The sequence below is a fragment of the Sporosalibacterium faouarense genome (assembly GCF_016765695.1).
Taxonomy (GTDB): domain Bacteria; phylum Bacillota; class Clostridia; order Tissierellales; family VENL01; genus Sporosalibacterium; species Sporosalibacterium faouarense.
Map to the genome: position 1 here is coordinate 1 of NZ_JAETGO010000048.1, position 57671 is coordinate 57671.

A 57671-nucleotide genomic window follows, 5' to 3' on the forward strand; every position below is an offset into this window, starting at 1 on the left:
TGAGATTGGGCAAATACTTAAGAAAGAGAAGAAAACTGCTTTGATGGTTACTCATGATATTGCTGAAGCTATGTGTACATAAAGGTAGAAAAATTTTCACTTATTACTTTCATCCAATGCATCTACTTATCTTTATACATTAATTTAACTTATTTAAATAAAATTATAAACTCATGAATCTTGAAAAGCAATAGTCACTAATATGTAACTACTGCTTTTCACCATTATTGCTATATTAATCATAAATAGTCTATTCTAAAATATATTAAATTCATTACCCAAATAAATTACAGTTATAGTCTCTTCTTATTTATCAAATCTTTCTTAATAAACTCATATAAACTATATCCAATTAAAAATTTTCTAACATTTCTTCGATCTGAGTGAAGTAAAGATGTAGTGTATTATATTCTTTTTTGGTTATATCACCCGCATGAGCATCTACATGTCGATATTTATTAATTTTATCCATCGCTACATTAAAAAGGGCTATTTCCATTGTAATAATATTATTAAATGCTGGGTATTCAGAAAGTATAATTTTTTTTAATTCTGAAAAGTACAATGAATTAATTAAATTTTTATCTTCTCTACGTTTTAATACTGAATCTATGTCTACTTTTATCTTTTTTTCAACTATATCATTCAGCTTGTCTTTTCCATATTTAATCATTAATGTTTGCTTCACAAGGGTTCTTAATTTTAGTTCTATGTTATTTCTTCTACTTGAAATAACTTCTCTAAATTCATCTTGACTATTTGGCATAATTTCATTCTTGTAATTACTATTCATATAGTTTTTGATAGCATCAATTTCAATATAATAATTATTATTATTACTTTTATGTACTATTCCGTACCCCAATAAGTGTACTATACTCAACTCATTATGTTTGATCTTTTCTGTGTACGACTTTTTATTCTCTAATGCTATATCTTTTAAGATATCAAATTCCCCAGGATACCACTTCTGTAACACAAACAAGATAGATTTTATATAGGAGATTAATTTAGTATCAATTTCTTCCTTATAGTCATCGAAATCTCTATTAGTAACTTTATATGGTCTTTGTGTAAAATGTGAGTTTAATATACTACATACATTTCTTATTAAGAAAGGATGTCCTCCATAGTAGCTATGCAACTTAAAGTAAACAGGTTCCTCAAATGATAATCCCATGTAACTTCCAATTTCTCCAATCATTTCTCTTACATCTTCTAATGAAAATAAATCTAGATATGTTGTGCTAACATTATTAAAAATCGGGTTGTCAAAACCTTTTATAGATATATTCTCAGTTATCTTAGGATTAACTCCTGCTATGATAAACGAACAAAGATTCTGTTCTGACTGTATAATTGAACGAATTGTTTGCCAAAAAGATAAGAAATCCTCACCGTTTGTCCAATTTTCACTTCTAGATAATTCAAAAGTAATATGTTCAATTTCATCAAAAATCATCAGAATTCTTTTTTTTCTAATTTTATTAATTTCTTTTAAGGATTTTAAAAAACACTCTGAAGCATTTTTCTCATTATATTTAGTTGATAATGACTCTAATTTAAGACTGTATTTATCTTGAATACGAGTGATTATATGTTCTAAAAGTTCAAACCATCTCAAATTGTATACTCCTGGACTTTGACAATCAATAAATATACTCATACCTTTCCTGGTATCCACAAGACGTTCAACTGCAAATAATACTGATGTCTTTCCTGTCTTTCGTAATCCAAATAAACCTGTTTGCTCTCCAATACTATACTTATCAAAGAAATTATGCACTATATTGGAACGTCCATAAAAATAATTATCTGACTTTAATGGAGACTCCATTGCAAATAAATCACGTTGATAAAAGTATTCTCTTAATCTATTCTGCAACAATTTTGTATCTAATTTATCCTCTAGTATTTCATCATATGAAAATGGAACTATTATTCTAGTCTCATCATTATTAGTATTACTTTTCTTTACAATTTCTCTAATATTTCTATCCTTACTAATTAAAATAATTACTACTGGATCTAATCTATTTGAGTAATCCATAAATAACTTGTCAACATAGTCCATCGCACGCTTATCATAATAACTAAATGGAGAAAAAAGCATCAAAACTTCATTAAACATGTTAAAGCTTTCTCTATACACTTCTGAAGGTTGTAAAAAATTAAAATAATAAGTAGCTGATTTAAATTTTTCTTCTCTTGAAAAAGTTATACCAAAAAACTGAGAAAACTTCTCAGAAATATTCTTCTCTTCATATGTACCTTTATAAACCAATTTAGATTTCTTACCTTTTGTTAATCTTTTTTTAAGATGTTCAACTCTATAATCTCTTAAAAATCTAATATTATTTGCTCTTTTCCCTTTTTCTGTTTTTGTAGGATGAAAAACAACTTCCATCCCTTCTTTTAATACTACCTTGCTCTTATAGTTATTCAAATGAGTTATATGAAAAAAATAATCTGATTTATCTTCCCCTTCAATAAAACCAAACGCTTTTTTTTCATTATATTTAACTACTGTTCCCTTCATATTCTAGCCCCCTTCAACTTAATAAAATTTAAAATGTACTTATGTCAATATATTAGGCAATAAAGTGTATTATTTTATTGCAAGGTTTTCGAACTCTTAGGAGTAAGATAATCTATGTTTCCATGTATACGATTTCTGTTGTCACAATCCATGATAAACTTAAATAGCTCTATATCTGCTTTTTCAAAGATAAGAAGCGTTTTACGACACTAAAAAAATACACTGACATTGCAATATGAAATCCCCATTTGAGTTTGAAAATAAAAATGTTATTTAGATTAAATTTTTACTAAATTTAACTTGTCCTTTTTATTCACATAGGACCAACTAATTAATTCACATTAGTCAATTCATTTTTCATATTAATTGATTTATCATTTAATCCATTTATTCTAAATTTATACCTCATATACATAGAAATCTTATCTTCATGAGTAGACATAATAATTTGTCTACCATTGAAATCATTTCTTAAAAGTTCCGTTAAAGATGCAATATTTAGATCATCCATCGTTTGAATTGGGTCATCTATCAATAATGTTTCTAAGTTATATTGTTTTTTATATACTTTATTTAATGCTAGCATCCAAGCTATAATTATACTTGATAACTGTCCAGCACTCATATAATGCAAAGCATCGTGTCCTGTCTCCATATCAGAAACAAATCGTAGTGTTTTAGAGTTAGATACTTCTCCCATCTCTAAAAATAGACCCATGCCTCTTTGATATGTCTGCATTATCTTACCACTATAGATATAGAAAGGAATTTCTATATCTTCTATGAGTTTCTCTTTCCTCTTATTTATATTATTTTCATAGACATCAACTATCTTTTGCAATGCCAATTTTTCTTTCCTATCATCTTCCTTTTTATTTTTAGTCCACTTTTCTATTATGTTAATCACATTATTTAATTTATTTAGTTCTTCTTGTAATTTTTCTTTTTTTGCATAACTTGCATCAAAATATTGTTTTTCAATATATTTCCTCTTATTACTTACATCCCTGATTGTCATCTTACTAATGTTCTGTTCACTTTCATTGAATTTATTTTTAAATACATTTTCAAATTCTTTTTTCTTTAGTTTTTTATTTTCTTTTTCAAATTCTTCACTTATTTCATTATAGCTATTATCTAAAATCTTTTTTAGTTTTGCAGCTAATTTTTCACTATCTACTACCTTGTTTCTTTCGCTATTTACATATTCATTGATCTGAATTTTATTTTTATCACACCACTTTATAAAGTTAAGAACTTTTTTTCTATTATCTTCTTTATTTTCATGAGATTTTTCCCCTTTATAGTTATAACATCTATTAATCTGTCCCCAGAACTCATCACTAATATTATTTTCATCATTTTGTAAAAACATATCAATATTTTTTACTAATTTTAATATATGCTCTTCATATAATTCATCTCTTTTATCTCTTATCTGATTTATATTTTCATTTATATATTTTTCAAATTGTTTTTTCTTTACTTCAATTTGTCTTAACAATTTTCTGTAGCTCTCATAAGAATAACCACATAATGGACATTCATTATTTTCTATATCACTATTTCTTATAGCTACTTTAAAATTCTTCTTAATTTCATCCCTTGTGTTATCTAAGTTTTGAATGATCTCATCCATACCATTAATATTTTTCTGTTTTTCTTTTATATCATTCAGTTTTTCAATAATCATGTCATATTCTGCGTCACATTCCAAGATGTTTTTAATTTTTTTAATTGTATCTTCTGACAGTTTTTTAATTATATTCTCTTTCTTTAACAAATTTTTGTACGCTTTTAAATTATCAATCTTAGTTTTAAGATTTCTAATTTTTTTATATTCTTCTTCTTTATCTTTTAACCAATGTCCTATAACTACTGTACATTTTAAAAACTCTATATCATTAGAGTATTCTTTAACTTCCTCTATGTAAAAATATTTTTTATAATCCTTATAATACTTTATTATGTTTTCAATATCATCTAACTCACGATATATTTTCTCCTTATTATCTTTAGTTACCTTTATATCTTCCTTATCCCAGTAAACTTTTTCAACTAAGTGTTTTAATAAACATTTATAACTAATATCGACTTTTTCATCATTATCTATTTCTTTATTTATCTCTTGAATTTCAGATAATTTTGTTTTTTTCTTATTTTTATACCTTGTATAAATACTTCCTACTCGTTTAAAAAATGTATTTACTTTATCAAGTTCATCATTAGCTAGTTTTGTATCTGTTATTGAGCTTATGTAATTTACCCTCTCACTTTCACTTTGTTTCAAATAGTACGTATTATCTTCTTGACTTATATAATAAAGTAAGTTGAAATATTCATCATGCTGTCCATTTATAAACTTATAGGCTTCCCTGGGATTTTCTTCAAACTCTAATTGTTGATTTTCTATTTTTTTAAGTATATCATCTTCATGTATTGAATCATTGGCTGTATAAGTTTCAAAATTATCAAAGTTATCAGGTCGTTTAGCTTTCCTTCCTGTTAGTTTTTTAGGGTCATTATATTTTACAATTGTCTTAATATTATTATTCTCATTAATCAATTCACATTTTATAACTATTGGCTTTTTTACATCCTTGTGATACAACAATTTATCGTATCCTGTACTTCCAGACGTAAGTAGATTATCTTCATTTCTTTTTATTTTATTAGTAAATGCAAGTTCTATTGCATCGAAAATTGTAGTCTTGCCAAACCCGTTAGGTCCATCCATTATAACCATATCCGAACCATCAAAATGTAGTTTCAATTTACTTATTAGCTTAAAGTTCTCTATATAAAGTGATTTAACTCTATATCCCATTAACGTCCACTCCAATCATAGTCAGAATTTCTGAGTCATCCATTTCTTTTATTTCCTCTTGAGTTTTTCTTACAATCTCATCTACAAGTAACTCTTTATCTTCTCCTATGTCTTTAATAAAGTTATGTATTTTTTGTATGATATCATCTAATTTTCGCGTTTCTCTCTCATATCTAAGGAAAGGAATCTTTATAAACAGTGATGATACTAAAGAATATGAAGTTGATTTATAAGGGTTCTTCTTAAATTCTTTAAACATATCATTGTTATTAATTATAGAATATAACTTCTCTTTTATTAAAGTATTTGATTTATTAAACTTGTTACTGAATCTCTCGACTTGCTTATCAGTATAGAGAAGTACATTTTTCTTAAACATATACGGATCTTCTTCAACATCATATATAAGTTTCCTAGTATTTTCATTGTTTTTGAAATTTTCTTTTAAACTATCTACTTCTACACATACCATCAAACTCGTATTTTTTTCAATATCATAAGCATAATTAAGTCTATTTTCAGCTTTTTTAAAATAATATATCATTTCTTTCTTAATATTTTTTAATTTAAGCATATCTGTATCTTTCAAAAATATAATCATGTGAAAGTTACTAAGTTTAGATTCCTTTCTAGGATACCAGAACATACAAGTTATCTCTTTATCTTCACTTTTTTCATTCTCCAGGTTTTCTCTGTAAAATATATCTTCATACCCAAATGAATTAAATATTTTCTTTATTATTTTTTGCATAGTCTTCAATCCTTTCAAATAAACTTCTTTTATCGATAATTTCTAAACTTTTAACATCCATGAAGTGTTTTTCAACAACCTCTTTATCATCTAATCCTATTTTATGGGAGTATCTATTCATAAATTTAGATCTCCAATTTAAAGTTTCTTCTTTCGTTATATTCACTTTATTTGAAATAAGCGAGTCTACATTATATAAGTTTCCAGCATTATCTATATTTGAATAAATCTTCTCTATAAGTAACCTTTTTTTGGTATCTGCTTCAATCTCTTCATTAATTGTGGTTATCATATAATTAGTACCTTGTAACTTAAATCTCGCATTTGCATCTATTTCTATATTATGCTCAAGGGTCTTTGTAACAATATCAAAGAAAACATTTTTTAGAGAATCAAGTTGTAATAAATTATTGTAATACACACGAATATCTTTATCTTTTAAATGGTGAGGTGAGATTCCTACGCAAAAATCTTTGATTCTATTACAATACATGTCTGAATGTCTAAATTGTTCTATAAAGTCATTTAATTTATTTGCTTTACTTAATAATTTATTTTTTTTCTCATTTTCTTCTATCTCATATATCTCATTTAAATCTTCCCTATAGCTTTGGTACTTCTTTTCAAACAATTTCCTTAAGTACATATCCCAATCTTTTTGTTTAATAATCTTGCTAGAAATTAACTTACATAGTTCGCATAAAGAAATAGTTCTTAAGTTTTTCTTTTCATTCTCATCTACTCTATCATCCACAATGTATTGATGACGTTTACGGACTAACTCGTCTATTTTATGATTTAATTGTAGTCTAATATTCATAATATCATCAGGATATATCTCAATATTATATTTATAATAATACTTTTGTATTTCATCATCAATTAATTTTTCTATTTTTTCCAAATCGCAATATGTTTTTTCTTCTTCTCCAATCTGATATTTGAAGACAGATATATCGTCAGATAATTCATCCTTAAATTGCACCTTTTTTATTAAATGAAGGTACCCCTTTGGATAATTTTCGACTTTATACTGATCTATCAATTTTTTTATACTATCAATAGCAGTAGTGTAATCAGAGGAGTTACATCCCTTACGAGCTTTAACTTGATGTAATGAATAGTAATAGTTATCTTCATAATTGTTTTTTAATGAGAAATCTTCTATCCATTCTATTTCTAAATCAGAACTTAAACATAAGTCACTTTCATTAATATGTTTTAGAGCTACATATAGAGCTACATGTCCTTGATATAAATATCCACTCCATGTCGGTGTAGCATCATGACCTAAAAGTTCTTCTAAATTACCATGTTTATGGTAAATACCAATCCACTCTGTTAATTTACCTTTCCAAAGTCCATATTTGTTAGCAATTTCATCTCTTTTTTTCTTTTTTGCTTCTTTGTCTGTTCCACATCTCTCATACTCTTCAATTGCTTCTAACACAATTTCTGTTATTTCTCTTAAAGTTCTTTTCATCTACTCACCTCAACATTATCAAAAAATGAAATTATTTCATCGCTATATTTACAAACTTCAACATTATATTCTATTAGTCCTTTGTTGAAAAAAATATGTTTTTGTCGATTTTTAGTTCCTTATTTTTAAATTTAATAACATAATTTATAGAATATCATACCTTCTTGATTATAATTTTAAGTATTTTATATATTTATTAGCTTTAAATAATGGCTTTTAGTTTTTTTCTTAATATCAATTGAAATATTAAATATAGTATAAATTAATTCTGTTTATATTTTCCTATTTTTGTCCATACTCCTAATAAGGGGGTATCGGACATGCCTAAGATATATAAAGAATTTGGAGAAAATATTAGAAAGTACAGAAAAAACAAAAAATTATCCACACCTGAGTTTGCTAAAAGGATTGGTGTATCAACAGGTCTTGTGAATAACATAGAAAATGGAAGACATGATGTTTTCAAACTAGAGTTGATATTTAAAATGGCTGCAGAATTAGATGTTTCACTTATACAACTATTAGACATTACTTCTATTAACCTAGATGATCTTGCTTTATTAGAAGAACTTAATTCTACTTTAACAAAAGATATCAGTGATGGTTCAAAAAGAATACATGAACTAAATAAACATCTCAATAAAATCATTAAGACTTTCATACTAGTAGCAGCAAAGTATGACTGTAATGAAGAAGCTATTAATTACATAAGTAATCATTTGATAGAGCAACTCAACTTTATAAAAAAACTAGATAATTTCAATGCTAAAGTCCCTGTTTCATAGGGACTATTTTTTATGTCTTTTATTTATATGAAACTTATTTCATATAAATGAATAGTTTTTATGAATCTACACAACCTATTAGCAAGGAGGTGTAGTAAATGTCAACCAACTTATATCTAAGTAAAACTAGCATATCAACCTATTTGAACTGCCAAAGAAGATTTAAATATAAGTATATAGATAAGATCAACCCTAAACAGAAGATTACAAATAAATATATGGCCTTTGGTAACAGTATGCATTTAACCTTAGCTGACTTCAATAAGCTTACTGAAAATAAATATAGAACCATAGATAATCTTCATAATCTGTTAAGAAAAAACTGGATTAGAGATGGATATGACTCCAGAGATGAGGAAAGAGAATTTGGATTATGGGGGTTAGAGATGTTAACTAATTATTTTAAAAACCCTCAGGATAAAGGCTCCGATAACCTTATAATTGAGGAAATGATTTATTTAAATAAAGAAGATTATACTTTATGTGGTAAGTTAGATAAAGTGTATAAAAATGAAAATGGAACAACTGAAATATTAGACTATAAAACATCAAAGAGTATATCATCTATTGATAATTTGCAGTTACCATTATATCTAATGTTAGCTAAATCTAAACTTGGTTACTATCCTAGTGTAGTTAGTCTATATTACTTGGCTGAAAACAAGAAGATTTCTAAAGAAGTAAATGAAAGTTTTATTGCTAAATGTACAAATGATGTTTTAAGCTTATGCGATGAAATTATTAGTAAGTCTGAGTATGAGTGTCGGCCTGATGCATATTGTGAATCTAAATGTGAAAACTTTAATGTTTGTGATCCTTTGAAAAACGAAAACTTAATTATTTTAAATAAAATAAAAAATTTTGAAAATGAAACTTATAACGAAAACATCTTTTAAGATTTAAATTTTATAAAGAATTTTGTCTAAAGTTAACACGATTTTATATGATTATCATTGAATTTTTATTAGAAATCCAGCTTTTATGGTATCTTGTTTTATACTAAAGCTAAAATTTCTTATTTTTATAATGAAATTTTCACAATCTGAATATATATAGGGAGAGAAGAAAATGAAAAAAGAACAAAAGAAAATAGATGTTTCTATTGAATATAAACAAAATGAAAAAGCAGTCAAAAAGTTTGTGGAATTCATCATTGACTATTATGAGGAAAAGATTCAATTAGAAAGGTAGGTTAACATGGAACCCCATAAATCTTTAGAGTTTTCTAGCATTCATACAGAAGTCCAGCAACTTGAAGATAATAGTTTTTTAACATGCTTTACTCCAGAAAATTATGCAGTAATATATGCCAGACAATCTATAAAGAAATCAACAAACTCAATAGAATCCCAAATTGAGTCCTGTAAAAAGAGACTAAAAAAAGAAAATTTTATCCTTTATGATGTTTACTATGATAGAGAATCTGGAAGAAAAATTCCTTTTGATGAACGTAAAAATTTCAAAAGATTATTAAATGATCTTAAGGCAGGTATGTTTAAAAATATCATAATTACTAGAAGAGATCGTTTAACTCGAAGTATGGAAGACTTCATGAAAATAAGAAAAATATTTCAAAAAAACGATATTAATGTAATCTATGCTAATGAAGGTGAGTTTGACAAATCAAATCAAAGCTACATATCTAATTTCATTGAAAATATTATTATGGCTATTGGAACACTCGAGCCTGAGAACATTAATGAACGTACTACAAGAGGTAAAAAAATAGCAAGGGAAAATGGCAAATATTCCAGTGGACAATACGTACCTTTAGGATTTGTAAAAACTAAGAACAAACTATATAAAAGAGATGAAATAGAAGCTTCTCTTATCAAACTAATATTTGAAAATTATCTAAAGCTAGATAGTAATATTCATAATGATGAAAAGTTCATGATGCAAGACCTATTGAAAATAATCAATGATTATACTAATAAACATAAAATCATAAATAAGAGAACAAAAGAAATTCTAACATTTTACCACCAAAAGGTCTATTCCACAATAGAGAAACCAGTGTATGCAAAGTACATTTTGAAGGATGCTAAAGTACCATTAGTAGAAACAATCTATTGGGATAATAAAGCTAATAACTATAAAGTAAATTTCAAAGACTTCTACGTGGAAACTTCTAATACTGATAGAATCATAGATAAGGGCACTTGGGAGAAGGCAATAATTAAGCACTTTGAATCTAAATTAGATTCTCCAATAGAACCAAAGAATTATTTGTTTAAAAACATCCTTTATTGTAGCTCTTGCAAAGGCAAAGTTAAACTATTAGAAAATAAATATCAGTGCCCTAATGGGTGTATAGAATTAGAGCCATTATTGCTATTTAAGAAAATTACAAATAAAATTCTCCTTGATATTGATGTAGACATTATAAGAGATATTTTAATACCTAAATTAAAACAAGCTAATATTGAACTTAATAACCTTAGGTCCAAAATGAAAATAAATGAAAAACAACTTAGAAGAAACCTTGATATATACATTGAAGATCCTGGTGATGAAATAATCCAAAAAGAAATTAGTTCTATAAAGCAAGAGCAAAAAGATTTAAAACTTAAAGTCAATGACCTTGGAGAGAAATTAGATTCTCTTGATTATAAGATAAACAATCTAGACTTTTTCAAAATAGAATTAACAGATCATTTTAATGAATTATCTAGTGAATATTTAAATAACAACTGGGAGTTGATTAATACACTAATTACAAAGTTCTGTGTAAAGGTGGTGCTAAGAAAGTATTCAAATAAAAATGGATATTCAGTCAAAGTCAAATACAATAATTAATAATAAAGCTGTATGTTATCTTAGAGTATCAACAGATAGACAAGAAAAAGAAGGTAACTCTATTATGATTCAAAAACTAGCTGCTGAGAAATATGCAGAAAAGAATAATCTTGAAATCATTGATTTTTATGAAGAATCAAAATCAGCATCAAAGATTCCTGATGAAAACTTCGATATAACAGGTAATATAGTTACAGCTTTAAACAATCGTAAAGAGCTACAAACTATTATTAGATTGGTAAAGAGAAATAAGTTCAAACATCTAATTGTTTATGATAGAGATAGATTGGTTAGGAACCTTGAAATGTTTGTAGCTTTGAACTTTTTCTTGAAAAAACACAATATTTCTGTACACTATGCTAAAACGAACGAAACTATTAATAAAGACTCAGATAAGATTAATAGATTTATAGAATTAGTTTTAGGTAGTGTCGCAGAGCTAGAGGCTAACCTAATTTCTGTTAGAGTAAAAGAAGGTCAAGAGCAAGCAATAAGAACCAACAAATGGCCTGGTGGCCAAACCCCTTACGGTTATTTAGACAAAAAAAAGCATAGTAATAAGTTTCTCCAACCTTCTGTATCTCAAATGATAAATGTACAAAAGATTTTTGATTTTTATAATAAGTTTGGCTATAGCTATAGACGAATTGCTAAGGAAATGAATGGAGTTGATAACTCCATTAACTGGACTAAAGGCAAAATCGAATCAATCCTCACCAATGAGGTATATACTGGTCAAATTGTATGGAATAGAAGAAGCCGAGAAAGGAATCCAGATACAAATCAAGAAATAATAAAGTCTGGAAGTATTAAAGATGCTAGGATAATAAGCAAAACTAATTGGGAAAACTCTGTAAGTATTAGAAATAAGAAGTCTAATATCCAAGATGCTAAATACTATAGTACTCCCTATCTACTAAGAGATAAATTAGTATGTGGTAATTGCGGAAATCTAATGAAGCCCAAGAATTATGGTAAGGATAAGTACGGAAAACAAAGGGAATGTGTATATAGATGCATCACAAAGAGTAACAATAGGTCTGAACTAATCTTAAGACAAACATTTATTGAAAATATTTTTATAAATGAGTTTACAAATATAATGAAATACCAGCAGACTGATAAACTTTGGGTGTATTATAGTTCTATCACAAAGGAGATAAAAGAAAAAAATACTAAAAACTTAGAAAAGATCATCAATGAAATAGAAAGAAAACAATCAAAGTTAGTTAAAATAGATACTTTACTAGATGATGCATTGATAGATGAGATTATTGAGACTTTAGAAGGTGAAAAAACGAAGCTAAAAAAAGAGCTAAATAATCTTCAATTATTGAAATCAAGAATCGAGCAATTACAAAACACTTACTTTAATAGTATGACTGAATTAAGTTCAGCTCTTCAAAATTTCTTCATTGAAGATTTCAATGAATTAGAGAATGAACGAAAAAGAATGCTACTAGACATTCTAGTTGATAAAGTTATAGTAACTAATACAGATAAAAAGCTAATACTTAAAATTGTGCTTAAATCCCAATTGGGATTAAATTAATCGTAAATTGATACTCCCTACTAGTAACGTGAAAATACTATCTGTAGGGAGTAAATCTTTGTCGATATTTATTGATTTAGTAGAGGTGATCTGTCTGTTTCAGTATACTGCAACAGACAGATCACCTATCTAACTTCAAGTCTTTTTATTACATTTTTATAACTACTATATCCTATATTATTTATCCTGCTAATTTTCATATTCTTTCTATTATAATTTTTCATTTTTGTTTTGGAAAATCAAATGAAATTTTAGTTACTACTTGTACTATTTTACTTATATTGGTATAAACACTAGTCATTTCAACATATTCTTTAATAAGATAATAATATTATTAAGGGTGTGAGTGACTATGAAGTATAATAAATTGCTTCCTTCAGATATTTTAACAGAGGTTGAAAAATTAGTTTCAGAAAATAAAAACCCTAATTACATTTCAAAATTTTTAAATAAAAAGTTAAATTTTGAAATTGAGTATGGAACATTAAGTAGGAGAATAAAAACACAACTTCAATTACAATGGAATAAAGAATTAAGCAAATATGAGAAATATGTAAAAAAGAAGAAAAAGTCTCATAAAAAAAACTTGGCAGGCCAATTAAATCTTTTCAATAATAGTGAAATAGAAGGTTCTCAGCAAAACATTCTTATAGAAAAAGATTCGGATCTTAGTCATAACAATATTAATGTTGAAGGTGACTTCTGCAATATCAAGGAGGATAGTCACTTTAACTCTAAGTCTAATATCTCAGATGAACGAAATTTTGATGTTGAAGATCTTCCCACTTATGATAGTGGAGAATATAGTGACTTTCAAATTCTCTTACTTAATAGTTTAGATACCTTAAATAATAATATCAAAAGAATCGACACAAGATTAAAGAAGGTTGAAAACTTTATGTCAGCACTCAAGACAAATAATCCATATAATAAGATTAGAGAAATGACAGATGACTTTATCAGCATTTATGCAAGTGAAAAAGATAAGAAGTCGGTAAATATAAATACTGAAATTAGAGACCGAGTGTTAAAGCAAATATCACAGTCTTATGGTATAAAAAACAATGCATCTTTGGCGATTAATACAGCATTACTCATCAGTCTTTATAATGAAAATAACTAAAAATCCTCATTCACGCGAATGAGGATTTTTTAATGCTTACTTTATATAATTATATTTTTAGCTTCTCAAGCAATCCTTTATATACTTCTAACCTTTGATCAGGAGGAAGTTTATTGATTTTATCAATTACTAATTCAGCTATTGCATTTCCCATGGAATTTTCTGCTCTGTCCTTATCTAATATATTCACTTCAACTTTTATTCTACTTTCCATTACTCTTCCCCCTTTGTAAATGATATTCTGAGGGAAGTTTGTACTATTCTTTGAAACCTTTATATGATTAAATATAATATTTCCATTAAATCAATTAATAAATAATTACTACTATAGTACTGGCATAAGATGTAATAATAGTCTCTTATTTCATATTTTGATAAAAGGTACAACACATATCTAATATCAATTCTTAAAACAATAAATATGAAAATAGTTTCATGGAGGTGAAAATTATATCTACTATAGCTATTTATTCTCGTAAATCAAAATTCACAGGTAAGGGAGAATCTACTGAAAATCAAATAAAACTCTGTAAAGAATATGCTTATAATCATTTTCAAGTAGGGGAAATATTAATCTATGAAGATGAAGGATACTCTGGTGGTAATACTGAACGTCCTAAGTTTCAAGAAATGATTAAAGCAGCAGAAAATAAAGAGTTTAATGTCTTGATATGCTATCGTTTAGATCGTATAAGTAGAAATATTGCAGATTTTTCTTCCCTTATAGAAAACCTCCAGGAAAATAATATTGATTTTGTTTCAATAAGAGAACAGTTTGACACATCAACACCTATGGGTAGAGCTATGATGTATATATCTTCAGTTTTTGCTCAGTTAGAAAGGGAAACTATTGCTGAAAGAATCAAAGATAATATGTATGAACTAGCTAGAACTGGAAGATGGTTAGGTGGTAATACTCCTACTGGATATACTAGTAAACCCAAACAATATGTAAATAAAGATGGAATAACTAGGAAGATGTACGTACTTTCTTCTATAGATAGAGAATTAAAACTAATTAAGTCTCTTTATAATAAATATCTTGAGTTAGGTTCATTAACTCAACTTGAAAGTTGGACATTAGAAAATAATATTAAAACTAAAGCTGGTAATGATTTTGATATAAGTGCATTGAAAATGATACTTAGTAATCCAGTCTATGTAATATCAGATAAACAAATACATAAGTATTTTCAAAACCATAAATCTGATATAGCCAATAATATAGATGACTTTGATGGAATCCATGGTCTAATGGTATTTAACAAACATGATGAAAGAAAAAAAACGATTACTAAGAAAGACAAATCAGATTGGATTGTAGCTATTGGAAAACACAAAGGAGTTATACCTTCAGATGATTGGATTAAAGTTCAAGAGCAGCTTATTAAGAACCGTAAAAAGGCTCCCAGAAGTGGTACTAGTAATGTTGGTTTACTTACTCCTTTATTAGTCTGTAAGAATTGTGGCTCTAAACTAAGGGTTATTTCTTCTAGAAAGAACAATAATATTTATCACTACTACAAATGTACTCTTAAGGAAAGATCACGAGGTAACAAGTGCAATATAAAAAACCTTAATGGCCGATTAGCAGATAAATATGTTATAGATGAAATAAAGAAAATTAACTATAAAAATAGTGAAATATATAAGCAGTTGAAATCAATGGAAAATAGAATTGTAACTGAGTCATCCAGTGATAAGTATCAGAAAGAAACACTGTTAAGAGAACTAGAAAATCATAAAAGAGCAGTAAGTAACCTTACAGCTCAATTAGCAGAAAATAAAGAATCTAAAGCTTCTAAATATATAATTGAGAAGATAGAGGAGTTTGATAATAAAATCAAGAAGATTGAGTCGAAATTAAATAATATAAAGCAGTCAAATAAAGTGATTAATGAAGAAATCAAACGAATTGATGAGCTGTTTAATTTAATAAGGTATTTTTCAGATAATATTGCTAAGCTAGAATTTAAAGAAAAGAAGAAATTGCTATCAAAGATTATTGGTGAAATTTGGTGGGATGGGGTTAGTATAAAGATAGATATAATGAGTTAATATGTTGTGAAATAAAGAGGATCTTAATTACCCAGTAACATATTTATTTCACAACATATTAACTTAAAACAAATTATAATCTAGACTTCTTTAGTCTTTGTGCATACTACTAGTTATCTCGTGTATAATACATATTGTTACAATAAAATGAGAGGAGATTTATTTCATGAAAATACCTATAAGTATTGAACAGAAAAAAGCAATTGCTAGTATACTAGCAGATATAATATATGAAGAAATGCTCAAAGATGTAAAAGCTAAGAAGAAAATAATCCAAGAAGATATAAAATATAAGCATTAGACTTATTATTTTTTGCTAGCAATAAGAGTTATTATAAATTTTTAAGTTTATAGTAAAAAAACAATTTATTTTTCTTAATTGCTTCACTATTTTCCTTGAACTTAAGGTACGCACTAGCAGCTTTGGATGCCATTATAGAACCACCAACTACAGCTGCTTGATTTAATGACACAGATGAGATATTTGATATAGCAAATCCAAAAGCTCCTGTTATAATCGTATTAGACTTAATAGACTCTTTAACAACAGTAGACATGAACTTCCGAAGATAACTATTTTCTTTTATAGACTCTTCAATTTCTAGTATTTGATCTGCTATATACTTACGGTATATCTTATCAACATCATACTTAAAATCATTACTATCAGGTATACTATCAACCTTTTCAGATAAATCACTTAAACCACTTCTAAATCTAATCAAGGGATTATTCAATTCTTTTCTAATATCAAGTATTTCATCTATAGAGAAGTTTTCAAATGTTGGGAGATTTTGAAACAAGTTATGCATTAAAGTAAATTCTTTATTGATAGAATCATAACCTTTGTGACTATTAATTTTTTCCCTATTCAACACGATTTTACTAGTTTTAGTATCAAACATAGGATATTCAGCATCTTTTACAATGGTGTCATTTATAAAATCTGTGTATTTTTTTAATATTTTATTTGAGTACCTCTCTACCATACTATCAGTAACATTTTCTATATCGAAATCTTGAAAATCATTAATGTCTATAGCATCATACAGTTCAACAAAGTTTAGATTTCCTAGCTCAAATGGTGTTTTTAGGTTTATGACACCTGTTTTTTCAGCTAACTCTGTTCCTTTCTCATTTAATTGATTTAATAGTTTATCAATTTGCTTTATAGTATCTTTAAATTCTTTTGTACGTCTTTGTTTTCTTGAAAAGCCTTTCAACTTTGTTAAAAAAGAAAGAAACTCTGTTTTTTCATCATCATTTATTTTTTTACCTAAAGTTTCAAAAAAAGGCAATAGATTTTCTAATACATTTATTTTATCTTGCCATGTTAAATTATTAATAAATAAATATGGCAAGATTCCAGAACTTGTAAAACTACACAAGTCTACTTTATCAGCATATAATAAAGCTGTCTTTAGAAGTTTTATTTCCTCATTAATATTATTTTGTGGATAAGTAATTAGAGTAATTTTCATAATCTTCTCCCTTTAAATACTAATCTATTGAAATAGTTAAATATTACTACATCTAGTTATCCTAGTCTCAAATAATCTATTTACGCTTTGTATAAATACGTATTCTACCACTGTCTTTTTTGTGCGAACTAATATAATTATTATCTTCCAACTTACTAATAAGTGATCTATTCAAATCACTGTCCATTATCGTTGGATTTTCACCTTTATTAGTAATTCGTGAATATGGTTTACCTAAGCTATTTAGACAATCAGTAATATCTTCATCTTCTAACATTACCATTTGATCTATTAATAATTTAGTTTTCAATTTTTTTGTAGTAAGTCCCTTATATAGCTTTTTAAATAAAGGTTTATTAATTTGATTAGAACCAGATTTACAGTTAGTCAAAACCTCGTATATCAAATTTATCTCATCAATAGTATTAGCTATTTCATTAATATCTACGCCACGCAAAATTTTAACTTTGTTAGAACAGTTAATTTCTTTAGAATGTAATATATTAGTAATATCATTACTGTCTATCTTATACTGTGTCAACTCTTTCAAAAACTTATCAATATTCTTTTCAATTAATAAAATAACTTTATCTTTATGAAATTCTCTTATATTATCATAGGTCTCTTTAGTCAGTTTAATTAAATTACAACTAATTAAATCCTCTACTCGAGTATGTGACATATTAGTCGTGTCTATTTGAGTATAAACATAAGGTATACTTTTAGTTAGTTTTATAAATATGTTCTTTTTAATACCTTCACAATGAATAATTGCTCTTGAAATTTTGTTATATACCTCATCACTAAATTGATTTTTTTTGAATAGTTTTGTCTCTGATAATATACTACAATTTTGTTCACTATTTAAAAATGAAATCATGCTATTATCTATTTTTTCAGCATATAAAAAATAGTTGATCAAATTATTCCAAGTCACATCTATTTTTGAATTATTAATTAAATAACTCCACAATTCTTCATCAACAGAAGTAATATCATTAAGTACTATTTCTTCTTTATCTATTATTAGTTTTTTACTCTCTTCATCAATGTCTGATCTATTTAGTAACATCTTTAATATATCCTGTGTTTCATATTTGTTCTCTGGAAGTTGCAAAAAAACTTTATCTATATAAACCTGCATATTATTATCAATATAGTTCCAGAGTAAGCTGTTGTTGGAGTTAATAATGCATGTTAAATTCCTAGCATATAAATCTTGGAGATTGCATCCTTCTTTTTTATGTGCTATTTGAATAATCATATTAATGTTAATTTGATACAATTCATTCCTATAAATATAATCATGTAGCCTCGATTGAGTCAAAGTATCTTCTATATCAATAAACTTCACTTCTAACTGGCTGAATACCTTTTCCACCTTCTGATAGTCTGTCTTTTCTATCAATTTAATGAAGTCGTTCGTTTCTGAAATATATTCAGTTAAAACTTTATCTGAATTTATACTTTGAATACTGTCAAAATCGGCATAGATTATAATATCTCTTATATACTTTTTAACCCTTTTAGCAGGAAAACTTGACTCATTTATTATAGCTTGTCCAATATTATCCCAAATTTTACATAGTAGTTTTATAAATATATCTTTATGTTTAGTAATATCCATAAAAGAGTCTATAAAATCGACAGAATATCTACTCTCATTAGACAACTGATCTAATACTAGATTTAAATATTCTTGGTAATTTTCATAGTCTCTATATTTAAATAGATAATCTACAAGGCTATAATTTAATATTTCTGGCCTTTTAAACTCAACTCTATTCAATCTACTTATTACAGTATTAATATTATTAAGCTTATAATCAAAACCTAAACTTTCTTGATCTTTTATACTTAAAACAAAGTTCTTATCCTCATAAGTCATACTTCCTGCATAAAAATAAGTTATATAATTATGATATTCTTCATCAATATATCCATTCCTTAGTAAAAAAATTCTTAATTTGTTTTCTTGTGAATCATCTTTAAATACACTATCAACACCTACTTTTTCGATGATTTGAGATAATGACCACGAATTAACTTCAAGCAAATCACTTTTTATATTGCTAATTTTCTCCTTTATTTCTTCTATATCGGATTCCGTTTTCGATTCTAACCTTTTAGCTCTTTCATAAAATCCTATCTTATTTGGAGACATATTAATCATATCAGAAGGAGTATAGCTCTTACCCCAAGTTCCATTGCTATTAATTACAACTATTCTATTGAAAGTTTTAAGAATACTAAAAGCATCCTGTCTATCATAAAATTGGTTTATTTGATGTCTTGTGTTATCTACATTAAATTCACGTATGCTTGTATTATTACCTCTTAATAAGTATATGAACGCAGCTTTTAGCTCTCTTACTGAGTTTAAATGTTCTTTTTCATACTTTTTAATCTCAGCCTCAAATTCAGAAAGTTTACCTATTAATTCCTTGGTCAAAGAAGAAATCAACGATTTCTTCTTATTAAAAATCTCAGATGTATATCCCTGGTTAAATTGTAGTCTTGCAAAGTCTTTAGGATATATGTTTTTATATACAATCATTGCGAATAACTTCTCCGAATTTAAAGTGATATTACTATGATTTTTCAAGTAAATAATAAACTCATTAAAAATATTATTCAATATTCTCATATCATCTATATATACTGTAATATCGTTTATAAATGATTTGGATAGTATATTTTCATAACCAGCTTCTTCAATCTTCTTAAATAATTTTTCATTCGAATTAGATGAATTTATAACAGGTAATACTGGTATAATGAAATCAAAGAACTTTGTTCTTTCTTTATTTATAAAAATTTCATCTTTAATTGCATATATAAAAACTACTCTTCTTTTAATTTGTTCAGAATTATTAATGAGCGTGTTTAATTCACGTAATTTTGTGAATATTTCAATTTCCTCAAACCTATCTAAGTCCTCTATTATAACAACATTATATTTAGTAACTTCAAAAAAATATAGAATTTCATCTAAGTATCTATTAAATACCGAGTCATTATCTTCATTATTTTCTCTGTCTAAAGCCAATTCAGTACTCTGTACTTTTATTTTGCTTAATTTCACTCTTTTCAGTAGTGTACTTATGAAAGCAGTTAACATAAAAAAAGTTGTTATTACGAAAACAACAAATAAAATCATTAAGTGAGTATTTGTAAAACCATTATCTTGTAATACAGATATATTGCTTTTTACTTTAGGTATAGTTGATGGAAAAAATATCAATATTCCCGAAATAACAACGCTAAGTATAATAAATATCCATTTAATAATATCTATTAGTTTTATGTTCTTTATTTTTCTGAATCTTGAGTACGGAATCCTCTTAGTTTTAACTCTATAGAAAAGTTGTTGTAATATACTCTTTTCTATTGTTAATTTATCTTCAAGTTTTCTATTATAACTCTTTTCTTTATCATCTTGAAAAGTAGCTAACGATAAATTAATATAATGATAACTTGGATGGTTTTTAGAGTAAGTCTTTAAAATACTACTTTTCCCTGACCCATAAGTTCCTGTTATAGCAATATTAAAAACATTTTGATCTTTTAATGCATAGTTGATGGCATCTATATAATTTTTCTTCTTCTCAACATTATCTATTGGAGCTAAATTCGTATATGGTAGTTGTTCTTCACTAGCACTATTCTTTACATATGATTCTAGTTTTTTCCATGACATCTGTAGTTTCCTTTGCAAATTTATGAGTTTATTAGATACAAATATTGTTATAAACTTAAAGAACACAACTATCATTTTTCCTTCCCCCTAGTTATACTTATTATCCCTATACAATAGTCTTTATTTTTAATATATACAAGTGTTCATCAGCTTTTTGGAGGCAAGGTAATGTTTATAATAAAACTGGATAATTATTCTACAGTTTCCTCTAACCTCTTAAGTACTATGATAAACTAGCAAATAATTTAATAATGGTTATTCAAATTCATTGTTTAACATTTAATGGAAAACATCTATTAATTATTAGTATATTATTCCCTGATCATAAAATCAACTCTTTCATCCCATAAAAATACATGTATTGACAATTATTTCAATTTTAGCTTTCATTCTTTCCTTAGCAAATAGCATAGTACTTAATTATTAATATAACTCTAATATTGTACTATTCTAAAGTCTTTAATGTTTAGTTATATTTAGTTATTTATATCTTTATCCACACATACCTGAAGCTATATCCATGGCAGACAGAGTTGTAGTTTTATCTAACCGACCAGCTACTGTAAAAAAGGTATTTGATATTGTTTTAACCTGTCCCAATGGAGAACAATCTCCAATGAAATGCAGAGAAGCTCCTGAATTCAGGCATTACTTCAATAAAATATGGAAGGAGCTTGATATTCATGTCTAGGAAAAAAAATCAAAATATATCAAAGGAACATACACAGTTTATTAGAAAGATTAAGAGACGTAATAAAACAGTTCACATAACTCAAATTGCAATATTGATAATTGGTTTAGCTCTATGGGAGATAGCTGCTCAAATGCAATGGATTGATGCATGGCTAACAAGTTATCCTAGCGCCATTTGGGATTTGTTTGTAAAGTATCTTTATAACGGGTCATTATTCCATCATGTCGGGGTGTCTTTAATGGAGGTAATAATAGGCTTTGTAGTAGGTACCCTGCTTGGGATATTAATAGCTATATTGTTATGGTGGTCAGATTTTATCTCTAAGGTTCTTGACCCATACCTAGTAGTTCTTAACAGTCTACCAAAAACAGCTTTAGCTCCTATAATTATACTTTGGGCTGGTGCTGGGTATTCCGGTATTATCACAACTGCTATTGCCGTTTTAATAGTTATAACAATTATGAATATATACAATGGATTTAGGGCAGTAGATGAGGATAAAATTAAAATGCTTAAAACATTCGGGGCTACAAAGTATCAGATTTTAAGAAAGGTAATTATACCAGCTAACATCCCTACTATGATTAGTACTATGAAAGTAAATATAGGACTTTCTTGGATAGGTGTAATAGTTGGGGAGTTTCTAGTTTCTCAAAGTGGAATTGGTCACTTGATTGTATATGGTGGTCAGGTGTTTAGATTAGATTTAGTTATGATGAATGTTATTATTTTAGCTGTTTTAGCATCACTAATGTACCAGATAGTTGCCTTTATTGAGAAAAAGTTTACTAGATAGAGACTATTAGAAGTACTATGATATTACCTATCAAATATCATAGTACTTCTATATTTCTATATACTCTTTTTATTAATCATACCAGATAATCAATGTACTTTACTTATCCGCTATCAATGCTCTAAAATATATGCCCACTTCTTACCGCTATATATTTGAATAGGAAGTCGTATTATATTTTTAACATAAGGTTTTTGAACTAAGTTTTCCATATTATAACTCATTGGAGCTATTGCCATACTATCTACAAGTATCCTTTCAGCTTCTACCATATAGTCAACACGTTCCTTTTGATTAAAATTCTCCATAGCCTTATTTACATACGAATCATATTCTTCGTTAAAAAAGTTTCCATAGTTATAGGAACTTTCACTTAATAATATCTCCATAAAAGTCACAGCATCATTATAATCAGCTATCCATCCTCTACCTACCATGGTAAAATCTCCACTAACACATCTTTTCTGCCTAACCGTTGAAGTTGATTGTTCAATCCCAATCTTTATTCCAGAGTACTTTTCAATCATTTCTTGATATAGCTTAGCGTATTTTAGAGAAGAATCTGATTCACTAGTTAAGTAGGTTATCTTTCCTTGAATATCATCTAATGTCATTCCTTGTTCTACTAATCCTTCTTGTACTAAATCTTCAATTTCTTCTTTATTTGCACCATTCCCAATATCACTAAATAGTCTCTTTCCAGCTATCTCCCTAAATGTTTTTCCATCATATCCTGAAATTCCTGGAGGTACAAAGGCATATGCTGAATCTCTAATGCCATAAGCTAGCGTTTCAAAGACCTTGCTTTGATCAATAGACATTCTTATTGCTCTTCTAATTTTAGGACTAGAAATGTATTTATTATCAGTATTAAATGTATAGTAATATGTAGTTCCATTGCTATAATTTTTTCTCTTATCTTTATATTGTTCTATAAACTGACTTGGTAGTTTTTGATAATCTATTTGGTCAGTTTTATACATTCCCATAATAGAAGAAGAATTTTCAACTATAAGATATGTTATTTTGTTTAATTTCACTGATTCCTCATCCCAATACAAAGGATTTTTTACTAATACTAGCTTTGAATGAAAATCCCATTCCTCAATCATAAATGGACCACAGAATGGAACCAACTCTTTTTCTGCCCCATATCTTTCTCCATACTCTTTTACCAAATCTTTCCTTACAGGCAAGAAAGCGCTATGCTGAAGTTTACTTATAAAAGCTGAATTAGGAGCCTGAAGAGTAACTTCTAAAGTATTATTATCTAAAGCCTTTATTCCAACTTTTTCAAAGTCAGTTATATTTCCCTGGGAATATTCCTCTGCATTTAGTACGTCATATGCTAAATAAGTATAGTCAGAACTATTATTTGGATCCAATAGCCTTTTCCATGAATATTCAAAATCCTTTGCAGTCACAGAAGTTCCATCTGACCAATTAGCCTCTCTTAGATAAAAGGTATAGGTCTTACCATCTTCACTTATATCCCAATCTTTAGCTATACCAGAGCCTTTTTTCACTGTCCCATCTTCATCTAATCTAATTAATCCCTCTAAAGTATCTTGAAGTATTTCAAGTGCTACTATATCGGAACATAGTTGTGGGTCTAAATTAGATAGGTCATCAGTTAGTAAAAGTCTAAGCTCTTGGTTCTCAGCTAAAACTTTCTTTTCATTACTTGCATTTTTATCTATATTTAAATCAGTAGATATATTTGATTTTTCACAAGCTACAAATGATAATAGGGCTACTAATACAAGTACTATTAAAGCATTATTAATCTTCCATTTACTCATCTAAATCCCTCCTAGACCTTGAATTTATGTTAAATTTCTCATAGGTTATATTGTCAGACTTCATATATGTACCATCCTTAGAAAGGATAACGTCGTTTGTTCCAATAAAAAATCTAGTTATACCCTTATCATTATAAAAAGTTATGTCTGCTGCAGGTTGTTCTATTGGCTCGTCTACTTCATAAAACTCGGCATTATTCAATAGATTTTCCAAATCTTCTATCTCATTCTGCAAAGTTATAACTCTCATGTTACGAGCAAAGTAATATCCAATAACCACACGGTGAGAATTCTCAATTTTTCCTTCTGACAAATTTATTATATTATGGTCTAATCCTTTTTCTACATACTCCGAAAATGAATGTTTGATATTTTCCTTATATATATTCCATATATCATCATAATTAATTTCCTTTGATTTTACATAAGTTCCATCCTGTAATTTGATAAAACTTAGATTATCTATATACAGTCTAGTTCTACCATTGTCACCATAGAATATTACTTCTAAGTTTCCTCGATATCTAGATTTATCAAATTTATAAAATTGCGTATCAGAAAATAAATCCACTAATTTTTCTACTTCTTCTTTATTTATTATTTGGGCAGTTCTACTATAGAGAGCTTGAGAAATAGTAACTCTCACCGAATCCTCTATTTTCTCCTTCAATGAGTTCTCTATCTTCTCACCTAATGAGAATTCTTTTTCAAATGCTAACTTTTCTACCTCTTTTCTGTAAATAGAAGCTAATTTTCCTATACTTATGTTATCGGATTTTACATAGCTACCATCTTCTAATCTAATAAAGTTCTTATTGTTCATGTAAAACTTTTTTGTTCCTTGTTCACTATTAAATATTATATATAATATAGGTTCTTCTCTAGGAGTATCAACTTTAGAAAACTCTGCTTTATTAAATATATCTTCTAGCTCTCTTATTCTTGCTTCGTCAGTGATTGAAACAGTTAAACTATTTTTTTCATATCCCATCTGTATCTCTGTTGAATTATTAATCTTTTTATCTCCTAAATCTTCACATCCTGCTATAAATAAAATAAATAAACATGATGATACAAATACTAAAAGATACAAAGATTTCTCCTTTTTTGTCATGTTTATAAACTCCCCTTTTTGCTATAGTTATGTGTCAGTAATATAAATCCTATAATAGGTACTGGGATTATAGAAATAACTATTATAAATATATAATATTAGACCTTGCACTAATTAAAAATAATTCAATTGTTAATTTTCTTTCCACAAGCTATCTCTCTTCTCATATCCCTTCTCTAATGGTTAAATAGCTACTTATTTTTTTAGAATTATACTTATAAAAACTTAATGCCATTATACCATATTTTTACATAATAATCTATTTATTGAATCCCTTTTAATATCTTCATAATTTAATAATGAAAAAAATTGCATAGTTATAATTTAAATATTTTTAAATAAAATTGCATAGAATTTTAATATGTATTTTTTATAATAAACTCTTTGCTCTTATTGACTTATACTCTTCTTAAATGTATAATAAATTATAAATAATGAACAGGAGTTTACTAATGCAATATTTAAAAGAAGAAGTGAAAAAAGCTATAGTTAAGTCCGCTATAAAGGAGTTTAAAGAAAAGTCTTATACAAAAGCCTCTATGCGTTCAATAGCCAAAAATGCAGGGGTTACCGTAGGAAATATCTATAGGTATTTTGACAATAAGGATGATTTGTTTAACTTTATTGTTGATCCAGTGTGGAATGACCTTGAAAGAGTTATGTTTGAACACTATACTATGTCTGCGGATTTATTTCCTATAACTGAAATTATTACATCTGTTATGGATATTTATAAAAGGTCAAACAATGAGCTCTTTATATTATTTCAAAATAGTGCTGGCTCTAAATATGGTAATTTTAAAGAAAGACTTATAGGTCTTATAGAAAAGCGTATAAAAGGAGAGTACCTTCCTATTTTGAAAGAAAATAACAGAAACTTAGATGATAAATTCATATTTTATATAATATCCAATGCCATTGTGGATAGCGTATATATTATTATGAAAGAATGTGATGATGATTTTAAAAGGGCTGAGTCTTTAATAAAACAGACCATAACTATTTTCTTCAATGACTTAGCTAAAAGAATATAACTATTATGTATAACAGCATAATGGTTATATTTTATAATTAAAAATGAACAATTGTTTATTACTGTCCAATTTTTTTAATTTAATAGTGAAGGGAGCTGATAAAATGAAAACACTTGCAAATTTTATCGTAGAAAAAAGAAAATTGATATTAATTATTTTTTTAATTTTTACTGCTATAAGTATCATATTCATCCCAACGGTTGGAGTAAATTACAATTTAAGCTCTTATTTACCTAGTGATATGAATACTAAAAAAGCAATTGATGTTATGGATGAAGAATTCAATCTATCAGGTCAAGCACAAGCTATGATTGAAGATATTACTATACCTGAAGCTCTAGACTTAAAAGAAAAAATCAAAAATATTGATGGAGTAAAAGGCGTAATTTGGCTTGATGATTTGGTTGATGTATATGAGCCAATGGACTTTCTTGATGAAGAGTTAATTGAAAGTTATTATAAGGGCAGTACAGCCCTATTTCAAATAGAATTCAGTGAAGATGATTATAGTCTCAATACTGGTGCTGCTATTAATGATATTGAAGAGATCATTGGTGAAAAAGGTATATTAGGAGGAACTGCTGTTAGCACTAAGGCAATGCGGGAAAGTACATTGAAAGAAGTTCTTTCAATTTCAATGATGGCATTACCTCTATTTATTCTAATATTATTATTAACAACTCAATCTTGGTTTGAACCAGTAATATATTTATCTGTTATAGGTATTTCAGTTCTTATTAATATGGGAACCAATGCTATTTTCGGCGATATATCTTTTATAACACAATCAAGTGCAGCAATTCTTCAATTTGCTTTATCCATGGATTACTCCTTATTCCTATTGCATAGATTCACCGAAGAAAGGGATAAGGGCTTAGAGGTGAATCAAGCTATGAAGGTAGCTATTAGAGAATCTTTCTCCTCTCTCGCATCCAGTTGTCTAACCACTGTAGCTGGTTTTGCAGCCCTAATGTTTATGCGATATAGAATAGGTCAAGATATGAGTTTAGTACTAGGCAAAGGAATCTTATTAAGTTTAATAAGTGTAGTATTCTTGTTACCAGGTGTTACAATTGTTTTCCACAAAGTTATTGAAAAAACATATCATGGGTCTGTACTTCCTTCCTTAGAAAAACTAGGAAGAAAAACAGTTAACCTTAGATTTATTGTTATCCTGGTTGTATGTATACTAGTTATCCCTGCTTACCTAGCCCAAGGTTCAAACTCATTTATTTATGGTGAAACCTCAATCACTTCAAGTGAAGAAACAGAAACTGGTCATGCTCAAAAAATGATAGAGGAAAAATTTGGGGTATATAATCCAATAGCTTTATTAGTTTCAAAAGGAGATATACCTACTGAGATAGATGTTACTAATACACTAGAAGACAAACCGTATATATCTTCAGTTCAAGGTCTAGTAACTGTAGTAGATCCTAATATCCCTAGAGAAGCTTTACCAAATGAAGTGTTATCTAATTTTGTATCTGAAAATTATAGTAGACTAATTCTCACTTTAAATACACCAGTTGAAAGTGAGATAACCTTTAATGCAATAGATGATCTCCACAATACGTTAAAGAAATACTATGATGATGATTACTACTTAATTGGTACATCTTCAAGTGTGTCAGATATTAAAGAAGTTGTAGATAAAGACTTTACTGTAGTGAATCTTATATCAATAATTGCTGTAGCCGTAATAATGGCAATTACATTTAGATCCATAACTTTACCTATATTATTAGTTTTAGTAATTAAATCTGCCATTTGGATTAATATGTCTGTACCATATTTCATGAACTCTCAGCTTTCTTTTATTGGGTATATGATAGTTAGTGCTATACAATTAGGTGCTACAATTGACTATGCTATTCTTCTAACTAATAGATATATGGATAATAGAAAATCTATGGCAAAAAAGGATGCAGCAGTCAGTGCAATTCGAGATTCAGGCTGGTCAGTTATTACATCTGCCCTTATACTGTTTGTAGCAGGTATGGGAGTTCGTTTTATGTCATCTATAAGTGGCGTTTCAGAAATGGGTTTACTAATAGGCCGTGGAGCAGCATTAAGTGGAATTATGGTTTTAGTAGTACTTCCTCAGCTCCTAGTAATGTTTGATTCTGTTATAGACAAAACTACCTTTAAAAAAGTGTCTTTTAAGAAAGCGCCTAAATAAATAATATTCAATCAAGAAAGGAGAAATAATTATGAAGAAAAAAAATATATACAAGTATACAGTCATAGCAATGGTAACTATTATATTAATGTTCAGCTTATCTATAGTTTCACACCCAAATGCTGTAACCTACTCTATTAGAAATAGTTTCTATCCAGATGAAACTCAAAGTCAAGAAGCTCTTAAGGATGAGACAGTTTATGGTGTGTTGGGAACAAATGGACAGATTGACTCGCTTTATGTAGTTAATCACCTCTATGTACCAAAGGATGGAACCTATGTAGATTATGGAGACTATGAAAATATTACTAATCTTTCAAATAATATTGAGCCTATAGTATCTGAGGATACGATTAAATGGGATTTGAAGGAATCCTTTAATGGATTTTATTATAAAGGAGAGTTAAAAGCAAAAGAGCTACCTTGGAATTTTGATATTAAGTATAAATTAGATGGTGAAGAAATATCCACCAAGGATTTAACAGGTAAAGATGGAGAAGTTAATATAATTATTTCAGCAACACAAAAAAAGGATACTAAGGATACTGTAGATTATTTTAATAAAAATTATGGTATGCAGATCCAAGTTCCTATAAACCTAGATAATAGTAAAATCATTAATGATAGAGGAGCAAATAAGGTGATAGCTGGAAAGACGGCTACACTAGCTTATACTATTTTATCTGGAGAATCTGGAACATATGAAATTACCCTTGAAGCTAAGTCTTTCGAAATGGATAGTATTAATATTAGTATTACCCCAATGAATTTTTCTTCTATGATAGATACAGGAGAAATTACCGAAGGATTCAATTCCCTAAGTGAAGGTATGGGTGGAATGGTTAATGGTACTAAGGAGTTAAAAAATGGCACAGCAGAACTAAGCAATGGCATTAATGAACTTACCAAGGGTCAAACTAATTTAGTTGAAAACGGAAATCTTATGGTTGATAAGATGGAAGAATACAGTGAGGGTCTTAAAAATCTAGACACCTCTATAACTACAATTGAGAGTGGCTCTAAGGAAATTAATAATGGACTTTCTCAAATTTCCCAAGAAGGTAATTCTTTAGTAGAAGGCTATAAACAGATGGCAGACAATATAAAAGAGCAATTACCATCGGAAGAAGAAAAAGTCCAGTTACAAGCATTAGCTCAATATGCAAACAGTACAGATCCAACTATGGTTCAATTGGGTGTTATGGCAAACTCAATGCTTGAACAAATTGCAGGTCTAGAAAAAATGCATGAATCTCTTGAGACATTAAATGGAGGCCTTTCTAAATACAATAGTGGAGTATCAAATATCGCTAATAATTATGGAGATTTTCATAACGGCTTAAGTCAGTTACCTATGGCAACTGGACAATTATATGAAGGATATAATTCCATATTAGAAGGAAATAAACAATTTATGAATGGATTATCAAATGTTAATGATGGAATGATTGATTTGAATAATGAAGTAAAGTTTCTACCTGACAGCGTCGACCAATTAGTAGATGGACAGGAAAAGATTAAAGGTGGTATAGATGAAGCTAATAACTCTATAAATGCTATGTTAGGTGAAGATAAAGAAGAATCCAGCCTTGTCTCCTTTGTAAATCAAGATAAAGGAAATATAAACTCAGTTCAATTTATTTTAAGAACTCCTAGCATAACTATATCTGAAAAAAAAGCTGAAGTTACACAACCTGATGAAGAAAATAAAAACTTTATTGAAAGACTTATTGACTTATTTAAGAATTAATAAAAATATCAAAGCCCTCTAAGTTTTTGAATCAAAAACTTAGAGGGCTTTATTTAGATTTTAATTTTATATCTTTTGTTTATTTATATGATGGTCTAAAGAATTATATAAATCTTCAATGAAAACATCTACTATTTTAGGATGAAATTGACCTTTCTTATTTATCTCTAGCTCTTCTATAGCTTGTCTCACGGTAAGAGCCTTTTTATATACTCTATTAGATATCATAGCATCAAAGGCATCTGCAACACCTATGATACTAGCCTCTATAGGTTCTTCTACCAATTTCACCCTATTAGGATAGCCCCTTAAATCATATCTCTTATGATGAAACCTAACTGCATTAAGTATTACGTCAGAAAAACCTAAATTACTTAATATCTTATATCCTAGAACTGGATGCTCCTTGACTTTATCAAATTCTTCATTTGTAAGCTTATCAGGTTTCTTAAGTATATCTGATGTTATCCCGATTTTGCCTATATCATGTAAAATCCCCGCCACCTGTATTTCTTCACAAATACAATCGGAAAGATTCATCATTTTAGCAATTCTGTATCCATATTTACCAACTCTAATTGAGTGCTCCAGTGTAAGTCCATCCTTTGCTTCTAGAGATATAAGGAGCGACTTGATTATCTCCTTATTATTAGTATCAAGTCCCTTTAAATAAGATAATTCTTCAAGTTTATTTATGACCTTATTAGATATTCTTATTTTCATATACCAAACTACCCCTTTAAATTCAAAATGCTTGTATATCATTCCTTCATTTTAAATCATTATTCGCAAATAATTATTAATTAACCGAAAACTTATTTATGGACTCTTCAAGCTGATGAGCTAAGTCTTCTAGTTGTTGAGTATGGGTCTCTACTTCTTCAATTGAAGCAAGCTGTTCCTCTGTTGAAGCAGAAACCTCTTGAGTTGCAGCCGACGTTTGCTCAGATACAGCTGAAATATTTTCCATTACATCTACTATAGTATCCTTTTGCTCTCTCATTTCTAAACTACTTTCATTGATTTCCGCAACCTTCTCAATTAAAGACTTTACTGAAACCAATATCTGATTGAATATATCTTCTGTTTCCTTAACTACCACATCTTGTTCACTAACAGTAACTCTTGTTTCATCCATAGATTTAACTGCTGTCTTGGATTGATTTTGAATACTAGCTATAAGCTCTTTAATATCATTTGTTGCTTCAGATGACTCTTCTGCTAATTTTCTTACTTCATCAGCAACTACCGCAAATCCTTTTCCATGTTCTCCTGCTCTGGCTGCTTCTATTGCTGCATTAAGTGCCAATAAATTTGTTTGCTCTGCTATTTTAGAAATTGTTTCAGATATAACTCCAATTTCCGAGGTGCTTTTATCTACATTTATTACAATTTCATTAACCTTTTTAGAAGCGTCTGCTGTCTTGGTGGATTTTTCTGTTAAGGTCTTAACTATATCTAGACCTCTATTAGTAAGATTATTAGTCTCATAAGAAATTTCATTCATATAATCAGTGGTAGTTGATACTGATTCAATTCTTTCTGATATTTCATTAATTCTTAATACTCCATTTTCTGTATCCTTAGCTTGAGAACTAGTGCTACTAGCAATTTCTTCTATAGTTCTAGAGACTTCCCTAGTGGCTTGTGTGGTTTGTGTAGTAATATCTCCCAAGGATATAGATGTATTTAAAACTGTATGAGAAGAAGTCTTTATATCTTTAATTAGATTATTAATTCCTTCTAACATCGAATTAAAACTTTTACCTATTTGTCCAAATTCATCCTTTGAACCTATATTAACTCTAGTGGTTAGATCACCATTGGCTGCATTGGCAAAGGATTTCATTAACATATTTATTGGTTTAGTCGCTTTATAAGATATTACTATTGCAGCTATTGTAGCTAATATAAATGCTAATATAGCTATATATAAAGTGGTTTTTAATATTACATCTGTGTCATCTCTTAACTCTTCTTCTTCCATAGTGGCCATTAATTTCCAACCAGTGATTTCATTTGTAGTATAGCTTAAAAATTTGTCTTTCCCATCATAACTATATTTTTCAAATCCGCTTTCCCCAGATTTAGCAGTTTCCCAAAAGCTCTGCTCAGTAGCAATGTTTGTTCCAATAAGGTCTATATCATTATGTGCAATCATAGTACCGTTTTTGTCAGTTGCACAAACATATCCTTTTCTTCCAATAGTACTACTACCAAGAGCTTTAGATAGTTCATTTAATTGAATGTCAACTCCTATTACCCCAATTATCTCACCTTTGTCTTCGACAGTTCTGGCTGCTGTTACAACGACTTCCTTGCTATCGGCATCTATATATGGTTTCGTCCATATAACTTTTCCCACATTTTCTATTGCCGATTGATACCAAGGTCTGACCCTTGGATCAAATCCTTCTTCAAGATCTGCTTCTGGATATAAGTAAATCCCCCCTTCAGTTGTCGCAAAATATGTGCTTTTAATATCATTATTACTTTCTTTTGTAATTCTCAATTGTTCAAAAGCCTTCTCTTCTAAGTCTGGCTGATTAGAAAGATACTTATTAATATCAACTTGAATTGTTTCCATTCCCCCATCTGCATTTTCCCTCTCAACTTCTACTACATTATCTTGATTAATAGAATCATTTAACATCAACATCCATATAGAATCATTTGATAAAACCTCTGTTTGATTTTCTATTCCCTCTAAAAATCGAGTTACAGCTCTATTGGTTTCTTCAATTGTTTGTTCAGACGTAACTGCTAATTTTTCTTCTAACAGCCCGTATGATTTTTGATATGTAAAATATCCTAGTCCTATAATTGGTAGTAATGTAATAATCACAATAATAGCTATTAATTTATTCCTTGCACTATTTCTCGTGACTTTTTTTTCTGTCTTCTTCCTTGCCATAAAAAATCCACTCCTCTTCATTTTTTAATAATTATTTTTTATAAGTCCCATAAAAATATAGGTAAGTATTTGAATAAAATCATATCCACTATAAACTGAAATAAAAAAGAGCAGCTTCATTTGCCAAAGCTACTCTCTTCCCAAAGCACAACTATTTTGAGAAATTTAAATAACTATTAAACTTCGGCAGTTTGGCAACCATAGAGTTTTATTCCTTAGGTCCATAACTTTGCGTCCTCACCTTTCGATAAGTTTGCTATTATCGGTATAGTCAAATTTTTTAGATTTTGTTTTACTTTCATTACATATTCCTCAGGACTACAGCACTATTTTGGATTATATTACAAAATTAAACAAAATTCAACATATTTTAAGCAATAATTTGTTAGCTTAAGTGAAGTAATATACATATTTGTGTCAAAGACTGCATTTTGAAGTGAAATATTCTTACCTCAAAAAGACAATATTTTGTCCAACTAATCAACATAATTGCTTAGAAATAAATATTCTTTACATATAAAAGATATAGTAATAAATTATTATCTGTAATATAATATGGCACAAGAAAACCCAGCAATTATTTGCTGAGCTTTACACAAAATAATTTCTATATTTAATTTTTTCTTATAAGACTTTTCAATACATACAATTAAGAAAATTGCATATTTACAAATCCAATCTATTTCACTATAATATAATTCCTCTTATTCTATTTACTTCTTCAACAATAAATATATAAAGTATGGAGCACCAATAAGAGAAACCATAATTCCTGCTGGTATACCATTAGGTTGAATTACATTATGTCCAATTGTATCTGCAAATAATAACAACCAACCTCCAATCAAAACAGCAATTGGTATAGATAGCTGATTTCTAGGACCAACTAAGGTTTTTGCAATGTGGGGAGCCATTAGACCAATAAAGGAGATTCCACCAGAAACAGAAACCGCTGAAGCTGCCAGTGCTACAGCTGTTAATAAAAGCTGAATACGCTCTCTATCTACAGATATACCAACACTAATGGCTATTGGTTCACTAAGTCTTAAGATATTTAACCTATTTGCTTTATATAAAGTAAATGGAATTAAAACTATAAGCCATGGAAGAATAGCCAAAATAAAAGGCCAATCTGTTCCCCAAATATTTCCTGCTAGCCATTTTGCAATAAATTGGACTTTAACCCTTTCCGTAGAACTAATAATAACCATCATTAATCCTGACATAGCCATGGAAAGTCCTACCCCTACAAGAACCAATCTATTAGTCTTAAGACCTTCGTTTTTTTGATAGGAAAGCACATATATTATAAAGGCTGTAATAAGTGCGCCAGCAAATGCAACTACGGGAAGTAGATAAATAAAAGAAACAGCATTAACTGGGATAAATAAAAAGAATATGGTAACAGCAACTCCTGCACCAGAATTGATACCTATAATTCCAGGGTCAGCTAAATCATTTCTTGTGATTCCTTGCAATATTGCACCTGATAAAGATAGTGCCATACCTGATAAAAAAGTAATTAAAATTCTTGGCAATCTTAGTGAAAATAAAACGAATTCTTCTTTAAAAGAGCCTTGTCCCAATAGGGTAGGTATAAGCCTATTATAAGATAAAGAAGCATCTCCAATTCCCATGCTTATAACGATTGTAGCAATGATTAATGTTAATAAAGCAAATAATGTTAATCGTTGCTTTTTAATTAAATCTGGTTGTATCATGATAAAGCTTTACCCCCTTTGTGAACAATAAATAAGAAAAATGGTAACCCTAGCATTGCAACAATTGCAGCTACAGGTGTTTCATATGGAGCATTGATTGTACGTCCTAGAGTATCAGCAAGAAGCATTAAAGTAGCACCTAAAAAGATAGAAACAGGTATTATAAACCTATAATCTGTCCCAACAATTGCTCTGACTATATGAGGTATCATTAATCCAATAAATGCTATATTTCCAACTAATGCAACTGAAGCTCCAGTAAGTACAGTAATTACAATAAAAAGTATTATTTTAATTTGTATTGTCTTTTGCCCTAGTCCAACTGCCAATTCTTCACTTAGACTTAATATAGTAAGCTGTCTGGAAAGCATTATAGCTATAATTAGACCTACTACTATAAATGGAATAATAATTTTTAATTGGTCCCAAGTGGTACCAATCATTCCTCCTGCTGTCCACATTGATACATCCTTTGATAGCTTAAAATATATACTAATACCTTCTGCTATTGCATATAAAAAAGCTGAAACTGCAGCACCAGCCAATACAACTTTAAAGGGAGTAAACCCTCCCCGTTTCAAAGAGCTTATACCAAAAACTAGCATAACCCCTACTGCCGAACCTATAAAACAGGCAGTAAAAATAATATAATAATTGGCTGAAGGTATGAATGCTAACGTAATAGCCAATGCAGCATTTGCACCTGCTGTTAATCCAAGCAATCCAGGGTCAGCCAAGGGATTTTTAGTTATTCCTTGCATAATCGCACCGGATACCGCTAATGCAGCTCCAACAAATATTGCTGCCACTTCACGAGGCAAGCGAATTTCACGTATTATTAAAATATCATCATTTATTTTACTGGATGTTAAGGAAAGCCAAACATCTTTAATGGAGATATCTGCTGCACCTACTACCATCGCCACTACAAACATTCCTATAAATGCAAGTATCACTACAAATAACTTTAATCCAAATGAAGTGACACGTTGTTTCTTTTCCATACTAAATCTCTCACCTTTCATGTCAAAAATAAAGAAGAGGAACCCTTAAGTAAGAATTCCTCTGATGACCTTCTTTTTATTAGTTACCAAGTAAATTTTCTATGAAAAAGTCTAATTGATAATCTAATGTAATTGGATCATTAAAAGAGAATATATTAACGTCAACTGGAAATACACGATTATTCTTTACAGCGGGAATATTTTTATATGTCTCAGTTTCTTGGAATGAATTCTCCGCTTCTGAGTTTGTACTAAAAATTACATAGTCTCCCATATATTCAGAAAGCACCTCTGGTGATATGGCATAATACCCAGCTTCTAAAGCCATTTCTTTAACTTTCTCAGGCATTTTAAGTTTCATTTCTTGGTAAAGAATTTCCGTACCTCTACCCCAATTATCCCCGAACACATAAATTTGTTTGTTATAGCTTTCTACAACTGAAATTGTGGCGTCAGCACCAATTTTCTGTTTTACCTTTTCTCCTGCTTCTTGTGCCCTAGCTTTAAAATTATCTATCCATTCTTGAGCTTCCTGCTCTTTATTAAGCATTTTTCCAATCTCTATAATTTGAGTTAAATAATCTACCTTCCCATATGTAAAGGTCACTGTAGGAGCTATTTCACTCAACTTATCTAAGTTATTATTTGTTGGAGCAGCAACAATAAGGTCAGGCTCTAGCTCAATAATTTTCTCTAGGTTTTCATCTGATACTAGTTCAGCATCCTTTATATAATCATCATATAGTTTATTTTCCATAGTCCATGACTCCACACCAACTATGTCTTGGTCAAATTTCATAACACTTCCAGATAGGAAGGAATTCAAAACAATAATGCGTTGTGGATCAGCCGGTACTTCAATTGGACCATTCTCCGATTCATAAGTTATTGTTTGACTTTCATTTCCCTCTGATTCTTTTTCATCATCATTTGTTTGTTCCTGTGATACATTTTCCTGATTTTTACCTGTATTTGAAGATTCATCATTGTTAACAGTTTCATTGCTACAAGCACTAGTAATTAACACAAATACCATTAGAATTGAAATCAAAACTTTTTTCATTTTGTAACTCTCCTTTTAATAAATTGTATGTAACACACATTGGTTTATTTGTCCTTGGATCTCTACTAATTTCCGCATCAATATTAAATACTTCCTTCAAAGTATCTTTATTTATTACTTCTTCACAATTTCCAGCTTTAACTATCTGACCATCCTTAAGTGCGATTATATAGTCAGCAAATCGAGCAGCTTGATTTAAATCATGAAGAACCATGATAATAGTTCTCTTTTGTTCTTTATTTAACTTCTGCAATAATTCCAAAACTTCTAACTGATGAGCCATATCTAAATATGTAGTTGGTTCATCAAGAAATATAATCTCTGTTTCTTGCGCAAGTGCCATAGCAATCCAAACACGTTGACGCTGTCCTCCTGATAATGCGTCTATAGTACGGAACTTGTAATCTTTTGTTCCTGTTACCTCTAATGCCCAGTCAATTACCTCATAGTCTTTTTTTGTTAATCTGCCAAATCCTTTTTGATATGGAAATCGACCATATGAAACCAATTCCCCTACTGTTAATCCAGCTGTTCCTTCTGGGGTTTGAGGAAGTATTGCCATCTTTTTCGCAAGTTTTTTTGTATTTTCATGGATAATATTTTTTCCGTCTAAAACGACAGATCCCGATTGATGAGAAATGATACGTGTAATTGCTTTAAGTAATGTAGATTTTCCGCATCCATTTGACCCAATAATTGTAGTTATTTTCTTATCAGGTATCTCCACACTTAAATCCTTTACAACTAAATGCTGGTCATAACCAATGTTTATACTATTGGTATATAAGCGACTCATAATTTAACCTCCGCTTCTTGATAAAACTTATTTATTGATAACGATTATCAATGTCATTACATGAATCATTATATATTTGACTTTAGTTTCTGTCAATACTTTTTTACTGAAATCTGTTAACTTTAAGAAAACTTCATATTTATCTAGTCCTTTTAAGGGATGTTATGAGCTTAATCTAAAAAAATCTTTCTATTAAAATTCTCTAATAGAAAGATTTTCCTCATTGATTAATGCATTTAAATATTCTATTTTCTTTAAAACTCATCAGATATTTTTTGAAAATTACTTACCAAAGATTTCTTTTGCAATTCTTATTCCTGTGGGAGTGGCTGCCAATCCACCTAAAGCAGTTTCCTTTAAACTTGGGGATAGTAACTTTCCAACTTTATACATAGCTTCCACTACTTCATCAAAGGGAATGATACTCTCTATCCTCGCCAATGCCATATCAGCAGATATTAGTGCATTGGTTGCTCCAATTGCATTCCTTTTAACGCATGGACTTTCAACTAAACCTGCTATAGGATCACAAACTAAACCAAGAATATTTTTAATTGTCATAGCAGCAGCATGTAGGGATTCCTTAGGACTACCACCTTCTAATTCAACTATTGCAGCCGACGCCATTGCAGCTGCTGAACCCGTTTCTGCTTGACACCCACCATCGGCTCCCGAGACAGTTGCGTTTTTGGCAATTATTAATCCAATGGCAGATGCTGTAAATAGCCCTTCTACCAATCTATTTTTTTCAACTTGAAAATCTTCCTTTATTGCATGTAGAACACCTGGTAGCACCCCCGATGAGCCTGCAGTAGGTGCAGCTACAATTTGTCCCATTGATGCATTAACCTCTAGCACTGCCATTGCTCCAGCAACTGCTTTTAAAGTGGTTTTACCTGATAGACCCTTAGCATTATCATACCTTTCTTTAAGCTTTTTAGCATCTCCACCTACCAGTCCACTTATTGATTTTATTTCATCATTTAAGCCTTTTTCCACTGCATTCATCATAGTATCAAGATTATCTTCCATTTGGTCAAAGATTTCATTATAGCTTTTTTCAGTGTTTTCAACTTCTCTCAAAATCATTACTTCCCATATCTTTTTATTATGTTTCATGCAAATATCTATTAGTTTTTCCCCACTATCAAAATTATACAACTTCTTCACCTACTTTACAGAGAATCTATTATATAGACTTCTTTTATATTATTCGTTGAATCTTTTATGGCTCCAACTAACTCCTGCTCTAATTTATCATCGGATTCTATTACCATTAAAGCATCTCGCCCCTTATCTTGCCTATATACACTCATAAAGGCTATATTTATATTATGTTCTGATAAAATCTTAGTAATCCTAGCTACTACCCCTGGGCTATCTAAATGTCTTGTTATAAGTGTAGGATATTGTCCAACAAATTCCAGCTTCATTCCATTAATTTCAATAACCTTTACATTTCCTCCACCTATGGATGAACCCATTAATTCAACCAATTCATCATTCTCTTGAGTTACAATGAATTTCACAGTATTTGGATGCACTTCCTTTAAATCTGTCTCTATAAATTCATACTTAATACCTTTAGACTCAGCTATCTCCAAGGAATGCCTAAGATTTTCATCATCTTCCTTCATTCCCAACAATCCAGCCATTAGAGCCCTATCTGTTCCATGACCCTTATAAGTCTTAGCAAATGAGCCATGCAACAAAAACTTTACACTTTTTATTTCTCCTTTTATTAACTTTGAGACTATTTTGCCTAATCGTGCTGCACCTGCTGTATGTGAACTTGAAGGTCCAATCATCTTAGGTCCAATAATTTGAAAACTACTATAAGTATTCATATTTATCTCCTTTAGCCTATTATTAAATTCGAATTATAAACATTATAACATTGTATTCATAGCCTTTAAAGGCACTCTTTACTAAAATTGAAACTATTCTAGTGCTAGTGAATAAAAAAAACAAGTATCCCTCTAATTAAGCCGCTTTCAGAGAAACCTTGTTCTTTTAATTTTAAAATAATTCTTCTATCCACATTGAGCAAAGTTTAATTGCACCCCTAAATCCAATAAAGGGAGATTCATATAAATTAAAACTTCGACTATATATATCTCTAGATATACTAGTATTACATAGCCTACCTAACCTTTTTAATAGCATTGGCTGCGCCATAATAATTCCATCTAAATCTCTGGATATATTATTCATTATTTCCTTTTCTCCCCAATATGGGATTTTATCTGTTTCATATGCTTTACTATCACAACTAATATGTTTTATTTTCATTCCTATATCGTCACAGGCAAATTTTTTAATTCCTTCTACTACATCAATATGACCTGAAAGAGTGATCGGTCCTTTAAGAGGCCTGAAAGATACAATCTGCTTACAATAGTTATATCCATACTTTCCCTCATTCAATTCATTTTGAAGAAATTCTTTATTTATGGGTATATCTATGATTTTAGAAATTTCTTTTAACCATTTTTCAGTTTCATTATATCCGTAGGGGCGACAGTATATATATGGGGTATTAAATCTATCAGCTAACTCCTCTCCAGCTTTAATACCTTCTCTTCGAATAACAATATTTATATGGGTTGACCCCATCTTTTCTATGTCTGAAATAGATGCTTCAGAGCTAAGGGTACATATTGGATTTATATCAAAAGCTCCTTTAAGCATACGCTTTATCTCTCTTACATCAGATCTATACCTAGACAGATCACAACAGGATCCAATGATATTAAAAGATTTTTTTTCTGTCTTTTTAATAGGCAAAGCTATATTTTTAGCTAATTTAAATATAGCTTCTTCAATACCATGATTTAACTTATCATGAAAACCCCCTCTTCTAAAGGACAAAATTTTTAAATCTTTATATTTTGCTTGTAGTTCCTCACATATTGCATCTAAATCAACACCAATAGTTTCTGGGATAGACGAAGGTAGGAGAAAAATTGCTTTTATCTTTTTATCTTCAACTATTTTAGCAATGGCATTATCTATACGTTTAGTTATTCCTAATGCAATATCCTTTTCATCTATATGAGTGGAAAACAGCTTACTTCTATTAATAATACCCGTCTGTTTAAGAAATCTTTCCCCATAAATCATATGTCCCATAGACCCAAATTCTAGAATTGCTGCTTCGTCGATTGTTCCCAAAGTCCATAATAATCCCATTCGACCAGACGGTTCTGGTGTATATTTATATAATCCCATTTTCATATCCTTTCTATCTATATAGTTGAGTAAATTGCATATTTACAAATCAAATATATTTTTGCATAAATTTTTAATATGAAATTTCCTCTGTTAGCTTAGTCGACTATCTATAAACTCTAATAATTTTAGAACACGTTCAAATCCAGTTAAGTTTTGAATCTTAATCATTTCTTGATCATTTAACAACACTTTTTCTTCTATTCCATTACAATTTCCTAAAGAGTATATGTCAATCTCATTGTCTAAAACCTCAGTAATTTTATCTTTATTAGTTATATAAGTAACATACGGGTCCTCACCTAGCTCTAATAGCTTATCCTTCCATTTTAAATTAGTCATATCCATTTCCTCAATATGTAGCATAAATGGCTTAAATCCAAGCTTTATTAAAGATACACTTAGGGGAACTGCAAGAGTAGATGGTGATGTTATAATAAAGCTCTTTTTTTCTTTTATACTTAAAATTTTTTGATAGAACTCTTCAATCCTAGGTTTCTTTTCTGTATATAAGTTTTCAAGCTTTTCTCCTGAAATATCTAAATGCTTAAATATCTTCTCGTATCTTTTTTCAACTGTATCTAAATCGTAGGCATCACAAAGGCTAATATAAGGTATTTCATACTTCTCTTTGAGCTTTTCTGCAAACTCTAGATAATTGTTAGAATATACAATATTAAGCTGAGAGCCTAGAGAACTATTTAATTCTTCTATATCTAATTTAACTCCATATTTTAAGACGTCTATTTCTGATTCTTTCAGAATTGATTGTAATCTATTACATTCTGTTTCTCCTCCATTACCAAGAAAGTTAACGGTGGGTTTCTTTGATTTTTCACTATCCTTTTGTACTTTAATAGCATCGGCTAAGGCAGCAAGGGTCTTGGAATATCCGTCCTTATATCCATTTCTCTTGAAGTGGGCCATGTCAACAAATACCACTTTAACATCTGATTCATATGATATTTCTTCAATGATGGCCTGTGGGTCTTCTCCAATCAACCCAGGAACACAGGTCATTATTATCATTATGTTTTTTGCCCCTTCTTCTGCCATCTGTAATACTGCCTTTTTTACTCCACTACTACATCCAAAGACCACTTCGTTGGAATCTAATTCATAAACATAGTGACATTCCTCTTTAGTGTTATTAGAATAGTCCACAACAAATCTACTATAATATCCACATTCAGCCATACCAACTACAAGACTTGAGAGACCTTTTATATTTAGTAATGTAGCCAATGTCGTATGCATGGGACAGTGACTACCTGGCGACGCAGCAGGATGTAGAAATTTAATTCCTTTGTTATTATTAACCTGTGATAAAGTGTTAAGGTGAGTTAGTCTATTTTTATCCATAGCCTATATACTCCCTTGAAGTAATTTATTTGCCAAATTTACATAATCACTGGTCATTTCACTATCTGGAAAAGCGTATACCACTGTTTTATTTAAGTCCTCAGCCCTTTGAACTAGTGGATTTCTATCAATCTTATAAATAACCTTTGTTTCTTCTTCCTTAGCAGAAGAATGAACTAGATCATCTTCATTCTCAATATTTTTTGCATTGTATATGAAGCCTTTTAATGAAGCATATCCCCTTTTTTCAAAGCTCTTAACTGCATGACAAATATTACTTGCTGCATATAAGGACATCATTTCTCCTGATGTAACTATACAAACATCATCAGCATATCCTCCACGGATGGGCATAGCAAACCCGCCACATACCACATCACCTAAAACGTCATATAATATAATATCTGGTTTAAATTTATCATATGCTTTTAGCTCCTCTAATTTCTCAAACGCTGTTATAATGCCTCTGCCAGCACACCCTATTCCAGGCAAAGGACCACCGGACTCAATACATAGAACTCCTAAATCGCCCGTAAAAACGATATCTTCGAGCTCTATTTTATCCTTAGTGCGTAGTACATCTAATACTGTTGGTATTTTCTTTCCTTTTGTCAAATTTTTAGTAGAATCTGCCTTGGGATCACAACCGATTTGCATGACTTTATATCCTTGCTTTGCAAAGGCTGCTGATATATTTGAAACTGTTGTTGATTTTCCTATTCCACCTTTACCATATATTGCGATTTTCTTCATCTATTTCACCTTTCCTTTATGTAGCTTCTTTTTTTACTTTTCGATTTTTCATTAATAAAAATAGAAAATATGGTGCTCCTATAACTGATACTACAATTCCTGTAGGTAATTCAGCAGGTTCAATTATTGTTCTGGCAATTATATCTGCTATTAAAACCAAAAGTGCTCCTACTAATCCACTAGCTGGAAGTAATATCTTATGTTTTGGGCCAACCAATTTTCTTGATAAATGTGGCCCAATAAGTCCAACGAAACTTATACTACCACTTACTGCCACCGATGCAGCAGCTAATGCTATTGCTGTAAAAAGTAGCTTTCGTTTCTCCTTAACAACATGCATACCTAACCCTTTTGATATTGATTCTCCAAGGGCTAAAATATCAAGATTTCTAGCCATTAACATCACAGCGATAAAACCCAAAACAATCCATGGCAATAAAGTCACAACTAGCTTCCAATTTGAGTTCCATATACTGCCTGCTTGCCATCTGGCCAAGAAGTCATGTTGATCTTTATCTAGTTTAAGAATTATTAAAATCATAATAGAATTTATTCCAGCTTGAATAGCTACTCCATTGAGTACTAGCCGAATAGGCTCTACACCTAGAAACTTATTAGTTGATAGTTTATATATAATTGCCCCTGTAATTCCTGCACCTATAAATGAGAAAAAGGGAAGCAAAAAAATCGAACTAAAACTTAGTGTACCTGCCATTACTATAAATATAACTACCACAAATCCTGCCCCTGCATTAATTCCAAGTAGTCCTGGATCAGACAAGGGATTTTTTGTGATTCCTTGTAATACACACCCTGATAATGAAAATCCAATTCCTACTAGCATTGCTATGATAATTCTAGGTAATCGAAAATCCACGATAATTAGATTTTCTTTCACAGTTCCGCCACCGAAAATAATTCTTAATAAATCTAAATAAGTAATATCCTTATATCCACTTTTTAAGCTTATTAGAATAGTTATAGGGATAAGAGCTATCAATATGTACATAATTTGATGATTTTTTAACTTCACTATATCCCTCCCTTTTTCTTACGAGCTAAATATAAAAACACAGGTACTCCTAATAAAGATATGATAGCACCAATAGGAATTTCTGCTGGTGGATTTATAGTTTTAGATCCAATATCGGCTAGAACTAATAGGATACTTCCAAGAACGGCACTTACGGGAATTATTAGTCGATAATCCTTCCCCACTAGAAATCTTGCAAAATGGGGTATAAGCATCCCAACAAATGTTATCATTCCTGCTAATGCCACTGAAGTACCCGCCAATAAAACAACTATAACTGTACCAAAAAATTTAACAGCCTTAGTATTAAGTCCAAGGCCAATAGCTATCTCTTCACCAATACTCATTATTGTAATTTTTCCTGAAATAATTATGGCTAAGATAATAGCAATAGTTATTATTGGTACTCCTATGCTTACATGCTTCCATTGACTTCCCGCAACACTTCCCATTGTCCAAAATGTAACATTCTGTGTCACATTAGCTATAATTGAAATTCCTTGACTTAATGCTGAAAAAAGAGCAGTAACTGTAGCTCCAGCTAGAATCAATTTCATGGAGCTATTTCCCCCAGCAATTGCACTGCTTATAATGTATACAGAGCTGGCCCCAATCCCTGCTCCAATAAAAGACATTAAGACCATCTGTGTATAAGATATGTTGTCAATGAAAGCAAAACATATAGCTATAGCTAGAGCTGCACCCGAGCTTAATCCCATCAATCCTGAATCTGCCAGTGGATTCCTAGTTAATCCTTGCATAATAGCTCCCGATACTGCTAATGCACTTCCAACAATAGCTGCTACAAAAACTCGAGGTAATCTCATATCCATTATTAACAGATGTTTAGGATTGTCTGTCTCAAATGATGTAAATGCATCTATTACGGTAGATAATGATATAGATGCAGCCCCTTGAGTAACAGAGAACATTATTGCAAAAAAAAGAAATATACATCCAAATATTATAATCGGTAGTGCAATAGCTATCTTATTTAATTGATTTTGTTTATTATTAACTCTATCTTTAATCATACTATTCTCCTATTTCTTGACTAAATTGAAAGTAGATGTAAAGCGCGAAACTTTAACATCTACTTTTTTATTATTTTTCAGCTAAAAGAGTTTCTACAATCTTGTCGACAGTATACACTGTTGATAATGCACTGCATGCATGACCTGATCCATCAAGTCTAAATACATGATCTTCTTTAACAGCCTTCAATGACTTCCACACAGTATTTTGACTTAACTCTTCATAAATAGCTTCATCTCCATCAAATACATTTACAAATATATAGTCTGGATTCATTTCAACCAATGCTTCCATTGAAACTTGAACGTAGTTTTCAGATTCTGGAAATCCCTTTGGCGCATTCAATCCAAGTCCTGTTTCATCATCATACAAATCAGGTCGGTAAATACAATAGTATTTATCAGCTCCCATCATTGAAATCATCATTACCGTCTTACCATTATAGTTTTCTTCTAATTTTTCTCTAGATTCTCTTAATTTTTCATCAACTTCTTTTATAACTTCTTCAGCTTTATCCTCTTTATTTATGGCTTTACCTACTTCACGAAGACTTAATCTCCAATCTACCTTAGTTTCTGGACCATAAACTGCTACAGGAGCAATTTTCTCAAGATTTTCAACATCAACACTATTTAAATTATATGCTTGATCTAAAATTAAATCTGGTTCTAATTCTGCTAATAGTTCTAAGTTCACTTCAGTACTCCCAATATCTATAACTTCACTTAAATCCATGTCTTCAAAAGGATCCCATGTTGCAGTATAATTCTCAGCTCCACCTGCACCAATAGGTGTAACATCAAGCATTAATAATGTTTCCCATAGTGGTAAATATGTTGTAACTATCTTAACAGGTTCATTTTCTAAAATTACTTCTCTTCCTGCTGCATCCACATATGTATATGAAGATGCTGGCTCACTTTCATTATCAGCTTCCTCTCCATTGTTAGACCCATATTCCATATCTTCTTCCGATTTTATGTTCTCCTTTTGATTATTTTTATCTTCTGTACTCACATCATTGACTCCATTTTGAGAACAACCAATTATCAATGATGCAATAATTGCAATAACTATGAATAGTTTAATCTTTTTGTACATAATACCCTCCATTAATTATATTTTATTTTGATTATGATTATCATTATCATTAACAAGATATATTGTAACATAAGATTAAATATTGATACATAGCTTTTTTTCGAATTTTTTATGGATTTTTTCCAAATCTTTTTCTGAAGAAACTTGGGGCAAGTCCTGTATGTTTTTTGAAGATTCGGCTAAAATTAAAGGCATCCTCGTAACCTACCATTTTAGCTATTTCATTAATGGAGTAATTTTCTTGGAGTAGTAAATATTTGGCATGATTTATGCGATATTGTATCAGATACTGTTTTGGACTAATTCCAACTATTTTTGAAAAAATATAATAAAATTGTTTGCTATCCATATTTATTTTGTTAGCTAAATTCCCAACGGTTATATACTTATTGAAATTATCATGTATATATATAATAATCTTTTGAATTAATTCATTTTCAGAACTGCTCAAACTTTCCTTTGCATACTGAAAAATTGTATCAATAACTGAATATAGCTTAGTTTTACTTTTTAACTTATCTAAAACCCCCCCACTATTTTGATACTGTATCATTTGTCTCATATAATTATATATTTCTGAACAATATACTTTATCGATATCTACAACAAAGTGCATTTTAGACAATGGTGTCTTTGACTTTTTAGATTCTTCTATTATTTTATAGTGTAATAGAAAATATTCCCATTCAGAGTCTCCTAATACCATTTTATCCAATGGTATATTTGATCCAGCAAAAAGTATCCTCCCTGATTCTAAATAATAGTGATGTTTGTCCAAGGTAAATTTAGCTTTACCACGAACTGGAACAACAATCCCACATCCTCCTTTCATGGTTCTCCTATTAAGATCTTTGCTTCCCTTGGGTATAGTCAATTTATAGATACCATCAATTTCAAGATTCGAGACTGAGTATTGACTTATAACTTTATTTAAGTCTATCTTCACAAAATTCCCTCCTTTACGACAAAACTACTATTAAGTAATTATTATATCAAAAACATATTTTTTTGTTCTTTTTATTTTTTGAAAAAATGGACTATTTCTAGAAATTTCTTATTATAATATAATGAAAAACAAACATCCTTATTCATTTAATCACTTCTATAAGGATGTTTGTTTCTCTATTTTTAGTCTTACATAAAATTTAAATATGCAAATCCCTTATTTATTAAAATCTCCTGTATCAATTAACTGTCGTTGAGCCTGCTCTATCAATCTTTTAGTCATATTTCCCCCTAGGCTACCACCTATGTGACCATTTTCTCTAGATGTTAGATTGTATTTATCAGTTGATTGATTAGCAATTATTCCTAGTTCATTAGCTATTTCATTCTTCATTTCATTTAATGCTTGTCTTGCTTCTGGAACAACTATTTTCTTTCTACTCCTATTATTAGTCATAAATTTTCCTCCTAGATTGACTTGTTTACTTTGTGATAATATTTTTTGTGATAATAAAAAAATTATACTAAACAAAAGTAACCAATTATCTAGCCAGCGCAACTAATTACAATATAAAATTAAATACAGTTATTAGACTCTTTGTGAAACTTTTTCTTCTGTTCATACATCCTTTGATCAGCTTTATTAAATAGTTCATCAATATTAGATGCAGAATCAGGATATGTTGCTATACCATAACTAAAACTCAAAATAAATGAATTGTTTTCATCAATATAAATAGGAGTCTCTTCTAGTTCCTCATTCATTAGCATCAGTCTTTCTTCTATTACATCATTATTTAAATTATAAATGCCTGCAATAAATTCATCTCCACCATACCTACCCAAAATGTCCGTGTCCCTAAAACTACTGCTTAAAATTTCACTAAAAACCTTAAGTCCCTTATCTCCAATATCATGTCCATATTTATCATTTATTTTTTTAAAATCATTTAAATCGAAGAGTACTAGGCTAAAGTTGCTTTGTTCTTTATTTACCATTTCTTTCATTTTTATTAATTCATTCTTAAAAAAGTGTCTACTGTATAAACCTGTTAATCCATCATGCTGAGAATAGTACAATTTCTCTTCAATTAAAATCCTATTTTTAATTAAAAGTTGAATTTGTTCCTTAAAGTACTCAATCATCTTTAAGTCTTCATCATTAAAAGCGTCCTCTTTGTAACTATCTACATTTAAAATTCCATATATGTCATTGTTAATAATTATAGCAGAGCTCATGGTTGTCTTAATATTAACACCATTTGCTTCAACTAAAATTTGATAATTCTCTTTTTTCATATTTGCTTTATTAAATTTTGAAATATCATTAACCATATATGGACTGTTTAAATCACTGATATCATGATATTTAAAGAAAGTTTCATTATAGGGAATCTTTATTAACTTTAATTTTTCATGATTATAACCAATTGATGCAACAAACTCAAACGATTTTTCATTTTTCAAAACTAAAAAACTTCCTTTATCAGCGTGATCTATAATTTCCACAGCCTTATTTAATATTGCATTTAAAATCTCATCTATATTTTTAGTTTCCATGATTAAATGGCTTATGGCTAATATTGAATCTTTAATTTTAGTTAGTTTATTCAATTTCGTATTTAAGGTATTATGCTTTTTTATTAAATTATTCTTTTCTTCTATATAATTCCTTTGCTCTACTAGCTTCTTAGATAAGGAAAGAAATAAATTGTTAAATTGGCCAAAATATCTTTCTTCTGTCTCTCCCCCAATTTCTCCAGTTTTCACTTCAATATTACTAATCTTTTTTCTTAAATATTTATAATAGGTAAATGTCATTATATTAATAGTAATAAAAAGTACAAGAATTTGAATAACAGCTTTCTGGTTTTCTAAAAATAAATTGAATATTATCATAATTAAAGTTGCAGCTAAAAAGTATATAGTCTGTGTCTTTAATATATTTGTATCCCTCTTATTCATCAACTATTTAATTATCCCCCTTAGTTATGTTTTTATTTTAAGTATACCATGAATCTATATTTACATACCATCAACATCTAAATTTCTAATACTTTTTAGATATATTAAAAAAGAAAAAATTTTAGATTTTATTTGCTCTCGTAATAAAATATTTTTTTTAGATAACACTAGTTTATATCTAGATAAATTCTATTAATCAAGAAGGTGGAGTTATGTTACGCAAAATCAAAAATATATTAAGAGCTGCTAGAAATCAAGGTGATAAAACATATGAAAGTAAGATCGTCGATGCTAGTTATGAAAAAAATGAAAGATTGAGTTCTTCATTGAAAAAAAATATTGACAATATAAGAAAAACTTTTGGAGACTCTGATGATTTACAGATTAGAAAAATTCCAGGGGGCTCTGTATATAACTTTGTATTGATTTTCATTGATGGATTAGTAAAGGAAGATGACTTAAATGAATTTATATTAAAATATTTTTCCTTTAAAAATAAGGAATCTACTTCATTTAAAGAAATTATAATTAATAGCAATTTACCTGTTACTTCAATACATGAAGTTCAGGACTATAGTGATATTATTGCACATATATTAAATGGACTTTCAATTTTAATGATTGAAGGTAGTAACACTGCTTATGCTTTAGATTATATCTGCTTTAATAAAAGAAGTATAACTGACTCTAACTTAGAGAAAAATCTAAGAGGGCCAAGAGAAGCATTTATAGAAGATATTAAGACAAATTTAGCACTACTAAGAAAAAGAATTAAGAGTAGAAATTTTCAAGTTGACAAATTAACTATTGGATCTAGAACAAACACTGATGTTGCTATTGTATACATAAGGGATATCGTTAATCTTGACATTGTTAATGAGGTAAAGAGCAGACTTGTCAATATCAATTATGATGATGTCCAAGATTCTACGTACTTAGCTCACTTAATCAGTGATAACCCTATTACTATTTTTCCATTAATGGCACCAACAGAAAAACCAGACAAGGTAAGCTCAAGTCTTTTAAACGGGAGAATTGCTTTGTTATCCGACAATAGCCCTACCGCAATCTTACTACCATCAGTTTTTACTGATTTTTTACATGTTCAAGATGATTTTTATGAAAGATTTTATAGTGCATTTGCCTCTAGAGTTATACGTTATATAGGTGCATTTTTAGCTGTATTTTCAACGCCTATTTATATTGCACTTACTGCTGTAAATGTAGATATGCTCCCTACAAAGCTTGCAATTCCTTTTTCTCAGGTTAGATATGTTGTTCCATTTCCTCTAATAGTAGAAGCTCTAATAATGGAAATTACTTTAGAAGTTTTAAGAGAGGCTGGCTTAAGAATTCCAAATCCTATAGGACCTGCTATTAGTATAGTTGGAGGATTAGTTGTAGGGCAAACCGCTGTAAATGCTGGACTTATTAGCCCTTTCCTGACTATTATTGTAGCATTATCAGCAATAGGTTCATTTACAGTCACTTCAGTAGACTTAGTTACTTCCTTAAGAATTATAAAGTTTTTATTTATAATAAGTTCAGGTGTATTTGGGTTGTTTGGATTAGGAGCTTCAGTATCATTATTAATTATACATTCTTGCTCTTTAACTTCTTTTGGAGTTCCTTACCTAGCTCCATTTAGTGAGACGAGTATTAAAGATGCCTTTAATAGTATTTTTAGGAAACCTTTTATCATAGATTTCGAAAGGAACAGATACTATAGAATTAAAAATGAAACAAGGGTGAAAAAATGAAGGATAGAAAAATAAATATTTATCAATATAGAGCAATATTAATAACTGCTACTATCGGTATAGGTCTTATAACATTGCCAAGAGCACTGGCAAATAAAGTTAGTACAGCATCGTGGTTGGCGATGACTTTGGGTACAGTAATTCTTATTGTAATCTCTTTTCTAATTTTAAGATTACTAAATTATTTCCCTAACAATAATATATATGAAATTTCGCAAACTATTTTAGGTAAATATTTATCAATAATAATTACGCTTATTTTTATCTCTTATTATACTCTTGTAACCTCATCAACAGTACGATTTACAACCGATGCTATTAATGTTTGGATGCTACCTTTAACTCCTATGAGTGCAATTATTTTTATATTATTAATTGTATCTTCCTATGTATGTCTTAAAGGTACTGAAACTTTAGGTAGGTTTTGTACAGCTTTTTTATTTTTTAATATTTTGTCTGTTTTATTAGTGCTATTCTTTACATTTACAAAAGTCAAGCCTTATAATATACAGCCATATTTTCATACTACTTTTGTTGAATTGCTTAAAGGAACTAAAGAATCTCTACTCTCCTTACTTGGAATTGAAACTTTTTTTGTTTTCCATAAATTTATAAATAACGAACAAGATGTTGCTTCTAGTACTTATAAAAGTATTATTTTTATTGGAATATTATATGTATTATTGGTGGAAGCTACAATTGGCTATTTTGGAGTGGATCAAATTAAAACTCTTGTTTTTCCCGTAATTAGTTTATTTAAAACTATAGAAGTTCGCTACTTTATATTTGAACGTATAGAATTATTTTTTCTAACTCTTTGGTTAGCAGCTGCATTCACTACCATATGTATTTATTACTATTGTGGATTCTATCTTCTTAAGGTTTTACTACCTAAAAAGGTTTCCCATGCAATTTTACCTATTTATTTTGCTATAACTTTTTATTTATCGAGACTTCCTCAAAATATAGATGAAACATTTAAATTATTAAATTATACTGGAAATCTTGGAATTCTTATATGTCTTATTATTACTGTATTACTTTTAAGTATCGGAAAAATTAGAGGTGTATTTAGATGAGGAAAATATGCTTGTTATTGATTTTTATTCTTACAATAATCCTTATGATAGGTTGTTGGGATTTTAAACAAATAGATAATTATTATATTTTAACAGGTCTCTCAATTGATAAAGGTGAAGATAATGAACTAATAGTTTCAACAAGAATATCTGCTCCAATAACTGGATTACAGACATCTAATACCTTCACAACAGAAGGGAGAGTAATATCTCGTAAAGGTACTACTATCTTAAATGCTTTACAAAAAATGAGCAATGAACTAAAAAAAGAAATTTTCCTAGGTCATTTACAGGTTATTATCATTAGCAAAGAAATTGCTAAAACTGATGTTGCAAATATAGTCGATAGCTTATCTAGAAATCCAAATATACAGAGAAAACTCTATATTATAGTTTGCCAAGAAGAAGCGAAAAAAGTAATGGAGGCTGTTAATCCTTTAGATGTTGCCCCTATACCTGATTTAGTGAATATGTTTGATATTAATAAGACCAATAACTTTATACCTATAACCTTGGATGAATTCATTTTTAAATACAAGAGTTCTGGATATGACGCCTTATTACCTATTGCAAAGGTTTCTAATCAAATCATTGAAGTTAATGGTATGGCTATTTTCCATAATAATAGTTATATAGGAGAATTAAATGGTGAAGAATCAAGAGTGCTCTCCCTATTAATTTATCCTAAATTTACTACAGAATACTATACCTTATCACAGAAAGATACAAAAAATACTAGTGATTTTGTCACTGTAAAAATTGATAATAAATCTAGTAAAATTAAAGTTAACCTCAAGGATAATCGTATAGAAACTAAACTATATATTAAATTATATGCTCAAATAACTGAATACTCAAACACTAAAGAGAATCAAGATGTTCAACAACTATATAATATTGTTTCAAAACAGCTAGAAGAACGTTTAAAAATAGAATTAGAGTCGCTTATAAAAAAATCAAAAGAATACAATACAGATATATTGGGCATTGGCAAATATGTTAGGGCAAAATATCAAGATTATTGGGACACTATAAACTGGGAGGATAAATATTCAAATACCAAATTTAGTACTGACATAAACGTAATAATAAGATCATCATCTTCAACTAAGCTTATTGCAAATTGAGATTTTATTTTTACTTTAAATCCTATTCTTATTTAATTTCAAAACATAAAATCCTTGGTATTTTGCATTCCTTTTTATAAAATACAATTATAAGTGATCAATAATATTTCTAAATAAGGAGAATATTTATGAATAATAAAACATATGCCCATTATGTAGCTTCCCTTGCGCAAAAGGCAATACTATATGAGGTAAGTGCAACCCCTAAGCCTGGTCTAGTGGATCGTGAAAACAATGGTTCACATAGTGATATGGATTTTTTCACATTTATGTCTAGTAGTTCTTCTTTGTATAAGGGAATATATAAATGTGTATTAACAGGAATAGGTTTTTCTGACAATGATCTTACTAAGCTTTTAGACCTAATTAGACCTATAGGAATAAAGTGCGAACAATCTATGTTTCAAGCAACCTATGGAGTAAATACTCATAAAGGAATTATCTTCTCAATGGGCGTATTAGGTGCAGCTACTGGTAGACTATATGGAAAAAGTAATAAAAAATTATTTTTAGCAGATGAAGTTTGTTCTATTGCAAAACATATGACCAAGGGATTAGTCCTTAATGATTTTAAAGATTTAGATAAAAAGAAAGAATTAAGTCACGGGGAATATTTGTACAAGCATTATGGATTTAAAGGGATTCGTGGAGAAGCGGAAAGTGGATTTAAAACAATTTTAAAAGAGCCTATTTCAATAATAAGACAATGGGACATTCATAAAAATTTAAATATAAATGACTTGTGCTTAGAGGTATTGCTCCATATTATGGCAAGTTCTGAAGACACAAATGTGATGATTAGAGGTGGTATAGAAAGCCTACACTATGTTAGAGATATCTCAAGAGAATTTCTAAAATATGGAGGTATGAATCAGAAAAATGCAAAGGAAATACTTAGATCAATAAATGATACATTTGTTCAGAAGAATATTAGTCCAGGTGGTTCTGCCGATTTACTAGCTATTACTATATTTCTAGCAATGATAGAAGGTATTCAGTTATAAAACTATTGAAATCTAGTTTGTAATTATCTATTTTTTAACAAATCTCATAATTTGCAATCATATCGTAATTTTTATTAACAATCTGTTCACACTTTGTACATATTACTTTGTTATTATAATAGTAAGAAGATATCAAATTCCCCCAAAGGCCCCCATTTATATATAAGGCTTCTACTATTTAGTAGAAGCCTGTTGTGTATAATATTGTGATTGTGACTCCCACATGTCTTTATAGATTGAACAACTTGCTAATAATTCATTATGATTACCTATACCTGCTATTTTCCCATTTTTCATGACAACAATACGATTAGCAAATTTTACTGAACCTAGACGATGGGTAACTATAACTGCTGTTTTATTTTTTACAATGTCTGAAAAACGCTTGTATACCTTAGTTTCCTCTACTGGATCAATAGCTGCTGTAGGTTCGTCTAATATTATGAATTTATGAACCCTAAAAAGTCCTCTAGCAATCGCCACTCTTTGCCATTGTCCTCCAGATAGATCTACACCATCAAACTCTCTAGAAAGCATTGTTTTAAATCCTTTATTAAATATGTTATCTTTCAAATTAATTCCAGCTTGACTAGTTACATGTTTTATACGCTCTTTCCCTTTAAATTTATTTCCCGTTTCACTTATGGTGATATTGTCTTTCAAGCTAAGCTGATATTTCTGATAGTTTTGGAATATGCCAGATATATCCTTAAATAGTTTCTCTGTAGTCATTGCCCTTGTATCCACATTATTATGAAGAACATTCCCTGAATCAGGAAGATACAATCCCGTGAGCAATCGAATTAAAGTAGACTTGCCAGACCCATTTTCTCCAACTATTGCAATAGTCTCTCCATCCTTTATTGTAAGATTTATACCATCTAGTGCGTTGTTTTCTCCATTAGGATAAGAGAAACTGACATTTTCTAAAGTTATATCACCATAAGAAATATCTTCTTCATATTTTTTATTTTCATCCCTTTCAGGAAGTTCTAAAAATCTTAAATAATTCTGTATTTTACCAAAATTTTTCGCATAATACCCAAGACGTTCACATACTATTTCTTCCATCATATCAAACATACTACTTATAGAGGCAAAAACAGCAGCAAATGCACCTAGGGTAATTTCTTGCTTCATTAGAGCATCGAATAGCATCCATAATATACATAGATATCCAAAGAGAGAAATAAGTTTTGTGCCAAGCTCAACAAGGTTGGCTTTAATATCCGCTTTCCATTTTAAATTATTCATTTGCTCTATTGTTTGTCTTAATAAGTTCATAAAATATGGATTAGCTCCAAGTATACGTGTTTCTTTAACATATTTTCTACCAGTCATACACTCCTCATAATATTTTCCTTTTCTCCTCAAGGGAGCAGAAAAATCTTCTAACCTTGAAAAAATCTTTACTCTAACTATTTGTGTAATTAGAACTGGTAAAAACACAAATACTAACGACACTGCTAAAATTGGCTTTAAGTTAAAAAGATAAATTCCCATAAATAAAAAATGTGGTAGATATAGAGTCATAGTGTCCACAATCGTATTAATAAAATTTATAGCGAATTTAACTCCATTATAAGATTTATTGATATCATCTAGTGTTTCAGCGTTTTCGAAAGAAACAGGATCTAACTTACTCATTTTCAAGTTAATTATATGAGAAAGCTTACCTTTGCTCCTTGAATCATAGGTCTCTCCAATGAAATTGGATACACCACTGACTATTTGCTGAAATACTTTTATGCCAAATAAAAGCATTAATGCTAATACTGCCTCTTTAATTGTACCTTTATTCTGTGCTAAGTCCGTTACCCTATCAAACAAAATTTGCATACTCAAAATAGTAGCTGCGAATGAAGCTCCATCTAGAACAAAAACAAATGAGTTAAATATAAATAATCCTGGTGATACTGAAAGTATTTGAGGAAAAATTTTTTTCATCATTGACCATGGAGATATCTTTTTATGCTTGTCCTTATTTTTCATGATACCAACTCCTTTGGGCCTTAAACATTTCTGCATAGATGCCATCTTCAGTTATTAGTTCCTCATGACATCCACACTCTGCAATTACTCCATCATTCACTACTAGTATTTCATCTGCTATCCTTGCAGCACCTAACCTATGGGTAATAAGAATAGTAGTCTTCCCTCTACTCACTTTTCCAAACAGCTTATATAACTTACTCTCACTAACTGGATCTAAAGCAGCAGTAGGCTCATCTAGTATATGTATAGGCGCTTTACTAATTAAATTTCTAGCAATCGCCACTCTTTGCCATTGTCCTCCAGATAGATCTACACCATCTTCGCTTAACTTCCCTAGAGATGTCTCAATTCCTTTTGGCAGCCTTTCAACTACATCCATAATCTCTAAATCAGTAAGTATTCTTTTTACTCTATCTCTTTCAATTTGTTGATTTTTAGTTCCGCCACAGTCACCTAAAAGAACATTTTCTTTTAGGCTTAAATGGTATTTTGCAAAATCCTGATATACCACAGAAAAATAAGCCTTTAATTCTTCCTGAGTAAAATCTCTAATATTTCTATCATTAATCAAAATTTCTCCTTCATAATTATCATAAAGTCCAGTCAAAAGCTTTGTAATTGTGGTTTTTCCAGCGCCATTCTTACCAACGAAAGCATATTGCTTATTCCTTTCTAAACGCATAGATAAACCATTTAATATCTTCTTTTCAGTTTCTGGATATGAAAAATAAACATTTTTAAATTCTATACTCTCAAAAGGAATCTTCTGAATAGATGTATCTGGCAACCCATCAACTCCTTGTATTTCTTCAAGTTCTGAAAATCTAGTTAAATCCTTTAAATACAACTTATTTTTTACATATTCCTGCATAACAACAGATAATTGCCATGACATCTGTTGTACCAAATTAAAAGCAGCTGTAACTAAGCTTATATACATACCAACTGTTATCATGCCATTATTAACAGGCGATAGTAATACTAAGGCAATAGCCATAGATAGAAAAGCAGTCAAAATACTTGCTGTCTTCATCCTCAAAAAATTGTGTTTCATTGCTTTATACTCTATCTTACGAGCGAGTTCAAATCTATTTAACCATCTGTTAGCTATTTCTTGAGTGTATCCAAATAATGAACGTTCTTCTACGCTTTCCCTTGAAGAAAGGACTTCTTTTAAATAATCAGCTTTTCTTTTATATTTTTGTGCAGTTGAAAATGCTTCATAGTCCAACTTACCACTCTTTGAAGCTAGAGTTAATAAAGGAATTGCTATTCCTATGATTGCAATTGCTACCCACCATACTTGTGATACA

The 57671-nt window shown here is 29.4% G+C and carries 45 protein-coding genes and 1 riboswitch (1 of these 46 running past the window's edge); of the genes, 17 read left to right on the forward strand and 28 right to left on the reverse strand.

What is annotated here, in order from left to right; all coding sequences use genetic code 11:
- Window positions 1–352: 352 nt before the first annotated feature.
- The 4 genes from JMO20_RS09890 to JMO20_RS09905 form a co-directional block, all read right to left on the reverse strand.
- Entirely contained in the window at window positions 353–2539 is a 2187-nt protein-coding gene (locus JMO20_RS09890) for a cold shock domain-containing protein (RefSeq protein ID WP_202709463.1), read from the reverse strand.
- A 331-nt stretch (window positions 2540–2870) separates the two neighbouring features.
- On the reverse strand, window positions 2871–5366 hold the full coding sequence (locus JMO20_RS09895) for an AAA family ATPase (RefSeq protein ID WP_202709465.1): 2496 nt from the start codon (window positions 5364–5366) through the stop codon (window positions 2871–2873).
- Window positions 5356–6117, reverse strand: a complete 762-nt coding sequence (locus JMO20_RS09900) for an ABC-three component system middle component 1 (RefSeq protein WP_202709467.1) — start codon at window positions 6115–6117, stop codon at window positions 5356–5358. The genes JMO20_RS09895 and JMO20_RS09900 overlap by 11 nt, the downstream gene beginning before the upstream one ends.
- On the reverse strand, window positions 6089–7600 hold the full coding sequence (locus JMO20_RS09905) for an ABC-three component system protein (RefSeq protein ID WP_202709468.1): 1512 nt from the start codon (window positions 7598–7600) through the stop codon (window positions 6089–6091). Before JMO20_RS09905 ends, JMO20_RS09900 begins: the two co-directional genes overlap by 29 nt.
- 320 nt (window positions 7601–7920) lie before the next feature.
- Between JMO20_RS09905 and JMO20_RS09910 the strand changes: the two genes are divergently transcribed.
- From JMO20_RS09910 to JMO20_RS09930, 6 genes are all read left to right on the forward strand, one after another.
- Complete coding sequence (locus tag JMO20_RS09910) at window positions 7921–8385, forward strand: helix-turn-helix domain-containing protein (protein ID WP_202709470.1); 465 nt, start codon at window positions 7921–7923, stop codon at window positions 8383–8385.
- Window positions 8386–8483: 98 nt separating this feature from the next.
- Complete coding sequence (locus JMO20_RS09915; protein ID WP_202709472.1) at window positions 8484–9281, forward strand: RecB family exonuclease; 798 nt, start codon at window positions 8484–8486, stop codon at window positions 9279–9281.
- 172 nt (window positions 9282–9453) lie between these two features.
- The gene (locus JMO20_RS20360; protein WP_279380097.1) at window positions 9454–9576 is read left to right on the forward strand and encodes a hypothetical protein; all 123 of its coding nucleotides are present in this window, start codon (window positions 9454–9456) and stop codon (window positions 9574–9576) included.
- 6 nt (window positions 9577–9582) lie between these two features.
- Complete coding sequence (locus tag JMO20_RS09920) at window positions 9583–11184, forward strand: recombinase family protein (protein WP_202709473.1); 1602 nt, start codon at window positions 9583–9585, stop codon at window positions 11182–11184.
- Complete coding sequence (locus JMO20_RS09925; protein ID WP_202709475.1) at window positions 11150–12736, forward strand: recombinase family protein; 1587 nt, start codon at window positions 11150–11152, stop codon at window positions 12734–12736. Before JMO20_RS09920 ends, JMO20_RS09925 begins: the two co-directional genes overlap by 35 nt.
- Before the next feature lie 352 nt (window positions 12737–13088).
- The gene (locus JMO20_RS09930) at window positions 13089–13859 is read left to right on the forward strand and encodes a hypothetical protein (RefSeq protein WP_202709477.1); all 771 of its coding nucleotides are present in this window, start codon (window positions 13089–13091) and stop codon (window positions 13857–13859) included.
- Between the two features lie 49 nt (window positions 13860–13908).
- Here JMO20_RS09930 and JMO20_RS09935 read toward each other — a convergent pair whose 3' ends face one another.
- Entirely contained in the window at window positions 13909–14073 is a 165-nt protein-coding gene (locus JMO20_RS09935) for a hypothetical protein (RefSeq protein ID WP_202709478.1), read from the reverse strand.
- Between the two features lie 221 nt (window positions 14074–14294).
- Here JMO20_RS09935 and JMO20_RS09940 point away from each other — a divergent pair, with 221 nt between their 5' ends.
- Window positions 14295–15917, forward strand: coding sequence for a recombinase family protein (locus tag JMO20_RS09940; protein WP_202709480.1), 1623 nt, complete (start codon window positions 14295–14297; stop codon window positions 15915–15917).
- 166 nt (window positions 15918–16083) lie between these two features.
- Entirely contained in the window at window positions 16084–16218 is a 135-nt protein-coding gene (locus JMO20_RS20365) for a hypothetical protein (RefSeq protein ID WP_279380098.1), read from the forward strand.
- A gap of 31 nt (window positions 16219–16249) precedes the next feature.
- Here JMO20_RS20365 and JMO20_RS09945 read toward each other — a convergent pair whose 3' ends face one another.
- Both JMO20_RS09945 and JMO20_RS09950 read right to left on the reverse strand, forming a co-directional pair.
- Complete coding sequence (locus JMO20_RS09945) at window positions 16250–17398, reverse strand: hypothetical protein (RefSeq protein WP_202709481.1); 1149 nt, start codon at window positions 17396–17398, stop codon at window positions 16250–16252.
- 76 nt (window positions 17399–17474) lie between these two features.
- On the reverse strand, window positions 17475–21173 hold the full coding sequence (locus JMO20_RS09950) for a YobI family P-loop NTPase (protein WP_202709483.1): 3699 nt from the start codon (window positions 21171–21173) through the stop codon (window positions 17475–17477).
- 445 nt (window positions 21174–21618) lie between these two features.
- Between JMO20_RS09950 and JMO20_RS19845 the strand changes: the two genes are divergently transcribed.
- On the forward strand, window positions 21619–21789 hold the full coding sequence (locus JMO20_RS19845; protein ID WP_207753482.1) for a sulfonate/nitrate/taurine transporter ATP-binding protein: 171 nt from the start codon (window positions 21619–21621) through the stop codon (window positions 21787–21789).
- Window positions 21782–22588 (forward strand): ABC transporter permease, encoded by an 807-nt coding sequence (locus tag JMO20_RS09955; RefSeq protein ID WP_202709484.1) that lies wholly within the window; start codon window positions 21782–21784, stop codon window positions 22586–22588. The genes JMO20_RS19845 and JMO20_RS09955 overlap by 8 nt, the downstream gene beginning before the upstream one ends.
- Before the next feature lie 113 nt (window positions 22589–22701).
- Here the strand turns inward: JMO20_RS09955 and JMO20_RS09960 are convergent, their stop codons facing one another.
- Window positions 22702–24390: a peptide ABC transporter substrate-binding protein gene (locus JMO20_RS09960; protein WP_202709486.1), complete on the reverse strand. Its 1689-nt coding sequence runs from the start codon at window positions 24388–24390 to the stop codon at window positions 22702–22704.
- On the reverse strand, window positions 24383–25504 hold the full coding sequence (locus JMO20_RS09965; protein ID WP_202709487.1) for a hypothetical protein: 1122 nt from the start codon (window positions 25502–25504) through the stop codon (window positions 24383–24385). Before JMO20_RS09965 ends, JMO20_RS09960 begins: the two co-directional genes overlap by 8 nt.
- A gap of 452 nt (window positions 25505–25956) precedes the next feature.
- On the opposite strand from JMO20_RS09965, the gene JMO20_RS09970 reads away from it, so the two are divergent.
- From JMO20_RS09970 to JMO20_RS09980, 3 genes are all read left to right on the forward strand, one after another.
- Window positions 25957–26538: a TetR/AcrR family transcriptional regulator gene (locus JMO20_RS09970; RefSeq protein WP_202709488.1), complete on the forward strand. Its 582-nt coding sequence runs from the start codon at window positions 25957–25959 to the stop codon at window positions 26536–26538.
- Between the two features lie 103 nt (window positions 26539–26641).
- On the forward strand, window positions 26642–28720 hold the full coding sequence (locus JMO20_RS09975; RefSeq protein WP_202709489.1) for an efflux RND transporter permease subunit: 2079 nt from the start codon (window positions 26642–26644) through the stop codon (window positions 28718–28720).
- Between the two features lie 31 nt (window positions 28721–28751).
- Complete coding sequence (locus tag JMO20_RS09980; protein ID WP_202709490.1) at window positions 28752–30470, forward strand: hypothetical protein; 1719 nt, start codon at window positions 28752–28754, stop codon at window positions 30468–30470.
- 66 nt (window positions 30471–30536) lie between these two features.
- Here JMO20_RS09980 and JMO20_RS09985 read toward each other — a convergent pair whose 3' ends face one another.
- The 17 genes from JMO20_RS09985 to JMO20_RS10065 form a co-directional block, all read right to left on the reverse strand.
- Window positions 30537–31193 (reverse strand): HD-GYP domain-containing protein, encoded by a 657-nt coding sequence (locus JMO20_RS09985; protein ID WP_202709491.1) that lies wholly within the window; start codon window positions 31191–31193, stop codon window positions 30537–30539.
- Window positions 31194–31269: 76 nt separating this feature from the next.
- Window positions 31270–33384 (reverse strand): methyl-accepting chemotaxis protein, encoded by a 2115-nt coding sequence (locus tag JMO20_RS09990; RefSeq protein ID WP_202709492.1) that lies wholly within the window; start codon window positions 33382–33384, stop codon window positions 31270–31272.
- 182 nt (window positions 33385–33566) lie between these two features.
- Window positions 33567–33652, reverse strand: a riboswitch (cyclic di-GMP riboswitch).
- A 445-nt stretch (window positions 33653–34097) separates the two neighbouring features.
- Window positions 34098–35105, reverse strand: a complete 1008-nt coding sequence (locus JMO20_RS09995; protein ID WP_202709493.1) for a FecCD family ABC transporter permease — start codon at window positions 35103–35105, stop codon at window positions 34098–34100.
- Window positions 35102–36109 (reverse strand): FecCD family ABC transporter permease, encoded by a 1008-nt coding sequence (locus JMO20_RS10000; RefSeq protein WP_202709494.1) that lies wholly within the window; start codon window positions 36107–36109, stop codon window positions 35102–35104. Before JMO20_RS10000 ends, JMO20_RS09995 begins: the two co-directional genes overlap by 4 nt.
- Before the next feature lie 79 nt (window positions 36110–36188).
- Window positions 36189–37172: an iron-hydroxamate ABC transporter substrate-binding protein gene (locus JMO20_RS10005; RefSeq protein ID WP_202709496.1), complete on the reverse strand. Its 984-nt coding sequence runs from the start codon at window positions 37170–37172 to the stop codon at window positions 36189–36191.
- Entirely contained in the window at window positions 37123–37968 is an 846-nt protein-coding gene (locus JMO20_RS10010) for an ABC transporter ATP-binding protein (protein WP_202709498.1), read from the reverse strand. The genes JMO20_RS10005 and JMO20_RS10010 overlap by 50 nt, the downstream gene beginning before the upstream one ends.
- Window positions 37969–38250: 282 nt before the next feature.
- On the reverse strand, window positions 38251–39138 hold the full coding sequence (sdaAA, locus tag JMO20_RS10015; protein ID WP_341534018.1) for an L-serine ammonia-lyase, iron-sulfur-dependent, subunit alpha: 888 nt from the start codon (window positions 39136–39138) through the stop codon (window positions 38251–38253).
- Window positions 39139–39143: 5 nt separating this feature from the next.
- Window positions 39144–39815: an L-serine ammonia-lyase, iron-sulfur-dependent subunit beta gene (gene sdaAB, locus JMO20_RS10020; RefSeq protein WP_202709500.1), complete on the reverse strand. Its 672-nt coding sequence runs from the start codon at window positions 39813–39815 to the stop codon at window positions 39144–39146.
- A gap of 172 nt (window positions 39816–39987) precedes the next feature.
- Entirely contained in the window at window positions 39988–41205 is a 1218-nt protein-coding gene (locus JMO20_RS10025) for a nitrogenase component 1 (protein WP_202709502.1), read from the reverse strand.
- Between the two features lie 87 nt (window positions 41206–41292).
- Window positions 41293–42561 carry a nitrogenase component 1 gene (locus JMO20_RS10030; RefSeq protein ID WP_202709504.1) on the reverse strand — a complete coding sequence of 423 codons (1269 nt, stop codon included), beginning with the start codon at window positions 42559–42561 and terminating at the stop codon, window positions 41293–41295.
- A 3-nt stretch (window positions 42562–42564) separates the two neighbouring features.
- Window positions 42565–43314, reverse strand: coding sequence for a nucleotide-binding protein (locus JMO20_RS10035; RefSeq protein ID WP_202709506.1), 750 nt, complete (start codon window positions 43312–43314; stop codon window positions 42565–42567).
- 16 nt (window positions 43315–43330) lie between these two features.
- Window positions 43331–44347 carry a FecCD family ABC transporter permease gene (locus JMO20_RS10040; RefSeq protein WP_341534019.1) on the reverse strand — a complete coding sequence of 339 codons (1017 nt, stop codon included), beginning with the start codon at window positions 44345–44347 and terminating at the stop codon, window positions 43331–43333.
- Window positions 44347–45381, reverse strand: coding sequence for a FecCD family ABC transporter permease (locus JMO20_RS10045; RefSeq protein WP_202709507.1), 1035 nt, complete (start codon window positions 45379–45381; stop codon window positions 44347–44349). The genes JMO20_RS10040 and JMO20_RS10045 overlap by 1 nt, the downstream gene beginning before the upstream one ends.
- A 70-nt stretch (window positions 45382–45451) precedes the next feature.
- A complete protein-coding gene (locus tag JMO20_RS10050) occupies window positions 45452–46483 on the reverse strand; it encodes an iron-siderophore ABC transporter substrate-binding protein (protein WP_202709509.1) in 1032 nt (343 codons plus the stop codon).
- Window positions 46484–46592: 109 nt separating this feature from the next.
- Window positions 46593–47429, reverse strand: a complete 837-nt coding sequence (locus tag JMO20_RS20610) for a helix-turn-helix domain-containing protein (RefSeq protein WP_202709510.1) — start codon at window positions 47427–47429, stop codon at window positions 46593–46595.
- Window positions 47430–47645: 216 nt separating this feature from the next.
- Window positions 47646–47885 carry an alpha/beta-type small acid-soluble spore protein gene (locus JMO20_RS10060; protein ID WP_202709512.1) on the reverse strand — a complete coding sequence of 80 codons (240 nt, stop codon included), beginning with the start codon at window positions 47883–47885 and terminating at the stop codon, window positions 47646–47648.
- Window positions 47886–48004: 119 nt separating this feature from the next.
- Window positions 48005–49393, reverse strand: coding sequence for a sensor domain-containing diguanylate cyclase (locus tag JMO20_RS10065; protein WP_202709514.1), 1389 nt, complete (start codon window positions 49391–49393; stop codon window positions 48005–48007).
- A gap of 212 nt (window positions 49394–49605) precedes the next feature.
- On the opposite strand from JMO20_RS10065, the gene JMO20_RS10070 reads away from it, so the two are divergent.
- The 4 genes from JMO20_RS10070 to citG all read left to right on the forward strand — a co-directional run bounded on the left by JMO20_RS10070 (window position 49606) and on the right by citG (window position 54363).
- Window positions 49606–51153, forward strand: a complete 1548-nt coding sequence (locus JMO20_RS10070) for a spore germination protein (protein WP_202709516.1) — start codon at window positions 49606–49608, stop codon at window positions 51151–51153.
- Entirely contained in the window at window positions 51150–52232 is a 1083-nt protein-coding gene (locus JMO20_RS10075) for a GerAB/ArcD/ProY family transporter (protein ID WP_202709518.1), read from the forward strand. Before JMO20_RS10070 ends, JMO20_RS10075 begins: the two co-directional genes overlap by 4 nt.
- On the forward strand, window positions 52229–53359 hold the full coding sequence (locus JMO20_RS10080) for a Ger(x)C family spore germination protein (protein WP_202709520.1): 1131 nt from the start codon (window positions 52229–52231) through the stop codon (window positions 53357–53359). Before JMO20_RS10075 ends, JMO20_RS10080 begins: the two co-directional genes overlap by 4 nt.
- A 128-nt stretch (window positions 53360–53487) precedes the next feature.
- Window positions 53488–54363: a triphosphoribosyl-dephospho-CoA synthase CitG gene (gene citG / locus JMO20_RS10085; RefSeq protein ID WP_202709521.1), complete on the forward strand. Its 876-nt coding sequence runs from the start codon at window positions 53488–53490 to the stop codon at window positions 54361–54363.
- Between the two features lie 174 nt (window positions 54364–54537).
- On the opposite strand, the gene JMO20_RS10090 is transcribed toward citG, so the two are convergent.
- Window positions 54538–56355 (reverse strand): ABC transporter ATP-binding protein, encoded by a 1818-nt coding sequence (locus tag JMO20_RS10090; protein ID WP_202709523.1) that lies wholly within the window; start codon window positions 56353–56355, stop codon window positions 54538–54540.
- On the reverse strand, window positions 56345–57671 hold the 3' portion of the coding sequence (locus tag JMO20_RS10095) for an ABC transporter ATP-binding protein (RefSeq protein WP_202709525.1). The gene runs 482 nt beyond the window's last position; only the last 1327 of its 1809 coding nucleotides appear in the window; its start codon lies off the right edge, out of view — the gene reads right to left on this strand; its stop codon occupies window positions 56345–56347. The genes JMO20_RS10090 and JMO20_RS10095 overlap by 11 nt, the downstream gene beginning before the upstream one ends.

What these genes read in the sequence shown, in the direction of transcription:
- JMO20_RS09945 (WP_202709481.1), bottom strand. Translation starts at nt 17,398, where the DNA reads ATGAAAATTACTCTAATTACTTATCCACAAAATAATATTAATGAGGAA.
- JMO20_RS10060 (WP_202709512.1), bottom strand. Translation starts at nt 47,885, where the DNA reads ATGACTAATAATAGGAGTAGAAAGAAAATAGTTGTTCCAGAAGCAAGA.
- JMO20_RS10030 (WP_202709504.1), bottom strand. Translation starts at nt 42,561, where the DNA reads ATGGATAAAAATAGACTAACTCACCTTAACACTTTATCACAGGTTAAT.
- JMO20_RS09935 (WP_202709478.1), bottom strand. Translation starts at nt 14,073, where the DNA reads ATGGAAAGTAGAATAAAAGTTGAAGTGAATATATTAGATAAGGACAGA.
- JMO20_RS09990 (WP_202709492.1), bottom strand. Translation starts at nt 33,384, where the DNA reads ATGGCAAGGAAGAAGACAGAAAAAAAAGTCACGAGAAATAGTGCAAGG.
- JMO20_RS10065 (WP_202709514.1), bottom strand. Translation starts at nt 49,393, where the DNA reads ATGAATAAGAGGGATACAAATATATTAAAGACACAGACTATATACTTT.
- JMO20_RS09975 (WP_202709489.1), top strand. Translation starts at nt 26,642, where the DNA reads ATGAAAACACTTGCAAATTTTATCGTAGAAAAAAGAAAATTGATATTA.
- sdaAB (WP_202709500.1), bottom strand. Translation starts at nt 39,815, where the DNA reads ATGAATACTTATAGTAGTTTTCAAATTATTGGACCTAAGATGATTGGA.
- JMO20_RS19845 (WP_207753482.1), top strand. Translation starts at nt 21,619, where the DNA reads ATGGCAGACAGAGTTGTAGTTTTATCTAACCGACCAGCTACTGTAAAA.
- JMO20_RS09895 (WP_202709465.1), bottom strand. Translation starts at nt 5,366, where the DNA reads ATGGGATATAGAGTTAAATCACTTTATATAGAGAACTTTAAGCTAATA.
- JMO20_RS09980 (WP_202709490.1), top strand. Translation starts at nt 28,752, where the DNA reads ATGAAGAAAAAAAATATATACAAGTATACAGTCATAGCAATGGTAACT.
- JMO20_RS09970 (WP_202709488.1), top strand. Translation starts at nt 25,957, where the DNA reads ATGCAATATTTAAAAGAAGAAGTGAAAAAAGCTATAGTTAAGTCCGCT.
- JMO20_RS10090 (WP_202709523.1), bottom strand. Translation starts at nt 56,355, where the DNA reads ATGAAAAATAAGGACAAGCATAAAAAGATATCTCCATGGTCAATGATG.
- JMO20_RS09915 (WP_202709472.1), top strand. Translation starts at nt 8,484, where the DNA reads ATGTCAACCAACTTATATCTAAGTAAAACTAGCATATCAACCTATTTG.
- JMO20_RS09890 (WP_202709463.1), bottom strand. Translation starts at nt 2,539, where the DNA reads ATGAAGGGAACAGTAGTTAAATATAATGAAAAAAAAGCGTTTGGTTTT.
- JMO20_RS10005 (WP_202709496.1), bottom strand. Translation starts at nt 37,172, where the DNA reads ATGAAAAAAGTTTTGATTTCAATTCTAATGGTATTTGTGTTAATTACT.
- JMO20_RS10000 (WP_202709494.1), bottom strand. Translation starts at nt 36,109, where the DNA reads ATGGAAAAGAAACAACGTGTCACTTCATTTGGATTAAAGTTATTTGTA.
- JMO20_RS10050 (WP_202709509.1), bottom strand. Translation starts at nt 46,483, where the DNA reads ATGTACAAAAAGATTAAACTATTCATAGTTATTGCAATTATTGCATCA.
- JMO20_RS09925 (WP_202709475.1), top strand. Translation starts at nt 11,150, where the DNA reads ATGGATATTCAGTCAAAGTCAAATACAATAATTAATAATAAAGCTGTA.
- JMO20_RS09930 (WP_202709477.1), top strand. Translation starts at nt 13,089, where the DNA reads ATGAAGTATAATAAATTGCTTCCTTCAGATATTTTAACAGAGGTTGAA.
- JMO20_RS10045 (WP_202709507.1), bottom strand. Translation starts at nt 45,381, where the DNA reads ATGATTAAAGATAGAGTTAATAATAAACAAAATCAATTAAATAAGATA.
- JMO20_RS09960 (WP_202709486.1), bottom strand. Translation starts at nt 24,390, where the DNA reads ATGAGTAAATGGAAGATTAATAATGCTTTAATAGTACTTGTATTAGTA.
- JMO20_RS10035 (WP_202709506.1), bottom strand. Translation starts at nt 43,314, where the DNA reads ATGAAGAAAATCGCAATATATGGTAAAGGTGGAATAGGAAAATCAACA.
- JMO20_RS10010 (WP_202709498.1), bottom strand. Translation starts at nt 37,968, where the DNA reads ATGAGTCGCTTATATACCAATAGTATAAACATTGGTTATGACCAGCAT.
- JMO20_RS20360 (WP_279380097.1), top strand. Translation starts at nt 9,454, where the DNA reads ATGAAAAAAGAACAAAAGAAAATAGATGTTTCTATTGAATATAAACAA.
- JMO20_RS10080 (WP_202709520.1), top strand. Translation starts at nt 52,229, where the DNA reads ATGAGGAAAATATGCTTGTTATTGATTTTTATTCTTACAATAATCCTT.
- JMO20_RS09910 (WP_202709470.1), top strand. Translation starts at nt 7,921, where the DNA reads ATGCCTAAGATATATAAAGAATTTGGAGAAAATATTAGAAAGTACAGA.
- JMO20_RS09905 (WP_202709468.1), bottom strand. Translation starts at nt 7,600, where the DNA reads ATGAAAAGAACTTTAAGAGAAATAACAGAAATTGTGTTAGAAGCAATT.
- JMO20_RS09995 (WP_202709493.1), bottom strand. Translation starts at nt 35,105, where the DNA reads ATGATACAACCAGATTTAATTAAAAAGCAACGATTAACATTATTTGCT.
- JMO20_RS10070 (WP_202709516.1), top strand. Translation starts at nt 49,606, where the DNA reads ATGTTACGCAAAATCAAAAATATATTAAGAGCTGCTAGAAATCAAGGT.
- JMO20_RS09900 (WP_202709467.1), bottom strand. Translation starts at nt 6,117, where the DNA reads ATGCAAAAAATAATAAAGAAAATATTTAATTCATTTGGGTATGAAGAT.
- JMO20_RS20365 (WP_279380098.1), top strand. Translation starts at nt 16,084, where the DNA reads ATGAAAATACCTATAAGTATTGAACAGAAAAAAGCAATTGCTAGTATA.
- JMO20_RS09985 (WP_202709491.1), bottom strand. Translation starts at nt 31,193, where the DNA reads ATGAAAATAAGAATATCTAATAAGGTCATAAATAAACTTGAAGAATTA.
- JMO20_RS09920 (WP_202709473.1), top strand. Translation starts at nt 9,583, where the DNA reads ATGGAACCCCATAAATCTTTAGAGTTTTCTAGCATTCATACAGAAGTC.
- JMO20_RS10025 (WP_202709502.1), bottom strand. Translation starts at nt 41,205, where the DNA reads ATGAAAATGGGATTATATAAATATACACCAGAACCGTCTGGTCGAATG.
- citG (WP_202709521.1), top strand. Translation starts at nt 53,488, where the DNA reads ATGAATAATAAAACATATGCCCATTATGTAGCTTCCCTTGCGCAAAAG.
- JMO20_RS09955 (WP_202709484.1), top strand. Translation starts at nt 21,782, where the DNA reads ATGTCTAGGAAAAAAAATCAAAATATATCAAAGGAACATACACAGTTT.
- JMO20_RS09965 (WP_202709487.1), bottom strand. Translation starts at nt 25,504, where the DNA reads ATGACAAAAAAGGAGAAATCTTTGTATCTTTTAGTATTTGTATCATCA.
- JMO20_RS09950 (WP_202709483.1), bottom strand. Translation starts at nt 21,173, where the DNA reads ATGATAGTTGTGTTCTTTAAGTTTATAACAATATTTGTATCTAATAAA.
- JMO20_RS10075 (WP_202709518.1), top strand. Translation starts at nt 51,150, where the DNA reads ATGAAGGATAGAAAAATAAATATTTATCAATATAGAGCAATATTAATA.
- JMO20_RS09940 (WP_202709480.1), top strand. Translation starts at nt 14,295, where the DNA reads ATGGAGGTGAAAATTATATCTACTATAGCTATTTATTCTCGTAAATCA.